Raw genomic sequence first — 57,671 nt, forward strand, 5'->3', positions numbered from 1 at the left:
ATTACACACATCCGGTTCCGGTATCCTGCCGGATCCGTTTGAATCATTATCGACATTAAATGTCAGGCAAATTATCTCTGCATCCTGTAAAGATATATATCGAAAGAGAATTAACGATTCTTGCCCCAACTCTCCTGAGCACGAGATTCACTAATTAATCTTTACGAATATGACAATTCGTCACAGGGATAAATTAAACATTTCAATTAATGAAAAATACCTGCAAATCCTTGTAATGACCCTGGGCAATTCTTATTGGTGCCTAAGAAATGTCTGGGTAAATATTACTTAAACACCACTATAATGGTACGTAACAGACTGGTTTATGACATATTACCCATGAAAATAGCAGGGTGATGAATTGTTTCTCTAGTGTTAATTTTAATTAGCACGATCACTAACCTCCCCATACTTTTGCTTTCTGTATATCCCCCGATTGCACAACATAACGCGCCTAATCTCACCTAAAAATGCAAACGAAAACTGACAGCACGCCGCGCTTCTGACAAAATAGTGACATCCCCTTCGATTTAACGTAACAGACGGAATCCTCTCTCTGATGGCAGCAAAGATTATTGACGGTAAAACGATTGCGCAGCAGGTACGCTCTGAGGTAGCTCAAAAAGTTCAGGCGCGTTTAGCGGCTGGATTACGCGCCCCAGGCCTGGCTGTTGTGCTGGTAGGTAGCAACCCGGCTTCGCAAATTTACGTAGCAAGTAAACGCAAAGCCTGCGACGAAGTGGGGTTCGTCTCCCGCTCCTATGACCTGCCTGAAACCACCAGCGAGGCGGAACTTCTTGAGCTCATCGATACGCTCAACGCAGATACAGCCATCGACGGTATTCTGGTCCAGTTGCCGTTACCGGCGGGGATCGATAACGTCAAGGTGCTGGAGCGCATTGCACCGGATAAAGACGTCGACGGATTCCACCCGTATAACGTCGGTCGCCTGTGCCAACGTGCGCCGCGCCTACGTCCGTGTACGCCTCGCGGCATCGTGACCTTGCTTGAGCGTTACAACATCGATACCTACGGCCTGAATGCCGTGGTGATTGGCGCCTCTAACATTGTCGGTCGCCCGATGAGCATGGAGTTGCTGCTGGCGGGCTGTACCACCACGGTAACCCATCGCTTTACCAAAGATCTGCGTCGCCACGTAGAGCATGCTGACCTGCTGATTGTTGCCGTCGGCAAACCGGGCTTTATTCCCGGTGAATGGATCAAAGAAGGTGCGATTGTGATTGATGTCGGCATCAACCGTCTGGAAAATGGCAAGGTTGTTGGCGATGTGGTCTTTGAAGATGCCGCTGCGCGCGCCGGGTATATTACGCCGGTGCCGGGTGGCGTTGGCCCGATGACGGTCGCCACACTTATCGAAAACACGCTTCAGGCGTGCGTTGAATACCATGATGTAAAGGACGTTTAAGATGGCTACATTTTCACTGGGTAAACACCCACACGTCGAACTCTGCGATCTGCTAAAGCTGGAAGGCTGGTGCGAAAGCGGCGCCCAGGCAAAAATTGCCATTGGCGAAGGGTTAGTGAAGGTTGATGGAGTAGTAGAAACACGTAAACGCTGCAAAATTGTCGCGGGCCAGACAGTGGCCTTTGAACAGTACAGCGTGGCCGTAACCGCATAGCCCTTCTGAAACCCGATAGTGCTTTGCTATCGGGTCCCCCTCTCTTCTCCTGTTATTTATTCCATTAATAAATGGATTAACAAAAAAAATCACAAAATAATATCATTAAACCCAAATTGATCGTTAAAAGCTACTAGTTGATCTCTTTGAGACATCCATCACAAAATTGAAGTGCTCAACGTTTATTATTTGTCGCATAGCAAGAAGCGATTCAATTTCATTAAAGAAATTAATCTTAATACACATTAACTCATACAATTATGGGAAGGAAACATTGTGCCATGAAAATACCCATCATCTAATTCATTTTTTAGTTGAATTAACACAATGCTATTCTTCTCTTGGGGAGGACTCGAATGATATCTTCTGGATGTTATATCTGGTCAGGCTGGAAGGAGTATCTATATCGCACGTAGCCAAATTATTGCATTGGGGTTTACGGGAGTACTTTCAGGATTAATGCCACAAATTACGGAAGCATTACTTCATATAACGCTTGCGAATAGCGGCATATCAGGTGCAATCGACATTATTGTACTTAACTATCACTGAAAAAAAACATCTGGACATAAGGCTGAGGAATAATAATTTAGCAAAAAATCTGAATCAAACATCAAGGGTGTAAAAAGGATGTATCTGATATCATGAGAAAAGCATTAAATTTATAACTTGTCGATTGGTATCTCTGAAAGATTAATAAACCCAAAGCATCAAGTCGAACTCTTTGCACCCAGAAAATTATCAATCCATAAATGCAGGTATTTGACAGGGTAACTCGTTGATGTTTTTTGCGGTTGTGAACGGTATGGTCAACAGTGATTTTAAGTCCTATTACGCTGCTGCATTCCGTGCAACTTAAGCATTATCTATTGATTTTAAATGGGGAAACTATTAGGTGACATAAAAGATGGCGTTCATTTTCAACTGTCAAGCAAGCTATACCATTAATAGTATTCAATAAACAACATAGCTTATAAAGATAATTTCTTATAGATATTGCATTTACAGGAAATACAACCTACCTGCATCCCCGGATGCCTAACCCGGTTGCTCTTTATGCAACCCTAAAACGAGGAATAGATAATGAATATTGTTAAATAATCGAATTTTTCACCTAAAATCAAAGAATCACCAATTTTTACCAGAACTATTACATACTTTCATTCTAAAAAATTTACATGAATTTTATCTATCAATGGAGATTTATCTATGTCAAACGAAACCGCAAACGTAAATGATATTCTGATGCCAGTGACCTTTTACTCTGAAGAACAAGGAACTGGAGAAGCATACACAGCAACACAGGACAACCCAGACTTGTCAACGATAGGGCTTGCAAATACATTCTCGTCGGTCACATTGCCCCCCCAAACAAAAGTAGTTATGTATAGTGGTGCCAATTATACTGGTAAAACCTTAGCCGTGGGAAATGGTTCATTAGAAATTATCACTGTGGATTTTAGCGAGGATATTGGCTGGATCCCTGACGATCCACAATTAAACTTCAGCTGGAGTGGGATTAATATGAATGACCAATGTCGTTCATTTAAACTGTATGGTGAAATCCAGGAAACGAGTCTAAGTTCTTTTTTTGAATTTGATCTCGAATATACGGGTAACGGCGTTGAACCCACCTATATTTATGACTACCTCTATGGTGCACAATACCTCACGTACTTTAATGAAAACGATTCAAGTTTTGGCCCCGAACATAATGATAAAGCCTCTTCCGCGCTGGTCTTCAGCGATAGAACTGCCGACTTTTATGAAGACAAAGCCTGGGGCGGGCGGGTTACTGGGTTTAATGGTTCCGGTGTTACAGGTAAAGCCCGAATTTACAATTTTGATGGTTATATTTCCTGGCTCAACAATATTGCCAGCTCAATTAAAGTTGGCTATTTAGCATAAGTTAAGGAGTAGTGTAAACAAATAGAGTAGAGATGTGGTTTCCGGATAGGGCCATCAGGCATGGAATTATCACCTTTGTAAACAGGCGAAACTTTCACTGGCCTGACGAAAAATTCCGTTATCACATCTCACTCATTCACTTCACAAGGTACACTTCATACCTTCTCTTTTTTTTACGCTCAAGCGACACATCTTAAAAGTCCGTGAAAAATCAGACTATTAACGACGCTTTTGCGCAGGAACACTGCTATATTCCCATGATTTATTATGGAAAATTATCATGCCAACCATCGTTACCCATGCAGCCGTACCTCTTTGTTTAGGATTGGGTCTGGGGCTCAAAGCCATTCCCCCACGCTTATTGTTTGCCGGGGTTGTACTGGCAATGCTGCCTGACGCCGACGTCCTGTCGTTTAAGTTCGGTATTGCCTACGGCAACGTGTTAGGTCACCGCGGATTTACCCACTCGCTGTTATTCGCCTTCGCGGTGCCGCTGCTGTGCATCATGATAGGTCGACGATGGTTTAAAGCCGGGCTGATTCGCTGCTGGTTATTTTTGACGGTATCGTTGCTGTCGCACAGCTTGCTGGATTCAGTGACCACCGGAGGAAAAGGCGTTGGCTGGCTGTGGCCATGGTCAGATGAACGCTTCTTTGCGCCGTGGCAGGTGATTAAGGTCGCGCCGTTCGCGCTGTCACGCTATGCCACGCCGTATGGGCATCAGGTGATTATCTCGGAATTAATGTGGGTGTGGCTGCCGGGAGCCGTCATGATGGGTGTGCTGTGGTGGTACAGACGTCACTAATAGTGCCTGATGGCGCTACGCTTATCAGGCCTACCGATCATTCCATCGTAGGCCGGATAAGGCGTTAGCCGCCATCCGGCAATTGAGAGAATTACTTACGACGCCAGGTGGTGCCTTGCGGACCATCTTCCAGCACGATGCCCATCTCGTTCAGACGATCACGCGCGGCGTCGGCTGCCGCCCAGTCTTTCGCTTTACGGGCATCTAAACGCTGTTGGATAAGCGCTTCAATCTCAGCGACCTCACCGTCATCCGCCTGCGCACCGCTTTGCAGGAACGCTTCCGGATCCTGCTCCAGCAGGCCCAGCACGCCGGACAGCTTGCGCAGATGCGCGGCCATGGCGTTAGCCGCCGCCATATCTTCACCCTTCAGACGGTTGACCTCACGCGCCATATCAAACAGCACCGAGTAGGCTTCCGGCGTATTGAAATCATCGTTCATTGCTTCAATGAAACGCGCTTCAAAGGCATCACCACCGGCTGGCGCCACGGATTTGTCAGTACCGCGCAGCGCGGTGTACAGACGCTCCAGTGCAGAACGCGCCTGCTTCAGGTTCTCTTCGCTGTAGTTCAGCTGGCTACGATAGTGGCCGGACATCAGGAAGTAGCGAATGGTTTCGGCGTCGTAATACTTCAGCACGTCGCGCACGGTAAAGAAGTTGCCCAGTGATTTGGACATTTTCTCACGATCAACCATCACCATCCCGGAGTGCATCCAGTAGTTGACGTATTCGCCGTCGTGCGCACAGGTGGACTGGGCAATTTCGTTCTCATGGTGCGGGAACATCAGGTCAGAGCCGCCGCCGTGAATATCAAAATGGTTGCCCAGCTGTTTGCAGTTCATCGCCGAACACTCAATGTGCCAGCCCGGACGACCCGCGCCCCACGGTGACGGCCAGCTCGGCTCGCCCTCTTTGGACATCTTCCACAACACGAAGTCCATCGGGTTACGCTTCACATCCACCACATCCACGCGGGCACCCGCCTGCAGCTGATCCAGATCCTGGCGCGACAGCTGACCGTAGTGCGGATCGGTCGGCACGTCGAACATCACGTCGCCGTTATCAGCCACGTAAGCGTGACCTTTGGCGATCAGCTGTTCGGTGATTTCAATAATTTCCGCAATATGATGCGTCGCACGCGGTTCGAGATCCGGGCGCAGAATATTCAGCGCGTCGAAGTCGTTGTGCATTTCCGCGATCATCCTGTCGACCAACGCCACAAAGCTCTCGCCATTTTCATTAGCGCGCTTAATGATTTTGTCGTCGATATCGGTAATGTTGCGCACGTACTTCAGCTTATAGCCGAGGAAGCGCAGATAGCGTGCAACCACATCGAAAGAGACGAAGGTACGTCCGTGACCAATATGACAGAGATCGTAAACGGTGATACCACACACGTACATGCCGACTTCCCCGGCATGAATAGGTTTGAATTCCTCTTTTTGGCGCGTCAGTGTATTAAAGATTTTTAACATCGAAGATTCCGTGTAGACGTGTGTGGATAACAAAGCCCTATAATACCTATAAATTGGCCCCGAAGCAGCACACTTTGCAAGGTGATCGCAGCTTGCGGTTATGCTATAACAAGCCCCTATCATGTGACCCTGACCAGGGTCGAAGCACCACTCTATCGGAACAGGATGCAAAAATGGTTACTTTCCACACTAATCACGGCGATATCGTAATCAAAACGTTTGATGATAAAGCGCCTGAAACAGTTAAAAACTTCCTGGACTACTGCCGCGAAGGTTTCTATAACAACACCATTTTCCACCGTGTTATCAACGGTTTCATGATTCAGGGCGGCGGTTTTGAGCCTGGCATGAAGCAAAAAGAAACCAAAGAGGCTATCAAAAACGAAGCCAACAACGGTCTGAAAAATACCCGCGGTACGCTGGCAATGGCCCGTACTCAGGCTCCGCACTCCGCAACGGCGCAGTTCTTCATCAACGTTGCCGACAACGACTTCCTGAACTTCTCCGGCGAAAGCATGCAGGGCTGGGGTTACTGTGTATTTGCTGAAGTGGTTGAAGGCATGGACGTGGTTGATAAAATCAAAAACGTTTCTACCGGTCGCAGCGGCATGCACCAGGACGTACCGAAAGAAGACGTTATTATCGAAAACGTGACCGTCAGCGAGTAATCGTGGCGACACTGTTTATTGCAGATCTTCACCTCTGCACGGAAGAACCGGCGATTACCGCCGGTTTTCTGCGTTTTTTAGCCGGTGATGCCCGAACAGCCGATGCGCTGTACATTCTTGGCGATCTGTTCGAAGCATGGATAGGCGACGATGACCCCACTCCGCTGCACCATGAAATCGCCGTCGCAATAAAATCGCTGGCTGATTCCGGCGTCCCCTGCTTCTTCATTCACGGCAACCGTGATTTTCTGCTCGGCAAGCGTTTTGCCCGCGAGAGCGGAATGACCTTGTTACCCGAGGAAAAAGTGCTCGACCTGTATGGCCGCAAGGTGCTGATCATGCATGGCGACACGCTGTGTACCGATGATGCCGGTTATCAGGCTTTTCGCGCTAAAGTGCATCAACCCTGGCTACAAACACTGTTTCTTGCTCTGCCGTTGTTTGTTCGCCAACGCATTGCCGCAAAGATGCGCGCCAACAGCCAAGCCGCCAACAGCAGCAAATCGCTGGAAATTATGGATGTGAATCCGCAGGCCGTGGTTACCGAGATGGAAAAACATCAGGTACAGTGGCTGATTCATGGCCATACCCATCGCCCGGCGGTGCATGAGCTGACGGCCAATAACCACCCCGCTTTCCGCGTGGTGTTAGGCGCGTGGCACAGCAAAGGTTCGATGGTTAAGGTCACGCCCGACGACGTTGAGCTGATCGCGTTTCCATTTTAATTCTGCAGATATTTACACAAAACTATTCGAGATGCATCGAGGCGGCAAATCTGTGAGTCCCCTGGAGCTTATATAAGTAAGTGACTGGGGTGAACAGATGCAACCAACAAAGAGGCAGCTTGAAGAGTGAAGTGTAAAGTGCGCAATCGTTTTCCTTGTTTTTAAAACATGCTATTCTCTGTGGCCTCTAACGCAGTGTGAAGCACACCCACAGGAGTTTTCAGACGCATGTCTTCCCGCAATAATCCGGCGCGTGTCGCCATCGTGATGGGGTCCAAAAGCGACTGGGCTACCATGCAGTTCGCCGCCGAAATCTTTGAAATCCTGAATGTCCCGCACCACGTTGAAGTGGTCTCTGCCCACCGCACCCCCGACAGACTGTTTAGCTTCGCCGAAAGTGCTGAAGAGAACGGCTATCAGGTGATTATTGCAGGCGCAGGCGGTGCAGCACATCTGCCCGGTATGATTGCCGCCAAAACGCTGGTGCCGGTATTAGGTGTTCCGGTACAAAGCGCAGCGCTGAGCGGCATCGACAGCCTGTACTCCATCGTGCAGATGCCGCGCGGTATTCCGGTGGGCACGCTGGCGATTGGTAAAGCGGGCGCGGCGAATGCGGCCCTGCTGGCGGCACAAATTCTGGCGACACACGATAAAGAACTGCATCAGCGTCTGCATGACTGGCGTAAAGCTCAGACCGACGAAGTACTGGAGAATCCGGACCCGCGAGGTGCGGCATGAAGCAGGTTTGCGTACTCGGCAACGGCCAGCTAGGACGCATGTTGCGTCAGGCCGGTGAGCCGCTGGGGATTGCGGTCTGGCCCGTCGGGCTGGATGCCGAACCCGCTGCCGTTCCCTTTCAACAAAGCGTCATCACCGCCGAGATTGAACGCTGGCCGGAAACCGCTCTGACCCGCGAACTGGCGCGCCATCCGGCGTTCGTCAACCGCGATATTTTCCCGATTATTGCCGACCGTCTGACGCAAAAGCAGCTGTTTGACAAACTCAAGCTGGCTACCGCGCCGTGGCAGCTGCTGGCGGACAAAAGCGAATGGTCTGCAGTATTTAAAACGCTGGGTGAACTGGCGATCGTCAAACGCCGCGTCGGCGGCTACGACGGTCGCGGGCAGTGGCGTTTACGCGCCCACGAAACGGAACAACTGCCGGACGACTGCTACGGCGAGTGTATCGTCGAGCAGGGGATTAACTTCTCCGGCGAAGTATCGCTGGTTGGCGCCCGCGCCCACGACGGCAGCACCGTCTTCTATCCGCTGACCCATAACCTGCATCAGGACGGCATTCTGCGCACCAGCGTCGCGTTCCCGCAGGCCAATGCCAAACAGCAGGATCAGGCCGAGGCGATGTTGTCCGCCATCATGCACGAGCTGGGCTATGTTGGCGTAATGGCGATGGAGTGTTTCATCACCCCGGAAGGCTTGCTGATCAACGAACTGGCCCCGCGCGTACACAACAGCGGACACTGGACGCAGAACGGCGCCAGCATCAGCCAGTTTGAACTGCACCTGCGCGCCATTACCGACCTGCCGTTACCCACGCCGGTAGTCAACAGTCCTTCAGTGATGGTGAATTTAATTGGCAGCGACCTGAATTACGACTGGTTGAAACTGCCGCTGGTGCATCTGCACTGGTATGACAAAGAGGTGCGTGCAGGCCGTAAGGTCGGTCACCTGAACCTGACCGACAGTGATACTGCTCGCCTGAGCGCCACGCTGGAAGCGCTGATTCCCCTGCTGCCGCCGGAATATGCCAGCGGCATTATCTGGGCACAGTCCAAACTGAAATAAGCCATTAATGCCGGGGAATGGAATTTATCCTTCCCCGGCCCCTCCTCTGGCGCGTAAAATCCCTTTCATTGCTGTTTTGTATTTTCAGGATTGAACATGAACGATGGAACGGACTATCGCGCGATTCTGCTCGCCGGTACGCCCTTAATCGATGTACGCGCCCCCGTTGAGTTTCAACAAGGCGCGATGCCGGGTGCAATCAACCTCCCCCTGATGAACGATGACGAACGTGCCGCGGTCGGGACCTGTTACAAACGTCAGGGACCGGACGCTGCGCTGGCACTTGGGCATCAGCTGGTGAGCGGTGACATCCGCCAGCAGCGGATGAATGCCTGGCAAGCTGCCTGTCGCCAGCATCCTGAGGGAATTTTATGCTGCGCACGCGGCGGTCAACGGTCACACATTGTGCAGCAATGGCTGCGTGAATCCGGCATTGACTACCCGCTGGTCAGCGGCGGTTATAAAGCCCTGCGTCAGGCCGCGATACAAATAACCGAAGAGTTGGTGCAAAAACCAATAGTCTTAATTGGCGGCTGTACCGGCAGCGGTAAAACGCAGTTAGTGCAATTGCAGCCAAACGGCGTGGATCTCGAAGGTCTGGCGCACCATCGCGGCTCTTCTTTTGGTCGCACGGTTGAGCCCCAACTGAGCCAGGCCAGTTTTGAAAACCTGCTGGCGGTCGAGATGCTGCAAACCGACAGCCGTCAGGACCTGCATCGCTGGGTGCTGGAAGATGAAGGCCGCATGATTGGCGCCAATCATTTGCCCGAGTGCTTGCGTGAGCGCATGAGCCAGGCCTCTATTGCTGTAGTCGACGATCCCTTTGAGCTACGCCTCGAACGACTGCGTGAAGAGTATTTCGTGCGAATGCACCACGATTTTACCCAGGCTTACGGGGATGTTCAGGGCTGGCAGGAATACAGTGAATACCTGCACCACGGCCTGTTCGCCATCCGCCGTCGTTTAGGGTTACAGCGTTTTGCGGAACTGACCGCACTACTGGACGTCGCATTGAACGAGCAACAGGCCAGCGGTAGCACCGACGGTCACATGGGCTGGCTGGTGCCGTTACTCAACGAATATTACGATCCGATGTATCGTTACCAACTGGAGAAGAAAGCCGCGAAAATCGTCTTTCGCGGCACATGGCAGGATGTGAATGACTGGGTTCAGACGCCTTAATGCCGGTCGCGCTTATCCGCGCGTTTCGCCAGCCAGTCGCCCAGCACCTGAACAACCTGTACCAGAATAATCAGCGCCACCACGGTGACGATCATGACCTGGGTTTCGTAGCGGTAATAACCGAAGCGAATCGCCAGGTCTCCAACCCCGCCGCCGCCAACAATCCCGGCCATCGCGGAATAGCCGATCAGGCTGACCAGCGTTATCGTTAACCCACGCAGCAGACCGGCACTGGCTTCCGGTAACAGCACGGTACAAATGATGCGCATCGGGCTGGCGCCAAAGGCCTCCGCCGCCTCAATAATGCCTTTATCGACCTCGCGCAGGGCGCTGTCCACCAGTCGGGCATAGAATGCAATCGCCGCCACCGACAGCGGTACCGACGCCGCAATCGGCCCGATGGTATTGCCGAGCAGAAACTGAGTTAACGGCAGCAACAGCACCAGCAGGATCACAAACGGCACCGAGCGGATAATATTCACCAGCACGGAACTGATCAGATACACAAAACGGTTCTGCCAGAATAAATGACGGTCGGTCACGAAGATTAAAAAGCCCAGCGGCAGGCCGCCAACAATTGCCAGCACCGTTGAGATGCTCAGCATCTGAAAGGTTTCATTGAACGCCAGCGTCAAATCCGGCAATAAATCATCCACGAATCACCTCCACCTGTGCGGTACGTTGACGAATGTGCTCCACGGCAACATCGACCGCCGCAGGATTATGCGGCGCGGTCAGCTGCACCACTAAGATCCCCAACGCCCGTTCGCCGATGTATTCAATTTTTCCGTGCAGAATATTCACCGCCACGCCGAATTTCACCGCCACCTCGGACAGCACCGGCTGTTCTGCCGAATCGCCAATAAACAGAATTTTTAACAGTTGCCCCGGCAAATGTTGTCGCAGGCGATCCGGTAGCGTCAGGTTGAGCGTGTGCGATACCAGCTGTTGGGTAAACGCGTGCTGCGGATGGGCAAAGACGTCAAACACCTCGCCGGACTCCACCACCTTGCCGCCGGACATCACCGCCACGCGATCGCAGATAGATTTGATCACGTTCATCTCGTGGGTGATCAGCACGATCGTGATCCCCAACTGGGCGTTGATCTGCTTGAGCAGTGCCAGAATGGTGGCAGAGGTTTCCAGATCCAGCGCCGAGGTCGGTTCATCGCAGAGCAGTACATCCGGGTGGTTGGCAATCGCGCGGGCAATCCCCACACGCTGCTTTTGTCCACCGCTGAGCTGCACCGGATAACGGTTGGCCTTATCAGACAGGCCCACCAGGGCCAGGATCTCCGTCACACGTGGGGCGATTTTACTACGCTCCCAACCTGCAGCCTTCAGGCTGAAGGCCACGTTTTGCGCCACAGTGCGGGTATGCATCAGGTTAAAGTGCTGGAAGATCATGCCGATACGCTGACGCGCTTTGCGTAAATGACCTCCCTCAAGCGCGGAGATTTCCACGCCGTTCACTTTTACGCTTCCCTCGCTCGGGCGCGTTAAGGCGTTCAGGGTACGCAGCAGGGTACTTTTTCCCGCACCGCTGGTCCCGACAATACCGAATATCTCGCCTGCGCCGATCCGCAGGCTGACGTCATCCACCGCGCGGGTTGACGGCCCACGGCCTGCGGTGAAGTCCACGCAAACCTTCTCTATCTCAATCATAGCCACCTCAGAAATGCGAAAAGGGCAGTCATCGCTGCCCTGTTAAACCGTTGGCGCAGCGATTACTGGGCTGCCGACATCCATTCCGGTTTCTGGAAGGCGCTGTAGATATTTTTCGGGTCGTCAATCACCGCGCGATAAGCCGGCGATTTCACCGCCTCAACAATGTCTTTGGCGAACGGTTTATCCGCATCTTCACTGCGTACCGCGATGATATTTTTCAGGTTTTCATCCAGATGCTCTTGCTTCAATGCACTCGCGAGATCCAGCTTTGCGGCAACGGCAAAGTTACCGTTGACCAGCGCGCCGGTCACGCCGTCGAGCGTGCGCGGCAACTGCGCAGCTTCCAGCGGTTTGAAAATCAGCCCTTTCGGGTTGCTGGCGATATCACGCTCGGAGGCTTTGGTGGGATCGATATTATCTTTAATGGTGATCAAATCGATGGATTGCAGGAAACGCAGCCCGCGAGCCAGGTTAGTGGGATCGTTGGAAAGCGTAATCACGTCCCCTTTCTTCAGCTCATCCAGGCTTTTAATTTTATGTGAGTAGAATCCCATTCCGGCCGTCGGGACCACAATCAGTTTGCTCAGCTTCAGGCCTTTGTCGGCAGTGAATTTGTCAAAGTACAGCGAGTGCTGGAACAGGTTAGCGTCAATGCTACCGTTGGAAAGCGCCATATTGGGCTGGACGTAGTCGCTGAATTCGCGCACCACCACCTTGTAGCCCTTTTCTTTCAGCGTCGGGGCAATCGCCTGTTTTACCATGTCACCATACGGACCCGGCGCGACGCCGAAAACGATAGTCTGTGGATCGCTATTAGCGTGGGCAAGTTGTAAGCCGCAGGCCAGTAACAATGCTCCGGTCGCGATGCGTAAACTGTGGCGCAATCCCATAATCTCTCCATTTTAACGTTGTGATGTGATGTCTCACGCCGTTCATGCGGCGTTGTTGTTGTTGACCTGCTTAACAGGCTGATTGTTAACATGACACAGATCACAACCTGCTGTCCTTGAAATTATTTCATGATGTTGCAAAGTGTGTAACTGAAGGGGAATGGCATGAAAAAAGCCGGATGGCGGCACAAGCACCTTATCCGGCCTACAAATAACTCGATTACGCTGCTCTCGTAGGCCCGATAAGCGCACGCGCATCGGGCATTCCGTTTGGCAGGTGTTCGATTAGAAATCGTAACGCAGACGCACCAGATTCATGTCGCCCAGGTTATCGGTGCTGGAGGTGAATACGTGTTCGTAATCAACACGGAAACCGTAGTCCAGCTGGAAGCTGATCCCCACACCGTTGTCGGTACGCAGGTAGTTACGGCCATTCACGTATTCAATACGATCGCCCATGAAGTAAGGCTGAACGGATTTCAGCGCATACTGGCCAACCGGGAAGGTATAACCGGCAAAGTATTCCAGACCCCACGCGTCACCGGCAAAGTAGTCGTTAACCGATACTTTCTTGGTGGTCATGAAGTTTTGATACCAGCCGCCGCCCAGGGAGAAGGTCCAGTTGTCCGGTTTCCAGCTCAGCGCAGTACCCACGATGTTCTGATCGTACGTTTTGCTGCCGTTGCCACGCATTTCTGCACGGGTGTAGTTCCACGCCGTACCCCAGGTTAAGTCGTCGGTAATATGGTAATCGACACCCAGCGAGCCGCCGCCTTTACGTTTGTAGCGCAGACCGTTGTTTGGGTTGTAATCATCACTGAACAGATAAGAAGCGTAGAGATCCACATCACCCACAGTTTTCTTATACTTCAGTGATTTACGCGTACGATATGAACCATCATAGTCGCCATTAATCCCGTTACCTGGCGCCTGACCGATCATGTCGTAGTCCCAGATATCTGTTTTCGCACCGACCACATCATAGTAAATGCTGTTCTGTTGACCGAAGGTCAGCGTACCCCAGGTCGCGCTCTTCAGCCCGGTGTACAACATACGACGCGTGGTGTCGTTGGCGCCGTCAGCGTGGTGATTATCCCAGTCGAACATCGCCGGGAAGTTAACGCCCAGTTCGTAGTAGCTCACCCAACTGATGTCATCAAACAGATAGTAGTCTGCGGCGAAGCGGAAACGGGTACCGCCGTCAAAACCGTTACGTTTGTAGCCATTCTTGCCATCGTCGCCCGCCATGTTCTGGAACTGGGGACGGATACTGCCACCGACGGTGAAGTTAAGACGGCTCAGCGGGTTACCCGCCTGCGGATCTTGTTTCAGGACAGTGATTTCCGCCTGGGAGGCGAACGTCGTTAATGCCACTGCTGCGCCGATCGATACCGCCAGCGCTGTTTTTTTTATAGTCATGGTTGTTTTACCTTGATAGATAGCCTGCCAATTATTCAGCACACAAATATTAACGTTTATTAATACTCGCGTGTTGGCGGGTTTTTATTGTTCTGTGCGGTTAAATATCAAGGAGTTATCAATTTGTGCGGGATAAACAAAAAATACGCACCGATGTAAAAACCGGTGCGTAATCATCACTAAAATGAATTAATTGTTAAACTGACGAAACAGGGCTTTGCCTTTTAGCAGACGAGCGCCGAGCCATCCACCGCATAACGAGAGTAGCAGCGCCCCGCAAACCGGTAAGATGACCCACAGTCGCCAGTCAGGCTCCCACGGGAAATCAAACACGCGGGTTTGCAGAACCGCCAGCGCGGTTTCCGCGCCAATGGCCGCGACCAGCCCGGAGACCATCCCCAGCATGGCGAACTCGCACCATAGCGTGGTGCGCAGCAATTTCTTGCCCGCCCCCAGCGTCCGCCAGACCACCAGTTCCTGATGCCGTTGGCGCATGCCAACCTGCACCTGTGCCAGTAGCAGCAGCATGCCACAAGCGGTGACCAGCACCACCATCACCTCCAGCGCCCGACTAACCTGTTCAAGCACCTGGCCAACCTGCTTGAGGATCGCACCGATATCCAGCAGGCTGATGGTCGGGAACTCGCGGTTAAGCTGGGTCAGCATACCGTTGCCATTTTCCCAACGGAAGCTGGTCAGCCAACTTTGCGGCTGCCCGTCCAACGCGCCCTGCGGGAAGATAAAGAAGAAGTTAGGCCGCAGGCTTTCCCAGTCCACCTTACGCAGGCTACTGACCGTGGCGCTGAAATCCTGGGTATCGCCCATAAAGGTCACGCGGTCGCCGAGCTTAACGTTCAGCCGCTTCGCCAGCCCTTCTTCCATTGACACTTCGCCCGCTTTTGGCGGCCAACTTCCGGCGGTTAACGGGTTATGATCCGGGCGGGTATCCTGCCAGGTCAGGTTCAGTTCGCGGTTAAGCGACTCATCCTGATTACCTTCGGTTGCCTTGTCATTGATGGCGGTCAGACGCGCCCGCACAATCGGGTAGAACGACTCAGGGATCACCTGATGCTCGGACAGGAACGCCTTCAGCGGTCCCACCTGTTCAGTGGCAATATTGATGAGGAAATAGTTCGGGCTTTCCGGCGGCATTTGCTGCTGCCAGCGGTCGAGCAGATCGCCCCGTAACACCAGCAACAGCGCCAGTAGCATAAAAGAGAGCGAAAAGGCCGACAGCTGACTCAGCGTTGACCACGGCTGGCGCAGTAAGCGACTGACCGCCAGACGCAGCGGCAGCGAGGTAAGCGTCAGGCCGCGCAGCAGGTTGAGCAGCATCCAGCCCAGCACGCCGCACAGCAGCGCCAGCACCACCGCACCGGCCAGCACCGCCCACAGCAGCATGCTTCCGCCCATCAGCCCGGCCAGCAGCGCAACCACCACGATCGTCGCCACGGGCAAATAGATCTTCAGCGGCCAGACGTTGGCCACCACGTCGCGGCGCAGCACCCGCAGCGGCTGCGTGGCCAGCAGCAGACGATAGGGACGCAACCCGACCAGCAGTGAAATGACGGTCATGGTGCCGAACGCCCACAGCCACGGCCACAGGCTGGCAGGCGGCAATTCACCCGGTAAAACGGGCCTGAGCAGCAGCACCAGCACGCGCTCAAATAGCAGACCGCACGCCCCGCCGGTGATGCCGGACAGCGCCAGCACCATCAGCCACTGGCCGACAATCAGCTTGCGTAGCTGCGCCCTGCCCGCGCCGAGTGTTTTTAGTATCGCCACCAGATCGTAACGGCTGCGGCAGTAATGATTCATCGCCACGGCAACAGCGGCAACCGCCAGCAGCAACGTTAACAGTGCCGACAGCAGCAGGAACTGTTGCGAGCGTTCGAGAGATTTCCCCAGCGCGCCTTCATCTTGTTCCAGCCCGTACCAACGCTGCTCCGGTTTTAACTGCGGCAACAGCCATTTTTCATAATCTTCCAGCTGCTGCGGCGTGCCACCAAATTTATAGCGCCAGGTCACACGGCTTCCTGGCTGGACGGCCCCCGTTTTTTCGACATCGGCGAGATTCATCATCAGACGCGGCGCGATCTGGAACGGGTTAAAGCCGGAATCCGGCTCCTGTACCACCTCGCCGGCAATACGCAGCGAGGCGTCCCCGACGTCAATGGCATCACCAATTTTCAAATTGAGCAGCGCCATCAGGCGCGGGGCCAGCAGCACCGAACCGGGCTGCGGTTTCAGTCCCGGCGGGTTGGTTTGCAGCGCGCCATACAGGGGGTATACGTCATCCACCGCTTTGACGTTCGCCAACTGCGGGGTATCGGCGGCAAAGGTCATGGTGGCGAAGGTCAGCTGTTCGCCTACCTTCAGGCCGTGCTGTCGCGCCTCGTCAATCCAGGCTTTCGGCACGTCCCGAGAACTTTGCAGCGCCCGGTCGCCCGCCATAAATTCCCGGCTTTGCTGGCTCAGCCCTTTTTCCATGCGGTCGCTGATATTCCCCAGCGCCAGCACGCAGGCCACCGCCAGGCTAAGCGCCAGCCAGACAATTAATAATGAGGGCGAGCGCCATTCGCGCCAGAACCAGCGTGCAATCATGCCTCCTCCTGCAACAGTCCGTTCACCAGACGCAAGCGCCGGTCGCAGCGCGCCGCCAGCTGCGGGTCATGCGTGACCAGAATCAGGGTGGTGCCGTGTTCACGGTTGAGAGAAAACAGCAGATCGGCAATTTTGTCTCCGGTTTGCCTGTCGAGATTGCCCGTCGGCTCGTCGGCAAACAGCACGTCCGGGCGTCCGTTAAACGCCCGCGCCAGCGCCACACGCTGCTGCTCCCCGCCGGACAGCTGGGCCGGAAGGTGGTCAAGGCGTTTGCCTAACCCCAATTGCTCCAGTAAGCCTTTGGCCCCTGCCTGACTACTACCGCTATTTTCGCCGCGCAGTAACGCCGGCAGTTCGACGTTCTCCAGCGCGTTGAGGGTCGGAATGAGCATGAAGGACTGAAAGACAAAGCCGACATGCTGCGCGCGCAGCTGCGCCCGGGCTTCTTCGTCCATACTGTGCAACGGTTGCCCGACCAGGCTGACTTCGCCGCTTGTGCCATCGTCTAGCCCGGCGAGGATCACCAGCAGCGTAGATTTCCCCGATCCCGACTCGCCAATCAGCGCAATGGTCTCGGCGCGTTTGACAACCAGTTCAACTCCGGTAAGGATGGATAGCTCCTGATCCCCCTGACCGACGGATTTCTTAAGATGATGAACTTCAACAATGTTTTCCGCTGGCATTTGCCCTTCCTGTTCCTGATTCTGTTAACTTTCCGCGCCGCCGCTGCGGACACGTTATTAATTCTGGGTGACAGCCTTAGTGCCGGATACCGAATGTCGGCCAGCGCGGCGTGGCCAGCGCTGCTGCATGATAAATGGCAAAACAAAACATCGGTGGTGAATGCCAGCATTAGCGGCGACACCTCACAGCAGGGCCTGGCGCGTCTGCCCGCATTACTGCAACAACACCAGCCACGTTGGGTGCTGGTCGAACTGGGCGGAAACGACGGCCTGCGCGGGTTTCAACCCCAGCAGACCGAACAAACTCTGCGTAAAATTTTACACGACGTCAAAGCGGCGAAGGCCGAACCGCTGCTGATGCAAATTCGTCTGCCAGCAAACTACGGTCGCCGTTATAATGAAACCTTTAGCGCAATTTATCCAAAGCTCGCCAGCGAGTTTGATATTCCTCTGCTGCCCTTTTTTATGGAAGAGGTCTATCTGAAACCCCAATGGATGCAGGATGACGGTATCCACCCTAATCGTGACGCCCAGCCGTTTATCGCCGACTGGATGGTGAAACAACTCACGCCTTTTCTATCCTAAATAATTCGAGTTGTATGAAGGCGGTAAGGGAGTGACAAATTCGTCAGGTACGAATTTGAACAGCCAAAGGCTGACCTCCGGTGAGGGACATGGATGTCCCTCATTAATCCCCAGGAGCATAGATAACTATGTGACTGGGGTGAGCGAGCGTAGCCAACGCACAGACAACTTGAAGTATGACGGATATAGTAAATCACGACTCGTAATTCAACGGAGATCCTGACAGGTAAAGTTATGCAAAAATCGGTCTTAATAACAGGATGTTCCAGTGGAATCGGCCTGGAAAGCGCACTTGAGCTGAAGCTCCAGGGTTTTCAAATTCTGGCAGGCTGCCGCAAACCCGACGATGTCGCACGCATGAACAGCATGGGATTCACCGGCATCTTGCTGGATCTGGATTCCACAGAAAGTGTGGATCGCGCAGCCGATGAGGTGATCGCCCTGACTGATAATCGTTTGTATGGGATCTTTAACAACGCCGGGTTCGGCGTGTATGGCCCGCTGCCGACCATCAGCCGTGAGCAGATGGAGCAACAGTTTTCCGCCAACTTCTTTGGCGCACATCAGCTGACCATGCGCCTGCTGCCCGCCATGTTGCCCCACGGCGAAGGGCGTATTGTGATGACGTCATCGGTGATGGGCCTGATCTCCACGCCGGGGCGCGGGGCCTATGCCGCCAGCAAATACGCGCTGGAAGCCTGGTCCGATGCGCTGCGTATGGAATTACGCCACAGCGGTATCAAAGTCAGCCTGATTGAACCCGGCCCTATCCGCACCCGATTCACCGAAAACGTTAACCAGACCCAGAGCGATTCCCCGGTTGAAAACCCCGGTATTGCCGCACGTTTTACGTTAGGGCCTGAGGCCGTGGTCGCCAAAGTGCGCCATGCTTTTGAGAGCGATAAACCGAAACTGCGCTACCCCGTTACCCTGGTGACCTGGGCGGTCATGCTGTTAAAGCGCCTGTTGCCAGGTCGCGTAATGGACAAAATTTTACAGGGCTGAGTTGAAGCCAGCGCGTCTGCCCCCATGTAAAAACAAATCGACGAATAGAGAGTGACTCCATGTCCGTACAAAATATTGTCAATATTAACGAATCTAACCTGCAGCAGACCCTTGAACTGTCGATGACCACGCCGGTCCTGTTCTATTTCTGGTCTGAACGCAGCCAGCATTGCCAGCAACTGACACCAGTGCTGGAAAGCCTGGTCGCCCAGTACAACGGTCAGTTTATTCTCGCTAAACTGGACTGCGACGCCGAGCAGATGATCGCCTCGCAGTTTGGCCTGCGCGCCATCCCAACGGTGTATCTGTTCCAGAACGGTCAGCCGGTGGACGGTTTCCAGGGACCGCAGCCGGAAGAGGTGATCCGTGCGCTGCTCGAGAAAGTCCTGCCAAGCGAAGAAGAGCTGAAAGCACGCCAGGCCATCGAATTCATTGAAGCAGGCAATCACGCTGACGCGCTGCCGCTGCTGAAAGAAGCCTGGCAGATCTCCAATCAGAGCAGCGAAATTGGCCTGCTGCTGGCAGAAACGCAAATCGCCCTGAACCGCTCCGACGATGCCGAAGCGGTGCTGAAAACCATTCCGTTGCAGGATCAGGACACCCGCTATCAGGGCCTGGTCGCCCAGATTGAACTGCTGAAGCAGGCGGCGGACACGCCGGAAATCCAGCAGCTGCAGCAACAGGTAGCAGATAACCCGCAGGATGCCGCACTGGCCACCCAACTGGCAATCCAACTGCATCAGGTCGGACGTAACGAAGAAGCGCTGGAGTTGCTGTTCAGCCACCTGAGAACAGATCTTGCCGCCGCCGACGGCCAGGCGCGGAAGACCTTCCAGGAGATCCTCGCCGCATTAGGCACCGGCGATGCGCTGGCGTCGAAGTATCGTCGTCAGCTGTACGCGCTGTTGTACTAATCCGCGTGATGTTGCCCGATGGCGCTTGCGCTTATCAGGCCTACAAATTCTACAAATACCGATCCCGTAGGCCGGATAAGGCGGTAGCCGCCATCCGGCTTCACATTACGTCTTCTTCAGATGCGTTACGACTAATTGGTGGCGCGAATTATAGAACTTCCGATAGGTTAAATAGCAGGCGATAATGGTCGACAGGCTGGCGGTAGAAAGCAGCATAAAGGTCACCATAATCTGATATTTGATCGCTTTTACTGGATCGATACCGGCAAAGATTAACCCTGACATCATCCCCGGCAAGCTCACCAGACCGACGGTTTTCGCGGAATCAATGGTTGGGATCAGCGACGCACGAATACTGTCGCGAATTAACGGTGCGGAGGCAATTTTCGGCGTGGCCCCGAGACTTAACTTTTCCTGAATTTGCTGCTGCTCGCTGTTAAATCGCTGGCCAAGATTGTTATAACACAGCCCCACCGCCACCATCGCATTACCCGCAATCATGCCGGAAATCGGGATCACCTGCATCGGCGTGAACTCAATGGAGCCTGACAGCACCAGTACCGCCAGCGTCAGTCCGGCCCCTGCCGTTATTGCAATAAACGACGAGATAAAGGCGTTACCGATATATTTACTGCGTTTTTGCGCGTTATAGGCGGCATTAAAACAGATAAACAGCACCATCAATAAGGTCAGGATGCTGTGGTTCACACCGAAGATATATTTCAGCACGTAGCCGACGATAATAAGCTGGACAACCGCCCGGCAAACGCTCCAGAGAATATCTTTTTCCAGCGCCAGTTTTTCTTTGTGGCTAATCAGAATAGCCACCACCACCAGCATCATCGCTAATGCCAGCGACTCATTGGTAATATTATGCTCGTTCATTGCGTGTTTCCTGCATTTCTCCGGCAAGCGGCTGGAGGGTTATGACATTATCCGCATGATTAATTTCATCTTTGTCGTGCGTCACCCACAACACTGCCATATTTTTCTCGCGAACGTAGCGATGAATAAGCTCATTTACATTCCGCTTATTGGTTTCATCCAGCGCGCTGGTGATTTCATCGAGCAGCAGAATCTTGGGCAAAAACTGCAAATTACGAATGAGCGAGACGCGTTGCTTTTCACCGCCGGACAGTTCATTGATGCCTTTTTTGAGGATCGTCTCGGGTAGCTCAAAGCGCGCCAGATCGGCGAGAAACGCCTCTTCTTGTGGGTGTTTATGCCGAATTTGCCACGGAAAAATGAGATTGTCGTAAACGGTGTCGCCAAACAACGCGGGGGTTTGCGCGCAATACGAGACCTGCTGTCGGTACGCTTCGGGTTTGAGCGTGGATATCTCCTTTCCCTCAAAGAGGATCTCACCGTCGCTCGGGCTTATTAACGAGGCCACGATCTTCAGCAATGTACTTTTACCGCAGCCGGATGGGCCTGTTATGAGCTTAAATTCCCCGGCGTGGAGATTAAAACAGATATTATTGAGAATCTTCGTGTTACCCGCCTGCCAGCCGACCTCATTGAGCTGAAGCAGAATACTGCTGTCTTCCATCACATATCCCTTTTTTACCGCTTTCGTGCAGACAGTCTATACCCAAAATAATTCGAGTTGCATGAAGGCGGCAAGTGAGTGCCCCCTGGAACATAGATAATTGTGTTCCAGGGGTGAACGAACGTAGCTAACGCACATGCAACTTAAAGTATGACGGGTATATGCTTGTAATTTATTATAGGGGAGCCAACCTTGATTAATCGGGTATAATTTGACTTATCAGGCAGTAAAGGACAGCGTAACAGGAGGTTTTATCGATGCTTATTTTCATCCCCATTCTCATTTTTGTCGCGCTGGTGATTGTTGGCGCAGGCGTCAAAATCGTCCCTCAGGGATACCAGTGGACGGTGGAACGCTTTGGCCGTTACACCAAAACTCTGCAGCCAGGCTTAAGCCTCGTGGTACCGTTCATGGACCGGATTGGTCGTAAGATCAACATGATGGAGCAGGTTCTCGATATTCCGTCGCAGGAAGTCATCTCCAAAGATAACGCTAACGTGTCCATCGACGCGGTATGCTTTATTCAGGTGATCGACGCGCCAAAAGCGGCGTATGAAGTCAGCAATCTGGAACTGGCGATCATCAACCTGACGATGACCAACATCCGTACCGTTCTCGGCTCGATGGAGCTGGACGAAATGCTTTCCCAGCGCGACAACATCAATACGCGTTTGCTGCATATCGTTGATGAAGCCACCAACCCGTGGGGCATCAAAATTACCCGTATTGAGATCCGCGATGTGCGCCCACCGGCCGAGCTTATCGACGCCATGAACGCCCAGATGAAAGCGGAACGAACCAAGCGCGCTTATATTCTTGAGGCCGAAGGGATCCGCCAGGCCGAGATCGTCAAGGCCGAAGGTGAGAAGCAGTCGAAAATCCTGAAAGCAGAAGGTGAACGCCAGTCCGCGTTCTTGCAGGCCGAAGCGCGCGAACGTTCCGCCGAAGCCGAAGCCCGCGCAACGCAAATGGTGTCTGAGGCCATTGCCGCCGGGGATATTCAGGCCGTGAACTACTTCGTGGCGCAGAAATACACCGAAGCGCTGCAACAAATCGGGTCGTCCAATAACAGCAAAGTGGTGATGATGCCACTGGATGCCAGCAGCCTGATGGGTTCCATTGCTGGTATTAGCGAACTGATTAAGGACAGCGCCAGCGAGCGGAACAAATCATGATTGCGATGATTCTGGTTCATCCACACATCTTCTGGCTCAGCCTCGGCGGTCTGTTACTGGCCGCCGAGATGTTGGGCGGCAACGGCTATCTGCTGTGGAGCGGCGTGGCGGCAGTCATCACCGGTCTGGTGGTTTGGCTGTTACCGCTCGACTGGGCGTGGCAGGGCGCGATGTTCGCCGTCTTAACGCTGCTGGCAGCCTGGCTGTGGTGGAAGTGGTTAGCAAAGCGCGTGCAGGAACAAAAACCAGCAGACAGTCATCTCAACCAGCGCGGGCAGCAGTTGGTCGGTCGCCGGTTTGTGCTGGAAACAGCGCTGGTGAACGGGCGTGGACATATGCGCGTGGGCGACAGCTCCTGGCCGGTCAGTGCGCGTGACGATTTGAGCGCAGGAACACAGGTTGAGGTGATTGCCGTTGAAGGCATTACCCTGATTATCAGAGCCTTATAACCCACATAATGACAGGAACAAAGATTATGGTCAGGAAGACATCCCTCGCCTTTGCCGTGTGTACCTTGCTGGCGGGTGCCCCACAGGCATTTGCCTCTTTTGATATGGAAGATTGCAAATGGAGCGATGCGAGCTGTCTGCTGAAAGGCATCCCGGTGCTCAGCCCGGAAAACGACTCCCGTGATAACCTGCTGCGTCTGTTGAGCCAGGAGAAATCATTCACCCTGCCGGTGCAGTCACTGCCTGCGGATGTTACCCGCTCCCGCGATTACTATTTTGCTTATCATCCACAGTGGGATGAAGTATCTCCGCCGCCAGCCGCCGCCCCTGTGCAAAGCAAAGATGATGTGCTTACCCGCCAGATGACCGAGTTGCAGATCGCCCCCGGAGAGATAAACGCCAACGACGCAGAGCAAGAAAACCGCCATGTGTCGAATACGACAGACAGCGTCAGCCAGTTCTTTGCCGCGCTGCTGGCCGATACCGCGTTAACGGCTGAACAACGCCAGGCGTTAGCCCGGGCGCGTATGGGACTGCTTTCCGGCGCAACCGCTGAACAAATTACACCTTCTCTTGCCACCATCCCTGCCGATTCATCCGCGCAACAGTATAAAGCTTATCTGATTGCCGCCGCCCGTTTCTACGAAGGCGACTACGTCACTGCCGAACAGGATTTCACGCAGCTAGCCACCAACAGTAGTCCGTGGCTGGCAGAAACCGCGCAATATATGCTGATGCGCACCGCGCTGAACAAGAGCAGCCAGAACAGCGTCGGCGAATACGGCGACTTTGATAGTGCAAAAATCAACCGTCAGGATGCCAGTCAGGCGCAAACTCAGGCCCAGGCTTATCTGCAACGCTTCCCGCAGGGGCTGTACGCCGACTCCGCACGCGGCATGCTACGCCGGATTAACTGGTATTTGCAGGCATGGCCGCCGCTGGCTGGGCTGTATGAACAAGCCTTCCAGCAGACAACCGACGCACAGCAGCTGCGCGATACGGTCATCGAATACGATAATGTCTTCGGCATGGAGTTCTACGAACAATCTGTGGTGGATGCCTTCCCGGACGCCCCGCAGGTCAGCTATATCGAGTTGCTGCGCGCGCTGCGTCTGAACAACGAGAACAAACCGACGCTGACGCAGGCCCAGCTTGATGCCAGTAAACCGGTGTTTGAAAAGAGCGGGAAACTCGCGCTGTGGCAGGACCTGCAGCTGAATCTGTGGATGGCGACGGGCAACTACGCGGCCATTGTGCAGGCGGTGACCCCGGCGCAAAAACTCCCCGCACACGACATTCTCGCCTTCAGTGAGCAGGTGCTGTACGGCGAAGCGCTGATGGGGCAACAGCAGTGGCCCGCCGCGCGCGCGTTCTGGCAGCAGCTACTAAAAATCAGTCAGGACCCCGAACAGCAGCAGTATATCCAGGCCAAGCTGGCGGCAACGCTGGTTTACAGCGGCGACATTGCATCTATTTTCGCCCCGGACAGCGCGGTGACGAACCTGCGTTTTCGTTCGCAGGTGCTAAAAGCACAAGCAACACCAGAGCTGCTGCGCCAGCAGGCCACTCGCGGCCCCAACAACGAAGAACGCACCATCGCCCTGCATACATTGTTGGTACGCGATCTCACCGAGAATCGTTTTAGCGACTGGTTGAACGACAAAAAGCTGGCTGGCGCGATTACGCCACCGGTGATTGGCGAGTCGTTTGCTGACGTTAATCTGAGTACCTTTGACTGGAACGGCGACGCCGCCCAGGCCGGTTACACCTGCCGTAGCCTCGATGAAACGGTCACAGTGCTAAGCAAAAAAGCGGATGATGCCCACGCGTTGAACTGCCTGGGGGAATTCTTCCGCACCTCGCAAACCCATGTTGATCTGCAGGCAGACAGCGCCGGTAACGACGTGCTGGGCTCGGCCATCTCACGCAAAGAGCCATTCGGACAGTTTGACCGCCAGCGTTATTATCAGCAGGTGATCGCTTCCCCCAACGCAGAAGTCGAAGACAAGAGTTTTGCGCTGTACCGGGCCATCATGTGCTATGCGCCATCGGGTTATAACGAATGCGGCGGTGAAGAGGTGGACAAGTCGCAGCGTAAAGACTGGTACACACAGTTGAAGACGAAGTATCCAGGAAGCCCGTGGGCGCAAAAACTCAAATACTACTGGTAATTGCGCTGCTGAGCGGACAGGCTCAGGCCGCAGAAACGGTAGCTGCCCGTGAACATCAGGCCTTTTGGTTATGGTCCGGGGTAAAAGCCAGCGACGAGCTGCGGGACGCGCAAACGGTGTATCTGCACCAGGGCGAAGTGCTGACCCGCTCGGGTCAGGTGGTCTTTCAGCGTCTTGGTCTGCCGGTCAGTCGCCTGACCTTTCCGTCAATCTGGCTGACCGTGCGTTTTACTACCCTCGACGTGCCGGATACGATCCCGGCGCGTATCGTGCGGCTGTTGCAGCGCTGGCAGGCCGCAGGCAACCACGTGGTCGGCCTGCAGGTTGATTTTGACGCGGCAACCCATCAGCTCGCCGATTATGCCCGATTTCTGCAACAGCTGCGTCAACAACTGCCGCCGGAGTTCGCTCTTGGGGTAACCGGACTGCTGGACTGGGCCAGGACCGGCGATGTCGCCACGCTGAACGCGCTACCGGTTGATGAACTGGTGGTGCAGAGCTATCAGGGACGTCACACGGTAGCCAATTATCAGGCGTATCTGCCCGCACTCACCCGGTTACGCATTCCGTTTAAGCTCGGGCTGGTACAACACGGTAGTCGGGATGTGCAGGCGGAAGCGCAGTTGGAGACATCACCGTGGTATCGCGGCACGGTGGTCTTTATGCTGCAACCGCCTCGCCTTTAGGCCTTCGCTTTGTGGTGGCAGCAGCCGGAGAGATTATCAATGATCGGGCATTCGGCGCTGTCATCGCCGGGGCAGCTGTCCGCCAGCGCCAGCAAATGCGTGCGCATCGCCTGGAGTTCGTTAATGTGCCGCTCGATGTCGGCTACTTTTTCCAGGGTGCGCTTTTTCACATCCGCGCTGTGGCGTGCCGGATCGTTAAACAGGTTTACCAGCTCACCGCACTCTTCAAGGTTAAAGCCAACCTGCCGCGCCTGACGTAGCAGCGTCAGTTCGTTCAGATGCTGTTGAGTGTAAGTGCGGTATCCGTTTTCGCTACGCAGCGGCGGCGTCACCAACCCTTTCTCTTCATAAAAGCGGATAGCTTTACTGGTTAAACCGGTTTTTTTAGCAACATCGGATATATTCACATCTTCCCCCTTGACCTTCCCCTTGATGGAAGGTTTAACCTTTATAACAGTTAGTCAAAACGATTGCCAAGGTCAATAAACCACCGACCAATCATAGAGGATTATTGTTATGTCTCAAACCATCGACCTGACTCTGGACGGATTGTCCTGTGGTCATTGCGTTAAACGCGTCAAAGAAAGTCTCGAACAACGTCCGGATGTTGAGCAAGCGGATGTCACCGTGACCGAAGCACACGTTACCGGTAGCGCCAGCGCCGAAGCGTTAATTGAAACCATCAAGCAAGCCGGTTACGGCGCAGAGTTAAGCCACCCAAAGGCTAAACCGCTGGCGGAGTCATCAATCCCGTCGGAAGCGCTGACAGCGGTCTCTTCTGAGCTTCCGGTAGCGACCGCTGAAGATGACAGCCAACAGTTGTTGTTGAGCGGCATGAGCTGCGCCAGCTGTGTTTCCCGGGTACAAAATGCGTTGCAAAACGTACCGGGTGTCACGCAGGCACGGGTAAATCTGGCGGAGCGTACTGCGCTGGTAATGGGTAGCGCTTCCGCCGAAGAATTAGTTCAGGCCGTAGAGAAAGCAGGTTACGGCGCTGAAGCCATCGAAGACGATGTTAAACGTCGTGAACGCCAGCAGGAAACAGCTGTTGCCACCATGAAACGCTTTCGCTGGCAGGCCGCAGTCGCGCTGTTGCTGGGCGTACCGGTGATGGTGTGGGGCATGATGGGCGATAACATGATGGTCACCGCCGATAACCGCAGCCTGTGGTTGGTTATCGGTCTGGCGACGCTCGCCGTGATGGTCTTCGCAGGCGGTCACTTTTACCGCAGCGCGTGGAAAAGCCTGATGAACGGCACCGCGACCATGGATACCCTGGTGGCGCTCGGAACCGGGGTGGCCTGGCTCTATTCGATGAGCGTTAACCTCTGGCCGCAGTGGTTCCCACTGGAAGCACGCCACCTCTATTATGAAGCCAGTGCGATGATTATCGGTCTGATTAACCTCGGACATATGCTGGAGGCGCGCGCCCGTCAACGCTCGTCTAAAGCACTGGAAAAACTGCTCGACCTCACGCCACCGACCGCGCGCGTGGTGACGGAAGAAGGCGAAAGAAACGTCCCGCTGGCCGATGTTCAGGCGGGCATGTTACTGCGCCTGACCACCGGAGACCGTGTCCCGGTGGACGGTGAAATAACCCAGGGCGAAGCCTGGCTGGATGAAGCCATGCTCACCGGCGAACCGATCCCGCAACAAAAAGGCGAAGGCGACAACGTTCACGCCGGTACGGTGGTTCAGGATGGCAGCGTGCTGTTCCGCGCCAGCGCTGTCGGTAGTCATACTACTCTGTCGCGCATTATTCGTATGGTCCGTCAGGCGCAAAGCAGCAAGCCGGAGATTGGTAAGCTGGCTGACCGCATCTCCTCGGTGTTCGTTCCGGTGGTGGTAGTGATTGCGCTGGTCAGCGCCGCAATCTGGTATTTCTTCGGCCCGGCACCGCAAATTGTCTATACGCTGGTGATTGCCACCACCGTACTGATTATCGCCTGCCCGTGTGCGCTGGGTCTGGCAACACCGATGTCGATTATTTCCGGGGTCGGTCGTGCCGCAGAGTTTGGTGTTCTGGTCCGCGACGCCGATGCGCTGCAGCGTGCCAGCACGCTTGATACCGTGGTGTTTGATAAAACCGGGACGCTGACCGAAGGGAAACCGCAGGTTGTCGCCATCAAAACCTTCGGTGACACCGATGAAGCACAGGCCATCCGCCTGGCTGCGGCCCTTGAACAGGGTTCCAGCCACCCGCTGGCCCGCGCGATCCTGGATAAAGCTGGCGATGCGGCCCTGCCGCAGGTCAATGGGTTCCGTACGCTGCGTGGTTTAGGCGTCAGCGGCGAAGCAGAAGGTCATACGCTGCTGCTGGGCAACCAGGCGCTACTCCATGAACAGCAGGTGGTCACCACAGAGATGGAAGCCGAAATCACCACGCAGGCCACTCAGGGTTCAACCCCAGTTCTGCTGGCGATTGACGGTAAAGCGGCCGCACTGCTTGCGGTACGTGATCCACTGCGCAGCGACAGCGTGGCGGCACTGCAGCGTTTGCACCGCGCCGGGTATCGTCTGGTGATGCTTACCGGGGACAACCCGACTACCGCCAACGCCATTGCCAAAGAGGCGGGTATTGATGAAGTGATCGCGGGTGTCCTGCCGGACGGGAAAGCCGAGGCGATTAAACGTCTGCAAAGCCAGGGACGTCAGGTGGCGATGGTCGGTGATGGGATTAACGATGCGCCAGCACTCGCCCAGGCTGATGTGGGGATTGCCATGGGCGGCGGCAGCGATGTCGCCATTGAAACCGCAGCGATTACGCTGATGCGCCATAGCCTGATGGGCGTGGCGGATGCGCTGTCTATCTCGCGGGCCACCTTGCGTAATATGAAGCAGAACCTGCTCGGCGCATTTATCTACAACAGCATCGGTATTCCCGTTGCCGCCGGGATCCTGTGGCCGTTTACCGGCACCCTGCTTAACCCGGTGGTCGCAGGAGCCGCGATGGCGCTCTCTTCCATCACCGTGGTAAGCAACGCGAACCGACTGCTGCGCTTTAAACCCAAAGAGTAACCCTGTGCCGGATGACGCTAACGCTCATCCGGCCTACAAAGTGCAGGTGATATTGTAGGTTGGATCAGACCTACATTGTTCAAAATCATTGACTATAATTTTATCGCAAATCAATCATAACACTATGATTTTATGGTTGATTTAATAGTTGTGAAATTTCAAATACATGCATACGATTTTACAGTAACAGCCCCCACAACATCACACGCTGTTATGCAGATTGTATGCAATCATTATGCAAAGGAAATCAACATGCGGTTAAATGATAGTATTATTAAAATCCTTAAGAGTTAGCAGGAATGACTCACAAAGTAAGAACTGAAATGCAGTATTCACGTATGGATTAGTTGCTGACAGCGATCCATTAGAAACGTCTGTCGCAAATGGAATCGAATTTAACATTCCTCATAATTAAGCAACGAATATTCAAAAAATGAATGCGCGTAAACCTGGTGAACGTTATCTATCATTCTCTGAAATAAGATAAATAGACTTAATCTTTGAAAAATATCTATTTTAATTAGAACAATATTTAAAATATTTATTAATGCAGGGCATCAGATTTACATCCTGAATATTTAATGTGAAAGCTCATTATTTTTTTAAATTTGCGAGTAACATCACAACAAAACCAATAAAAATAGTCTGATATCAACCTTTGATAGTTTATGGAAGAATTTAATTATGAGATCTTTTAATAAGCGTTATGAAGGTTTTTTATTATCACCTGGAGATCAAACGAGTTGTGGCGGATTTATATTAAAGAGTAAGGAACGCCATACTGTTGATGGAGCGGAAATAGTATATGAAATGGACGAGTATGTATGCGGAGTTAATGGTAAAAAATATAAAATTAAAGGCGGAGTACCTAAAGATTCATGGATTGAAAGAGGGAAGGATTTATTTCGCCGAACAAGCTTAATTTCCTGGGATAGTGATATTGATTCGGAGGGTCGAAAAGTAGAGCCACCATCAACATCGATAAAACGGCTTAATGAAGAAACTATTTCATATAGAAGGAACCACGATTATCTTCGGGGTTCTGAAAACGGATTTGAACATTGTAGATTTCTAGGAAGTGTGGGGGGAACGATAAACCTGAGAAAAAAAATAATCGTTAATGATGAAAATGAAGATATTTTTTCACATAGAACATCCAATTTTAAATTCCGAACCAGAATAAGTAATGAATTATATAATCATAACTTAAAAATGGGACGTGATATGTCTCAATACGAAACGGAAATTATCTGTTCACTGGCTGGTTCAGCACATAGTAGAGGTACATGTCCTTGCCACTGTCGATTTATCCCCCATTTGAATATTACATACAGATATGATGATTATATTTTAGCAAGCTATAAATCAGCAAATATGCCTCAAAATTCCACACATCCAGCTCACGCAACAAGACAAATTTCAGAGTCCAGACCATCAGTTGAACCGGGATTTTGTGTAATACCAGAATTGACGACACCTAAATCATATGAATATGAGTTAATGGTCAATCCACCATCAGGAGTAAAAGAGTTATATCATCAGTTGAATCCAGAAAAAAAGAAAAAGCCAGGTTCAATCTTAGTTGTTGCTGATCCACTATCCAGGTCATCTGAAAAAATTGCGCAAATACAAACAGCAAGGGACAAAATTGATAAAGCACTGGAACCTCTGACGAATGAGGAAGCCAAATTATTGTATGAAAACAGAACCCCAATAGATATATTTTCATCTAATATATATAGCGATGCTTTAGGACAAAGCGGGGATATTTTAGGTTATATAAAGGATGCTGGGGGAAGTTATTATGAAGAAATAAATAAAACACTAAACGAAATACAGGAACTTTATAAAAAAACATATAGCCACAATTCTGGTCGCATTTCTGGTGAGGGATTTTTTGGTCAACGAGAAAGATTATTTAAGAAGCTAGATGGTATTTTGAATCAATTCTCAAAAGAACAATTGAATTTAAAACAATACGAACAGATAAAACAAGCATTGGGTTTATCCACAAAATCCATTATGCATAAGTGGGATCAAACAGGTGTGAAAGATATTGAAGGTTATGCAAGCTACATAGAAAAATCTGCCAAACTCCTAAAAGTAATGAGAACGACAGGTTATGTTGGTATTGGTCTTGATTTTGCGAGTTATACAACTAACGTTTATGAGGCCTGCGCAAAGGGACGAGAGAGCGAATGCAGAAAAGCTGCAATGACAGAGTATAGTAAATTTGGCACTAAACAGGTAGTGGGTATTACTGCGGGAGGTGTCGCAGGACCAGCAGCAAGGGGAATCTGTATGTGGGCATTGGGACTTGCCACATCAGAAGTGGGAGCGATCGGTGCGGGACTGTGCCTGGTAACAGGAATCGGTACGGGAATTATAGCTGGAAAAGCAGCAGAGAAAAAAGGTGAAAGATGGGGGGAGCGTTTGGGAGAAGCTCTTAATAACGCGATAGATAACAATCCAGATAAATTAACCCATTCACCCGATACGTTTAATGAAGAATCAGGTATATTAATATATGAAAAACTTTTTGATAGAAAACTTCGATAATATACAGTTTTTATTTATTACAGCTATTTTATTTAGTTTTGTTGTATTAGTATTTGTTTCATATGTAATTAATAAAGATAGCTATGAAAAAATCGTGAAACTATATGAAGGAAAATTTGACAGTTTACCTCAGACAGCGCGTATGGCAAGGGGGGCAAGTTTGATAGGTTCCCCGGCTGCATACCATGCAAAAATTGGTTTTATAATGGGCAGCCTAATATTTCCATATAATCGTGTTACAAATCATGATATGAGCATGGAAGGATATAGATTTATTCGCAGTTTACCTGGTTATCTGATTACAGGTTTTAGGGTGGAAGCTGCCATTTGGTTCATATTGACTATACTAATATCTGGTTTGATTTTTATTGAAAATGTAGTGTAAATTAAAGAAGGGACTTTATCAGAGTCCCTTCTTTAATTCTATTTTAATGCACCATATATCTAATCAACAACCCAGCCATACGTAGCAGAAGGTAATAACCCACTTACAAAAACGTTTGGATTCACTTTAGGATCTGTAACTGCCGAGTATGGCCTGTTACCTAAAATCACAATAGCCATATGATTAACCGGGTCGATAAAAGTCAGCGTTCCGGTCCAGCCTGTATGACCATACGTTTCTGAACTGGCTAATACACCAAACGTTGGCGTCATCAATGCGTTGCCGTTTACACACCATCCCTGGCGATTTCGCGTCGCCATCCGGCGATTCACGCATTGCACCTTCCTGGACCACGCGCTAGCATGGGATTTTTCAACGGGAGGTCGTATGGATCTGTTATACCGGGTAAAAGCATTATGGTCTGCACTGCGTGGCAACCATTATACCTGGCCTGCTATCGACATCTCGTTGCCCGGCAATCGCCATTTTCATCTGATTGGCAGTATTCATATGGGTAGCCGTGAAATGGCCCCTCTGCCCGCCAAACTCCTGAAAAAGCTCTACCGCGCCGACGCGCTGATCGTCGAAGCCGATGTTTCCGGTGACGATGCGCCGTTTGCTAACCTGCCCACGTTTGCCGCTCTGGAAGACCGCATCAGCGACGAGCAGCTCCGCCACGTGCAAAAAGTCAGCGCTGAGTTGGGCATTTCCCCTTCCCTGTTTTCCACCCAACCCTTGTGGCAAATCGCCATGATATTGCAGGCAACCCAGGCGCAGCAGCTGGGGCTACGTGCGGAATACGGGATTGATTACCAACTGCTGAAACAGGCGAAGCAGGCGCAAAAGCCGGTCATCGAGCTGGAAGGTGCAGCCAGCCAAATCGATCTTTTATGTCAGCTACCGGATAACGGCCTGGCGTTGCTGGACGACACCCTGACACACTGGCATACCAATGCCCGTCTGCTGCAACAGATGATGGGTTGGTGGTTAAAAACACCGCCGCAGAATAACGATCTCACGTTACCCAATACGTTCAGTCAGTCGTTATATGACGTCCTGATGCACCAGCGAAATGAGGCATGGCGGGAAAAGCTCAATGCGCTGCCCGCAGGCCATTATGTGGTAGCAGTGGGCGCACTGCATCTTTATGGGGAAGGGAATTTGCCGGAGATGTTGCGATAAAAAAATGGCCAATATTTCTATTGGCCCGTCAAAGAGGAATTTCATCGTTATTATTATGCCGACGCTTAAAGCATCGGTGTAGGTCGATTGTCGCTCAAAGTCAGCATCCTGCCAACACTATTGCGCAAGATGGTACTATTTTTTCGACCGCCATCAGGCGTATGCTTTAGTCGTATTTTGTCTGGGCCAGGAAAATTGCTATGACACCCGCCGTTAAATTACTCGAAAAAAACAAGATTTCGTTCCAGATCCATACCTATGACCACGATCCATCAGAGACCAACTTTGGTGATGAGGTAGTGCGTAAACTGGGTCTGAATGCGGACCAGGTCTATAAAACACTGCTGGTTGCCGTAAATGGTGATATGAAACATCTGGCCGTCGCCGTCACGCCGGTAGCCGAACAGCTGGATCTGAAAAAGGTCGCCAGGGCGCTCGGCGCAAAAAAGGTCGACATGGCCGACCCGATGGTGGCACAGCGCGCCACCGGCTATCTGGTAGGCGGCATTAGCCCATTAGGACAGAAAAAAAGATTTCCGACGCTTATCGACGCCCCCGCCCGGACGTTTGACACCATTTATGTTTCCGGCGGCAAACGCGGGCTGGACATTGAACTGGCGGCGGACGATCTGGCCAAAATTCTGGATGCGAAATTCGCCGATATCGCACGCCGCGATTAACCTGTTTTGGAATGATTGCCTGATGGAGCTACGCTAATCAGGCCTACAAACCGCATTGACTCGTAGGCCGGATAAGGTGCTTGCACCGCCATCCGGCACTGCGCTCAGTTACTGCCAGCTAACTTCCCCCTTCGGCTCATACGCACTGGCATCCAGCGGTGAATTCTTCTGCACGTACTCTTTCAACACTTCCGCATCGATAAAACCGGTATTCACATAGCCCGGCTTGTTATCAATTCGCGGATAGCCATCACCGCCGGTAGCATTGAAACTCAGCGTCGCCATGCGATAAGTTTTTGCCGGGTCAACGGGCTCACCCTTGATTTTCACATCGTTAAGCTTGCCGTCTTTTGCCACAAAGCTAACGTTGGCAAATTGCGGATAGGCACCCGAGTCTGGCTTCATTTGCGCAACGGCGGTCAGATAGTCAACCACCTCTTTACCACTCATATCGGCATAGACCACAATGTTGCCAAACGGCTGAACCTTGAGCACGCTTTTATAGGTAATGTCGCCGCCTTCAATGGAGTCACGGACGCCACCACCGCTCATCACGCCAAAATCTGCCCCGGTGCGCGCCATTTGCGCTGCCAGTAGCAGACGCCCCATATTAGTCTGCACAAAACGGACTTTGCTGCGGTCTCCTTCCAGACGCCCATTGACGCTGCCAATTTTGACCTCCAGCTGCGCTTTGCCTTTATTCTGGAACGGCGTTAGCAGGGAGAGCATTTGCTGATTTTCAGGGATTTCCGGGGTGAAAAGGACGCGTTCACTTTTGCCGTTATCCCAGGTCACTTTCTTCTTCAGGTTTACCGGAATGAGTTGATAGTTAACCATTTTCATTTCGCCATTGCGGAATTCAAAGTCCGCACGGCCTACATATTTTCCCCACTCGTGGGCTTGTACAATCCAGATACCATTTTGTTTATCCGGCGCACACGGGGTTCCTGGTACGTAATCTACCTGCTTTTTGTTTTCGGATGCCATGCACACTGGATCCTGTGAGTGGCCGCCCACAATCATTGCCAGCGCACCAGCGGGCAGGCTACGCGCCATTTCCACATCGCCCGGGGCGTTAGAACCGTGGTTGCCGTTGTCGTAATGTCCCATGTGCGTGGTAGCAATAATGACGTCGGGCTTTTCACCCATATTGAGTTCCTGAATCACCAGCTTGGCTTCATCCGCAGGTTTACGGAACTCGATGTCGGTGAAGAATTCCGGGTTGCCAATTTTCGCCGTGTCGTCGGTGGTTAAACCGATAACAGCAATTTTTAAATCCTGGCGCTTAAAGATGGCCCAGGGTTTGAATAAACGCTCACCGGTGTTTTTCTGGTAGATATTGGCGGAGAGGAGCGGGAATTTGGCCCATTTTTCCTGCTGTCGCAACACGGTCAGTGGATTATCAAATTCGTGATTTCCCACCGCCATCGCGTCATAGCCAATCAGGTTCATGCCGCGAAAATCCGGTTCAGCATCCTGAAGATCGGACTCCGGTACACCGGTATTAATGTCGCCGCCGGAAAGCAGCAGTACGCTTCCGCCCTCGGCTGCAACCTCATGACGAATACCGTCCACCAGCGTTTTTTGCGCCGCCAGCCCGTATTCGCCGTATTCGCTACGCCAGAAGTGGCCGTGATGATCGTTGGTATGCAGAATGGTTATTTTATAGGTTTTATCTTTTTCGTAAGCCTGAGCAGGCTGACCTGCCAGCGCAAAAGCGGCAAATAATGCCAGCGCCACGCCCCGTTTCAAAAATTTCATGCTTCTCTCCCTGACCCAATATCAACCGCTGAAATTACAACGATATGAAATAATAGTCGAAAATGTTTTCAGAAATGAGACTTCCTTCAAACACCTTCCACAGGTATGTTAGTCGGATAATAATTACACCTGCTCCTTTCTCATCATTATTGAAGTGGACCTATGGCTACCAATCAAACCGCTCAACCGCTCCCCGGCTCTGCTGCGCCGTCGCAAAAAGCACGCACCTCGTTTGGCATTTTAGGGGCGATCAGCCTTTCTCACCTGCTTAACGATATGATCCAGTCGCTGATCCTGGCGATTTATCCGTTGTTGCAGTCAGAGTTCTCGCTGAGCTTTATGCAGATCGGGATGATTACCCTGACTTTCCAGCTCACCTCCTCCCTGCTTCAACCGGTGGTCGGTTACTGGACGGACAAATATCCGATGCCGTGGTCACTGCCTATTGGTATGTGCTTTACACTGAGTGGGCTGGTATTGCTGGCGATGGCCGGCAATTTCCACATGGTGCTGCTCGCCGCCGCGCTGGTCGGCACGGGTTCATCGGTATTTCACCCGGAATCGTCCCGCGTGGCGCGGATGGCCTCAGGCGGTCGTCATGGGCTGGCCCAGTCTATTTTCCAGGTGGGCGGTAACTTCGGCAGCTCCCTGGGGCCGTTACTGGCGGCTGTCATCATCGCGCCATACGGTAAGGGTAATGTGGCCTGGTTCGTACTGGCGGCATTGTTAGCGATTGTGGTACTGGCGCAAATCAGCCGTTGGTATTCGGCCCAACATCGGATGAGTAAAGGTAAGCCGAAAGTTGCCATCGTTAACCCGCTACCGCGCAACAAAGTTGTGCTGGCGATTAGCATCCTGCTGGTGCTGATTTTCTCCAAATACTTCTATATGGCGAGCATCAGCAGCTATTACACCTTTTATCTGATGCAAAAATTCGGATTATCGGTACAAAATGCGCAGTTTCACCTGTTTGCATTCCTGTTTGCCGTTGCGGCAGGGACGGTTATTGGCGGACCGTTAGGCGATAAAATCGGTAGAAAATATGTAATTTGGGGCTCTATCCTCGGCGTAGCGCCGTTTACTCTCGTTTTACCCTATGCAACGCTTGAATGGACCGGAATTTTAACCGTGATCATTGGTTTTATCCTGGCATCGGCCTTTTCTGCCATTCTGGTCTATGCGCAGGAGCTGCTTCCAGGACGTATCGGCATGGTTTCTGGGCTATTTTTCGGTTTTGCCTTTGGCATGGGTGGCTTAGGAGCCGCGGTGTTAGGGCTGGTTGCCGACCATACCAGTATTGATTTGGTCTATAAAATATGTGCTTTCCTGCCGCTTCTGGGGATACTGACCATATTCTTACCTGATAACCGACATAAAGCCTGATTTTATGACGGCCAAAAGTAAACTTTGGCCGTCATCACTTGCAGTGACCATCAGCGTTTGCCCTATGCTCTCCCCCGTAGTTATCCGATCCGTGCTTTTTTACGCCTAAATTCCTGTTTTCATCAAATTTCAATAATTATTCATAAACATAAACATCAAAATTGTCATAAACTATTACTCAGAATTAGGGTTTTCAGGATCACCACAGCAACCAAAGGAGACGGAATGCATCACGCCACCCCGCTTATCACCACCATTGTTGGCGGCCTTGTGCTCGCTTTTATATTTGGCATGCTTGCCAATAAACTGCGTATTTCTCCTCTGGTGGGATATCTGTTAGCGGGCGTTCTGGCCGGTCCATTTACACCTGGTTTTGTTGCCGATACCAAGCTTGCACCGGAACTGGCAGAGCTTGGCGTGATCCTGCTGATGTTCGGCGTGGGGCTACATTTTTCGTTGAAGGATTTGATGGCGGTAAAGTCCATCGCCATTCCCGGCGCGATCGCCCAGATAGCCGTGGCGACGCTGCTGGGTATGGCGCTTTCAGCTGTGCTGGGCTGGTCGCTGATGGTCGGTATCGTCTTTGGATTATGTCTGTCAACCGCCAGTACCGTGGTGCTACTGCGCGCGCTTGAAGAACGGCAGTTAATTGATAGCCAGCGCGGGCAAATTGCCATTGGCTGGCTGATCGTTGAAGACCTGATGATGGTGCTGACGCTGGTTCTCCTGCCAGCTATCGCCGGCATGCTGGAAAAAGATAACGTAGGCTTTGCGTCACTGGCTGTTGATATGGGCATCACCATCGGTAAAGTGGTGGCGTTTATCGCCATTATGATGCTGGTCGGTCGTCGCCTGGTGCCGTGGATCATGGCCCGCAGCGCCGCCACGGGCTCGCGTGAACTGTTTACCCTGTCGGTACTGGCTCTCGCATTAGGTATCGCTTTTGGCGCCGTAGAAGTATTCGATGTCTCCTTCGCACTGGGCGCGTTCTTCGCCGGTATGGTGCTGAACGAATCTGAACTGAGCCACCGTGCGGCGCATGACACCCTGCCGCTACGTGATGCATTTGCGGTGCTGTTCTTTGTTTCCGTCGGCATGCTGTTCGACCCATTGGTCCTGATCCAGCAACCGCTGGCTGTGCTGGGCACGCTGGCGATTATCATCTTTGGTAAATCCCTGGCCGCCTATTTCCTGGTGCGTCTGTTCGGCCACTCGCAGCGCACAGCGCTCACCATTGCCACCAGCCTGGCGCAGATTGGTGAATTTGCCTTTATCCTCGCCGGCCTTGGCATGGCGCTTAACCTGTTACCGCAGGCGGGACAAAACCTGGTGCTGGCCGGGGCCATCCTGTCCATCATGCTGAATCCAGTGCTGTTTGCCGTGCTGGAAAAATACCTCGCGAAAACCGAAACGCTGGAAGAGCAGACGCTGGAGGAAGCTATCGAAGAAGAGAAGCAGATCCCGGTCGATATCTGTAATCATGCCCTGTTGATCGGTTTTGGCCGCGTTGGTAGCTTGTTAGGTGAAAAGCTGATGGCTGCGGGTATCCCGCTGGTGGTTATCGAAACGTCACGTACTCGCGTGGACGAGCTACGTGAACGTGGGATCCGCGCGGTATTGGGCAATGCAGCCAACGAAGAGATCATGAACCTGGCGCATCTGGACTGTGCGCGCTGGCTGCTGCTGACCATTCCGAATGGTTATGAAGCCGGTGAGATTGTGGCTTCCGCGCGAGAGAAGTGCCCGACGATTGAGATTATCGCTCGCGCGCATTATGACGATGAAGTGGAATACATTACCGAGCGCGGTGCTAATCAGGTGGTGATGGGTGAACGTGAAATCGCGCGCACCATGCTGGAACTGATTGAAACGCCGCCAGCGGGTGACGTCGCTACCGCCAGTTAATGTTGTGTGCCGGATGGCGCTGGCACTTATCCGGCCTACGGGTACACCGCATTATTCAAGCCCGGTAAGCAATAATGCCACCGGGCAATGTCGCGCAATACCGCTTAACGCTCCCAGTAAGCCTCTTCGAGGCTGTCTTCCTTCTCCGGCAATCCGCGCGTCAGGCGCGGTGAATGCTGGTTCAGTACCTGATAACTCACGCGATTGGCATATTTACACACCTGCGCTAACGAGGAATAGGTCAGCCAGGTGTATTTGTGCTTGCTGGAGTTCGGCACATTGCCGCGATGGTAGCTGTTCGCCGTAATATCATGCAGCAGGGCCGCCAGTGCACCGTCACCCGCGCCGTTGGTGTTCATGATTTTCTCCGGGCCGCCCATGTACGGGGCAATGTGCGAATAAATGCGCAGCGGGTTGCTACAGTCTTTATGGCGCATCGCGCGGCTGAACTCGTACTGGTTGAATTCGGCAATGGCCCCCGGCAGCAGCGGATGCTGAGTTTTGCGTTTGACCTCATCTTCCGTAAAACCAGCCATATACAGGCCTACCGGACCGGCGGTACACAGCACCAAATCCACCCAATCCAGCGCTTTGTCAGATGCCAACAGCGGGTCATTCAGGCCGGTCAGCGCTTCGGCTTCTTCTTCGTTCATCGCCAGAATGGAGACATTCTCTTTCAGAAATTCCTGCCACCACTTCGGGTTATCCGCAATAACGAATTTGGTTCCTAAGGTCAGCACCACCGGGACATTGTGCTTTTTGGCGAACTCTATAGCCTTCATGGTTGCTTCTGGCATCGGCTCGCCCGGCTCACAACGCACCAGATACGAGGTCAGCACCAGCGCAGAGGCACCGGCAATCACCGACTCGGGAATGCTGTCTGCCCGCAGTTTGTTCATGTGGCCGGGGCTGATGGCGAAGGTACGCTCTCCGGATTCGCCAATCAACGTGAAGCAGCGACCAATCGGCCCGTCAACGCCCTGCAGGTAGTTCAGATCGGTACGGCTGGAGGTATTGCATAAATAGCGATACGCGTAGCTGCCAATCTCAATATTGCTGCACATAACACCCAGCAATACCGAGCGGTCATCCGCCAGTACTGAATAGTTGTGCATGGTGTTACCGATGGTTCCGCCCGCAAACTGATGGGTGATTAAATTTTCACGCACCAGTTCCTGATAGAGCGCCTCAGCAACATCATCGGCAATCACCAGAGAATGCCCGGCGCTTAATCCATAACGCTTCACAAAGTCGTCATCAACTTTGGCTTCTATATCCACCAGTGTCTGGTCGATACCGACGACCCAGGCGGCGCTGGTCTCGTTTTCAGGCTGAATTTGTTGCAGCAACGGATCGCGCGCGCTGACGGGAAAATAGTGTTTGGATTTGCGTTTGCCGGGAAATTTCATGGTCGATTTTACAGGTGGTTAACTGAGCGATGCATGGTAGCACATTCCCTCCTGCACGCGCGATGCGGCACTAATTTTCAATATCGGACGGTGAGATCGCAGTTTATCCGCCGTTAATTTCTACAATACATCACCTTTTACAAGGAGCGTTTTATGCAGCCGAAAAATAAGATCCCCGTCCTTGACCTCATTTCTGACGAAATGAAAAGCGTGGTGAACTTTCATCGCGATGACCTGCCGCCGTGGCCCACCGCGGATGATTTCGTTGCCCAACGCCAGCACTACGTGCACGAGCGTCAGTTCTGGAATGCCGATGCTCCGCAGATGAGTACCCGGGAGTGCGTCATTTCTACCGCGTGCGGCCCGGTGGCGACGCGGATTTACTCCCCCCAGCTCCATAGCCAGGCCACGCTGTACTATTTGCACGGCGGCGGTTTTATTCTCGGTAATCTGGATACGCACGATCGCATTATGCGCTTGCTGGCGAGCTACACACGCTGCACGGTGATTGGCATCGACTATTCACTTTCGCCGGAGGCACGCTTTCCTCAGGCCATCGAAGAGATTATCGCCGTTTGTCAGTATTTTCATCAGCACGCTGGCGACTATTCCCTTAATGTGAATCATATCGGCTTTGCGGGCGATTCCGCCGGAGCCATGCTGGCGCTTGCCAGCACGCTGTGGCTACGCGACAAGCAAATTGCCTGTGGTAAGGTCGCGGGCGTGCTGTTGTGGTACGGGCTGTACGGTTTACGGGATTCGCTCAGTCGACGGCTGATGGGCGGAGAATGGGATGGCTTAACGCGAGACGATCTGCAGATGTACGAAGACGCCTATCTGCACAGCGCCAACGACCGCGAGTCACCGTACTATTGTTTATTTAACAACGATCTCACCCGCGATGTGCCGCCGTGTTTTATCGCTGGTGCGGAGTTCGACCCGCTGATTGACGACAGCCGCTTACTGTTCCAGACGCTCCAGGCTCATCGGCAGCCCTGTCAGTACAACATGTACCCCGGCATGCTGCACGCCTTCCTGCATTATTCGCGGATGATGAAAACCGCCGACGATGCTTTGCGGGATGGCGCGCGTTTCTTCAGAGCGCAGCTTTAGCGATAGGCTGCGGTCAGTTTCAGCATCATTTCGATGTGTTCCGGTGCGTCATTCAGCGCCGGAATATACTCATATTTCTGCCCGCCCGCTTCGAGGAAAATCTCCCGGTTTTGCTCGGCGATCTCCTCCAGCGTTTCGAGGCAATCGGCAGCAAATCCCGGACACATGACCTGGATATGCCGGGTTCCTTTTTCCGCCAGCATTTTGAGCGTTTCGTCGGTATACGGCGTCAGCCACGGTTCCCGACCGAAGCGAGACTGGAAGGTCATCATTACTTTTTCCGGCGGCAGACCAAGCGCTGAAACCAGCTCACGCGTGGTATCGCGACAGCGTTGCGGGTAGTCATCACCTTCATCGGCGTAGCGCTGTGGAATGCCGTGGTAAGAAAGCAGCAGTAAATCGGGTTCACCGTGCCGGGCAAACGCATCTCGGGCGCTTTTGGCCAGCGCATCAATATACGCGCTGTCGTCTGCGTAATCGCGAATAAAAGAGACACCAGGGATCGCACGCTTTCGCGCTAAAATGCGCGCCAGTTCATCCCACACCGCGGCCACCGTTGAACAGGAGTATTGCGGATACAGCGTTAACACCACAATGTGCTCAACGCCGTTCGCTAGCAGTTCATCAACCGCGCTTTCCAGCGAGGGTGAACCGTAGCTCATCCCCAGCGCAACCGGCGTATCCGGCAGACGTTCCGCCAGCGCTCGCTGTTGACGACGGCTGTAGACCATCAGCGGCGAACCTTCATCCATCCAGACTGACTTGTACAACTTCGCCACGCGCGGCGCACGCAGCGGCAGGATCACCCCGCGCAGCAGCGGCCACCACAGCAGACGGGGAGTATCGACCACGCGTGTGTCGCTTAAAAACTGGCGCAGATAACGTTTAACTGCTTCGGGTGTGGGGGCATCGGGGGTGCCGAGATTTGCCAGCAGGATACCGGTTTTCGTCTGACGCATTACCGCCTCGTATTGATTCAAATTGTTGATAATTGTAGCGGAAAAGCGAGGAAGAAGAACTAATTGCTGCGAGAGGTAAGAATATGCCTGATGGCGCTAACGATACCAGTAGGCCGGATAAGGCGTTTACGCCGCCATCCGGCACCGATTGCCTGATGGCGCTGCGCTTATCAGGCCTACGAGATAATGGCAGGCCTGATAAAAGGTTCACAACGCTAAAACTTAACCGAGAATTTTTTCCAGGTCAGCGCGAACAGCGGCAACGGCCTGCGTACCGTCAACTTTCGCGTATTTGGTTTGACCCGCTTCCGCTTCTTTCTGGTAGTAACCAATCAGCGGGGCAGTCATCTGATGGTATTCAACCAGACGCTTACGCACGGTCTCTTCCTGGTCATCTTTACGGGTGGTCAGTTCATCGCCGGTCACATCGTCTTTGCCTTCAACCTTAGGTGGATTGAATTTGATGTGATAAACACGGCCAGATGCCGCATGAACGCGACGACCAACAATACGGTCAACGATCAGTTCGTCCGGTACCGCGAATTCCAGAACGTAATCCACCACAATACCCGCTTCTTTCATGGCGTCAGCCTGCGGAATAGTACGTGGGAAGCCGTCCAGCAGGAAACCATTACGGCAGTCTTCTTGTGCAATACGCTCTTTGACCAGCGCGATCACCAGCTCATCGGTCACCAGTTTACCGGCGTCCATGATGTCTTTCGCTTGTTTGCCCAGCTCGGAGCCAGATTTCACGGCAGCACGCAGCATATCACCGGTGGAGATTTGCGGAATACCATACTTCTCCATGATGAACTGAGCCTGAGTTCCTTTACCCGCGCCCGGAGCGCCAAGCAGAATGATACGCATTACGAAAATCCCCTTAAAGGTTGTCGATATTTTTAAAAAGCGCTAAACGATACCACCATCACGCAATTGGCTCAAGAAAGGTGCTTGACGCTGAAACGTTTAACGGTGGGAAAATTGAAAATAAGAAGAGAAAATGCCGGATAGCGGTGTAAACACCTTATCCGGCCTACGGTACACGAGATTTTGTAGGCCGGATAAGCGTTAGCGCCATCCGGCATCACATTACGCAACCGTTATCAGGATACCAGCAACTGGTTCATACGACGGATGAACTGGTTAGGATCTTCCAGCGTGCCGCGTTCTGCGAACAGCGCCTGATCCAGCAGCAGCTCGACCCACTCTTTAAACTGCGCGTCGTCCTGGGTGTCAGCAGTACGTTTTACCAACACGTGGTCCGGGTTGAGTTCGAAGATGTATTTCACTTCCGGTACGGCCTGACCCGCAGCAGCAAACAGCTTCGCCATCTGCGTGCTCATTTCGTCCGCATCGGTGGTGACGATGGCCGGCGTGTCGGTCAGACGATGCGTCAGGCGCACTTCTTTCACGCGATCGCCCAGCAGGGTTTTCACGCGCTCTACGAACGGGGTCAGAGCTTTTTCAGCTTCTTTTGCCGATTCGTCGACTTCATCCGCCAGTTTGTCGATAGACTCGTCAGCTTTAGCAACGGACTGGAACGGCTTGCCGTCGAACTCGGTCAGGTAGTTCATCATCCACTCGTCGATGCGATCGGACAGCAACAGAACTTCGATGCCTTTCTTACGCAGCAGTTCCAGGTGCGGGCTGCTCTTCGCCGCCGCATAGCTGTCAGCGGTGATGTAGTAAATCTTCTCCTGTCCTTCTTTCATCCGCGACACGTAGTCTTCCAGCGATACGGTTTGCGCGGAGGAGTCGGTGTGCGTAGACGCGAAGCGCATCAGCTTGGCGATGGTTTCCTGGTTGGCGTGATCTTCCGCCGGACCTTCTTTCAGCACCAGGCCAAACTGTTTCCAGAAGGTCTGGTATTTTTCTGCATCGTCTTTCGCCAGTTTTTCCAGCATCTGCAGTACGCGCTTGGTCAGCGCGCTGCGCAGGTTACGGGTGACGGCGCTGTCCTGCAGGATCTCACGGGACACGTTCAGCGGCAGATCGTTGGAATCTATCAGACCACGCACAAAGCGCAGGTAGTTCGGCATGAACTGCTCGGCGTCGTCCATGATGAACACGCGCTGGACGTACAGCTTCAGACCGTGCTTGTGATCGCGGTTCCACATATCCCACGGGGCCTGCGACGGGATGTACAGCAGGCTGGTGTACTCCTGCTTACCTTCCACACGGTTGTGGCTCCAGGTCAGCGGATCGGTGAAGTCATGGGCGATGTGCTTGTAGAATTCGTTGTACTCGTCGTCTTTGATTTCCGACTTGTTACGCGTCCACAGCGCCTGCGCCTTGTTGATTTTCTCCCAGGAAACTACGGTTTCACCGTCTTTCTCTTCGGATTTTTCAATCTCTACCGGCAGTGCGATATGGTCAGAATATTTGCTGATGATGGAGCGCACGCGCCAGTCATCGAGGAACTCATCTTCCCCTTCACGCAGGTGCAGGGTGATTTCGGTGCCGCGATCGTCTTTGGTGATGTCGGCTACGGTGTACTCACCTTCGCCCGCCGACTCCCAGAACACGCCGTTCTCCGGCTTGTCGCCCGCAGCACGGGTGCGCACGGTGACTTTGTCAGCCACGATAAACGCAGAATAAAAACCGACCCCGAACTGGCCAATCAACTGGCTGTCTTTCGCCTGATCGGAACCCATAGATTCGAGGAAAGATTTGGTCCCGGATTTAGCAATGGTCCCCAAATGGTCGATAACGTCATCGCGGTTCATCCCCACGCCGTTGTCGGCAATGGTCAGCGTACGCTTATCTTTATCGAAGGAGACACGCACGCGCAGTTCACCGTCACCTTCATACAGGTCCGGGTTAGACAGCGCGCGAAAACGCAGCTTGTCTGCCGCATCAGAGGCGTTAGAGATAAGCTCACGCAGGAAGATTTCTTTATTGGAATACAGAGAATGGATCATCAGGTGCAGAAGCTGTTTTACTTCTGACTGAAAACCACGAGTTTCTTGTCCTTTCATGTAGATCTACCTCAACAATGCCATTTTTAATGGTAAAAACACGTTGAGGGTGAAATGGGGACAGGGAATGATAATTTCAAGCGGAAACCGCTGTCGCGGCTTCCGTTTGTTCAAAATTTAATCTTATGACGCCCGGCAAGAGAGTGCGACAGCGTGGTGCCATCAACCATTTCCAGCTCGCCGCCAACCGGTACGCCGTGGGCGATACGGCTGGCTTCAACGTCATACTGCATGCACAGCTCGGCAATGTAGTTGGCAGTAGCCTCGCCTTCGACCGTCGGGTTGGTCGCCAGGATCACTTCATTGATGTGCTCAGACGCCAGCCGCTGCTCAAGACGATCAAGCCCGATATCATCAGGCCCGATGCCATCCAGCGGCGACAGGTGTCCCATCAGCACGAAATAACGGCCGGAAAACTGCCCCGTTTGCTCAATGGCGTAGATGTCCGCAGGACTCTCTACCACGCAAATTTGGCCGTTTTCCCGGCGACGCGGGTTCGCACAGATGTTGCATACGTCTTGTTCTGTGAAGGTACGGCAATCAGCACAGTGGCCGATTTCCGACATCGCCTTCGTTAACGACTGCGCCAGACGCATCCCGCCGCTGCGATCGCGCTGAAGTAGCGCAAACGCCATGCGCTGCGCTGACTTCGGGCCAACGCCCGGTAGACAACGCAGTGCTTCCATAAGCTGAGTTAACAGCGGGCTGGTTTGCATCAGAACGGCATCTTAAAGCCAGGCGGCAGTTGCATACCGGAGGAAACAGAAGCCATTTTCTCTTTCTGGGTTTCTTCAATGCGACGAGCCGCATCGTTGAACGCCGCAGCAACCAGATCTTCCAGCATGTCTTTATCGTCTTCCAACAGGCTTGGGTCGATTTCCACACGACGGCAGTTATGCGCGCCGTTGATGGTCACTTTCACCAGACCCGCGCCGGATTCGCCGGTCACTTCCAGCTTGGCGACTTCTTCCTGCATCTGCTGCATTTTTTCTTGCATCTGCTGGGCCTGTTTCATCAGGTTACCCAGACCGCCTTTACCAAACATAGGCTTCTCTCTCAATCACGTTAAGGGATGACAACCATAAAACCATGGAAAATGGCTTACGATCAAATGGGGCGAATACTCTCTTCGTCCAGTTCCGCATCGAAGAAACGACGCAGCGTCTGAATGTTATTATCCGCAATAATTGACTCACGCGCCTGCGCGAGTTTTTCTTCATAAATGGCCTGACGCCACTCCAGCGGCGTGCGCACCGCAGGATTATCATCTTCAACGATGGTCAATTCAACCGCTGAGCCCGTTAAGGTGCTCAACGCTTCGGCAAGTCGTTGCTGCGCGCCGCTGGAATTAAGGTGCCGCTGCGCGGAACGCAGGTGCAGGCAAACCACGTTGCCATTCTCTTCTTTCCAGGCATTGAGCGCCACCTGCTCCACCAGTTTGGGCAATGAAAGCTGACTGACCTGAGCGGCCCAGGGGTCGCGTTCAATGGCTTCCGCCGCCAGCTTTTCCGCCAGTTCCGGCGTTTTTTCATGCTCCAGCGCCTTTTTCAACGCTTTTGGCGTGGCAACGACTTCTTTGACTTCTGCAACAGGATTGGTCGTCTTCCAGCGATAGGCTTCTTTTTTCGCCGGTGTCTTCTCCAGCGCAGAGGCCACCGGGCGCGCCTGAACGCGTTCCGTCACCGACGCCAGTCTTTCCAGCGCAGCATTATTCACCGGCCGCGCGCGGGATGCGGCTGCCGGTTCACTCTTTTTTGCTTTGGTCGCTCCCTGAGCACGCTGCAGCTGGCTACGCGCAGCCAGCACCTGGCTGGTTGCCTCAGACAGCGGCACGTCTTGATGCGCAGGCGCAGGTTGTTGCTCCGGGGCCTGCGTTGGCGCCATTACCGCGCCAGGGGTCACGGGTGCAAACGACTGGCGGGGGACTTCAGGTTCCGGTAGCGGTACGCGCGGATGAAAAGCCAGCGCCCGCAGTAACGTCATTTCAACACCCATACGCCTGTCCGGTGCATACGGCAGCTCTTTACGTCCGATTAACAGAGTCTGGTAATACAGCTGAATATCGGTCGGCGGCACGGTCCGCGCCAGTTCGCGCATACGTTGTTCAATGGCAGCCATATCGCTACCGAGCGCGGAAGGCGTGAGCTGAACCATTGCAATCCGGTGCAGCAACGCCAGCATCTCAACCAGCAGCGCTTCCCATTCAATACCACGTGCGGCAGCGTCATTAACCAGCGTCATGGCGCGTTCGCCATTCCCGGCAACAACAGCCTCAACCAGAGACAGTGCCTGATCGTCGTCAAGCGTGCCAAGCATGGTGCTCACCGCCTGGGTTGAAACCTGTCCGTCACCGCTGGCAATCGCCTGATCGGTCAGGCTCAGCGCATCGCGCAGGCTGCCGTCCGCCGCACGAGACAGCAGCTGCAGCGCGCGTGGTTCGTGAGCGATATGTTCCTCATTGAGGACATGCTCAAGCTGATGACGAATCTGTTCAACATCCAGCGCTTTGAGATGAAATTGTAAACAACGCGACAGGATAGTGACCGGTAGCTTTTGCGGATCGGTGGTCGCAAGCAGGAATTTAACGTGCGACGGCGGCTCTTCGAGCGTTTTCAGCAAGGCGTTAAAACTGTGGCGTGACAGCATGTGCACTTCGTCAATCAGATAGACCTTGAAGCGTCCACGTGCGGGCGCGTACTGGACGTTATCCAGCAGGTCGCGGGTGTCTTCGACCTTGGTGCGCGACGCAGCGTCGATTTCAATCAGATCAACAAAACGTCCCTGCTCGATTTCGCGGCAGTTGTCGCACACCCCGCAAGGCGTGGCGGTAATGCCGGTTTCACAGTTGAGTCCCTTCGCCAGCAGACGGGCGATAGAGGTTTTTCCGACGCCACGGGTGCCGGAAAAAAGATAAGCATGATGAATACGCCCTAACGACAAGCCGTTAGCCAGTGCCGTCAGCACATGTTCCTGGCCAACGACGTCAGCAAAGGTTTGTGGGCGCCATTTTCGGGCTAAGACCTGATAACTCATTGGCTGGCTCTGAAAGGCTGGAGGGTGGATTCACAGGGGGGTAATGCTAACACAACCTCGCAGCGACGGCGAGGTTGACACGTTATATTCGGGCGTTATCGTTGCAGTCAGTTTGGTTTCGGGCAGCGCACAGAAACCGGAGCGTACACGTAGTACGTGAGGATTTTGAGCACTGACCGGGGCCAAAATGGCAAAAAAGATAGTCCGACTTAGTGACCCGGGAAAGGGACCAGGCTGTAACAGGTCAGCCCCTGTTTTTCCAGGCGCTGTTCGCCACCCAGATCGAACAAATTGATGATGAACGCCGCATCGGTCACTTCACCACCCAGACGGCGGATCAGCTTCACGGTCGCTTCAATTGTTCCGCCGGTCGCCAGCAGATCGTCCACTACCAGAACTTTGTCGCCCGGCTTGATAGCATCAACATGGATTTCCAGCTGATCGGTGCCGTATTCCAGCTCATAGCTTTCAGCAATCACTTCGCGTGGCAGTTTACGTGGTTTACGCACCGGAACAAACCCGACGCCCAATCCCAATGCGACCGGCGCGCCAAACAGAAAGCCGCGCGCTTCAGTGCCGACAACTTTGGTAATGCCCGCATTTTTGTAACGCTCAACCAGCAGTTCAATGCTGAGTGCGTAAGCTTTCGGGTCTTCCAGCAAGCTGGTGACATCGCGAAAAAGAATGCCCGGTTTTGGGTAGTCGTTGATGCTTTTGATGCTATCTTTGAGAAACTCAAGCTGCTGTGCAGTTGCGGTCATAAGTTTGTGCCTGATTGATACGGTATTACTTCACGGCGCACTATACACTTCATCCTCGACGCGTCTTGAATGATTTTGTGTATATATTAAGAACAAAGGTTACATCTGTTTAACCTTTGACCACCTGCGCCTGTGCTCGAAAACGGTCAAATCTACTGGCTGCGTGAGACAATTGCAACAGCGATTATTATGCTTCAGTGCTTTTGTTGCTCTTCATCAATCACCGGGATCCGCCACATAAAAATCAACAAGCAAGCGAGAATCACTAACAGCAGCCCGCGTACCCACATCATCTCAACCAACCACAGCGAAACGCCAAACGTCAGTAAAATAAACACAATTGCGCGCGGCTTTGCCCCTGGCGGCATCGCGCGGTGTTTCTGCCAGTGACGCAGATAACCGCCAAACCACGAACGGTACAGCAGCCAGTCATGAAAACGCGGCGATGAGCGGGCAAAACACCAGGCGGCCAGCAGAATAAACGGTGTCGTGGGCAATAGGGGCAAAACCACACCCAGCGTGCCTAACACTACCGCTATCCAGCCAATGATGATTAGAATAATGCGTCGCATAATATCAATACTTAACACAGAGAATTGCTACTTTAGCATAACAGTTCTCATTTTCATCGGAGTGTTATCGTGAAAACCGCCCTGCTGCTTCAGAAGCTCGAAAGCCAGCTCAACAGCCTGCGGCAGCTTTGCGCCCCGTTGGCGCACCACGCAACGCTCAGCGCCCGTTTCGATCGCCACCTTTTTCGCACCCGTAGCACACGGTTACAGGCCTGTCTGGATGAAGCAGATGCCAACCTGAGCGCGTTACGTCATGCAGTTGAACACCAGCAACTCCCACAAGTTGCCTGGTTGGCTGAACATCTGGCCTCGCAACTGGAAGCGATTTCCCGTGAAACCGCCACCTGGTCACTCAGAGAGTGGGACAGCGCGTCGCCGGGGCTTGCCCGTTGGCAGCGCAAACGCGTTCAGCATCAGGAATATGAGCGTCGGCTGGTTGAGATGACGCGCGCGCGTAAGGCTCAACTGGCTCAGGCAACCGGTTTTGAGGAGCAGCAACGCCTGCACCGGGAAGTGGAAGCCTTCGAAGCGCGTCTGGCACGTTGTCGCCATGCGCTGGAAAGAATAGAAAACGTGCTCGCGCGTATCACCCGTTAATTCGTCGGAGAATGTATGTCGCTTGAAAATGCCCCGGACGAGGTCAAACTGGCCGTCGATTTAATTGTCTTGCTTGAAGAGAATCAGGTTGCGCCTGAAACCGTGCTGAAAGCACTAGAGATTGTTAAGCGGGATTATGAAACGAAACAGCTCTACTCATCCAAAAAAGAACGGTAGCAGGATTGCCTGATGGCGCCACGCCACCAGGCAATCACATTTCCTATTAACCTACTGAAGGCGTCGGATCATCACCTTTGATGATGTCACGCTTAACCTCCGTCACGGTATCCCCTTTAGCATTGTGCAGGTGCACTTCGAGTTGGTTAAAGGCGATATCAATGTTGTTTTCACGGCACAGGCGGTCAACCGCACGGTTAAGTTCATCTACCGTGTGGCTGCGATCGCGCAGTTCACGAACATACAGACGCAGCTCGTGATCCAGCGTGCTGGCACCAAAAGCGGTGAAGAACACAGCCGGTTCAGGATCGTGCATCACTTTCGGGTGTTCCATTGCCGCCTGCAGCAGCACTTTCTTCACTTTATCAAGATCTGAACCGTAGGCGACGCCGATGCGGATCACCAGACGCGTGGTGGTATCCGAGAGCGACCAGTTAATCAGTCGCTCGGTCACAAACGCTTTATTCGGGATGATCACTTCTTTGCGATCAAAGTCGGTAATGGTGGTCGCACGAATACGAATCTTACTGACTGTCCCGGAATAAGTACCAATCGTGACGGTATCGCCGATACGCACCGGGCGTTCGAACAGAATGATCAGACCCGAAACAAAGTTACCGAAGATTTCCTGTAAGCCGAAACCGAGACCGACCGACAAGGCCGCTGCCAGCCACTGCAATTTATCCCACGACACGCCGAGCGACCCGAAGACCGTCATGGCACCGATGGCAATGATCGCGTAGTTGAGAATTGTGGTGATCGCATATGATGCGCCCTGGCGCATTTTCAGGCGCGAGAGCACCAACACTTCCAGCAGGCCCGGTAAGTTGCGGATCAGCGCCCAGGCCACCATTGACGCAATAATCGCAAACAGCAGGCTGCCCATGGTGACATCTTTCACCACCGCAGCACCGGCTTCTGTGCCGTTGTAATGCCAGAGCGTGATGCTATCGAGATAGCTGAACACGGTGATCAAATCGGACCATATTGCCCAGAACAGAACGCCAAACAGGGCTACCATCAGCAGCATCGTAATACGCAGCGTTTGCTGGTTTACCTGCTCCAGCGCAATGGTGGGTTCTTCCTGTGGTTCTGCGCCTTCGGCCCCCTCTTTCACCAGATTCTCACGACGGGCAAGCGCGCGACGCCAGGCAATACGCCGCGCCGCAACACTTAAACCTCGCAGCACCGTCTGGTACAGCAGGTTCCAGATGATCACCAGATATACAGTTTCAATCCAGCGACCGGATAAACGTAGTGTGGTGTAGAAATACCCAGTCGCCGTCAGCACCATTAACGCAATCGGAATAATCGACAGTACGGTAATCGTCACCAGACGCAGACCATGCGATTCCTTATCACGCCAGCTTTCACGGCACATTGGCCACACAAGGAAGGCAATGAGTAGCAAGTTAAAGAAAATAACGATCTGCCCGAGCACATCGTCCATCAGGTTAAGCGGCGAGAGTTCAGCAACTACCGACCAGAAATTCAGCGGCAGCAGCGCCAGGCTAATGCGCACAATCTGGCGACGCCAGTGGCTGGTTTGCTTCGCAGGCATACCGAAGTGGCGGATCGCCACGCCGTCTTTTTCCAGCACCTTCCAGCACAGGCCAAACACCAACCAGAAGACAGCCATTTTCTTGCTAAATGCCCACAGCAGATCGCTGACGTTCAGTTGCATAGTCAGCAGAATCAAGCCCACGGCAAGGATAATCAGGCATGCGGGCAAGGCGCGAATCAGATCAATCAGTATCGCTTTTGGCGTGTTCAGTTGGCTGTCATTGCGCAAGTTACCCACCGCGGCGGCGAGTTTCGCCTGATACGCTTTCAGCCATTTCAGCCGCCAGCGGATAAGCCCAGCCACCAGCAACAGCGGCAAGCCAGCCAGGAATGCGATAAATACCGCCGGCCAGGCTTTTTCCCAGTTCACAGTGATTTTCATCGACTTAAACTGGTCTTTTAGCGTTTGTGGGAAGGATTTCACCCAGTCCCAGTCCATTGGGCGGTTACTGTTAACCCAGAAAATTTGCTGCGTGAGGATACTCTTGAGGTTTTTCGACACGCTCATTAACTGCTGCTGGTTGATCTGCAGGTTAATGGCCATCATCAGCTGATTCCCCAGCTGCTTATTCAGCTGATCCAGCAATTCACGGCGCATATCCACAACCTGCAGCAGCGCATCATGAACTTCGCCGTTCACTTCATTGCTGTGCCCTTCTTCCAGTTTGGCAACGAAGGCATCATTCTGGAACAGCGCATCACGCTGTTGGTTGATTTCAAATTGCTCCAGACGCAGATCGGCAATGCGGTTGGTCATATCAGCAAGCTCATCTGCCGACGGCAGCGTTTGCTGTTGCTGATACAGAATGCGCGACAACAGCAGGCTGCCCTTCAGCACGGCGATTTGCTCTTTAATGTTGCGTTCCGATTGCAGCGCACGATCAAGCCAGTTTTTGACTTTAATATTCTGCTGCATCAGCGAGTTGCCGTTTTCCGTGGCAGAAATCAGGCGCTGGCTGAGTTGATGGTTAATATCCAGTTCCTGCTTCACCAACGGGTTGGTCTGGATACGCTCAGCTTCATCAGGCGTTACCGCTTCCTGCGCGGTTTTTTCGGTTAACGTCAGGCGTTTACTGTTCACCGCTTCCTGCAGCAACTGGAGCTGATGTTCGAGCCTGTTACTGTTAGCCGTTACATAATCCCGTTGTTTTTGCAGGGTATCCTGCAAAACCGTATTACCTTCCAGGCTTTTACGCTGCTGGTCGATCTGTGCATTCAGCAATGCCTGCTGTGCCTGAAGCAGCACCTGCTGACTGGGGCGTAACGCCGCCTCGCCAACGCTGGTCCCATCCAGTCGATTGCGGATTTGCTGCATTTGCTGTGAGGCGGTGTACATCGCGTTTTGCACGCGCTCAGGCTGCGTCTGCAGCGAGACCAACTGACTGTTATAAGCCGCCAGATCGTTTTGCGAGCTTTGCAGGTCATCCAGTACCTGGGCGACGCGCGACTCAAGCTGTCGCAGGGAGAGTGTGCTCAGCGTTTTACGTGTTTCATCGTCATTATCAACATCGCTGAGCGAATTTAACGCCGCCGTCGCCTCGCGCATGTTTTCCGGCGCCTGAGCCACCTTCTGGCGTAGCTGAACGGTCTCGTCTTTCACGCGCTCAATTTTATCCAGCGTGGCGAGGGTATCGATGAGATCCTGCTGAACCAGTTTATCCTGCGCGGAAAGGTCTTTTTGTTTATTCAGTGTGTCCAGTTGGCTCTGAATATCCGCTTTCGTCGGCAGTTCGCCATTCTGTTGCGCTCGCGCAAATGCTGATGACTGACAAGACAGCAATAGAATGAAGAAAATAATGGTAATAGCAATGAGATGCTGTGAACGTTTATAAAGCTGCAACATAGTCATGAGAATGAACGTTTCTAACCAGAGAAGTGACCGAAAATAGTCAAGCGGTAAGAATATCACGGCTGTGACAGCCAGAATAGCGGGAGGGAAAGCGTCCAGGATAAATCCTGGTATCAAACCTGCGGATTAGCAAGTCTCCGGCACGCGCAGTGTAGGGCAAAGAAGACACATCTCCAGCAGTACGGCGACATATTCACGCGCGTCTTTTTTCAGATCAAATGACTCTGGTGCAAATAACCAGTTTTCTAAAATGCCGGAAAGGTAGCTACGCAGTAACACCGCCACTCGACGTGTGTTCAGGTTCTCCGGCAACATTTTTGCACTCATACAGTTGCGAAGGGTTTGCTCAATGCGATCATAGTTTTCAAGACACAGGCTGCGTTGCGCCAACTGAACAGAGGCTATTTCCCCGACAAATTCGCATTTGTGGAATATAATCTCCATCAATAAACGTCGGCGTTCTTCTGTCACGGTAGCTTCAAGAACGTAAACTAAAATTTCTCTTAATACTGATAGTGGATCGTCAGGGAATTTTGCCTGATACTCAGACTCTAGTTCATCAATATTGGGTTTTGCCAGCTCCCAGATTTCACTGAATAAATCCGACTTGTTTTTGAAATGCCAATAGATTGCACCGCGTGTGACACCAGCGGCTTTTGCAATCTCCGCAAGCGAGGTGGAAGAGACCCCTTGTTGCGAGAACAAACGCAGAGCAACATCGAGAATGTGCTGACGCGTTTCTTGCGCTTGTTGTTTGGTTTTTCGTGCCATATGTCAGTGAATTTACAGGCGTTAGATTTACATACATTTGTGAATGTATGTACCATAGCACGACGATAATATAAACGCAGCAATGGGTTTATGGGCTTTAAGCCATTGATCAATTTGAAATCGGACACTCGAGGTTTACATATGAACAAAAACAGAGGGTTAACGCCTCTGGCAGTCGTTCTGATGCTCTCAGGCAGCTTAGCGCTAACAGGATGTGACGACAAACAGGCCCAACAAGGGGGCCAGCAGATGCCAGAGGTTGGAGTTGTGACGCTCAAAACTGAACCTCTACAGATCACAACTGAACTCCCGGGTCGCACCAGTGCTTTCCGCATTGCAGAAGTTCGCCCTCAGGTTAGCGGCATCATCCTGAAGCGTAATTTCACAGAAGGCGGTGACATTGAAGCGGGTGTGTCTCTCTATCAGATTGATCCTGCTACTTACCAGGCCGCGTATGAAAGCGCAAAAGGCGATCTGGCTAAAGCACAGGCGGCGGCTAATATCGCTCAGTTGACGGTAAAACGTTATCAGAAACTGTTGGGTACTAAGTACATCAGTCAACAGGACTACGATACTGCCCAGGCTGATGCACAGCAGGCAAATGCTGCCGTTATTGCCGCGAAAGCCGCAGTAGAAACGGCGCGCATCAACCTGGCGTATACCAAAGTCACATCGCCAATTAGCGGCCGTATTGGTAAGTCTGCCGTCACGGAAGGCGCTCTGGTACAGAACGGTCAGGCAACCGCGCTGGCGACCGTTCAGCAGCTGGATCCCATCTATGTCGACGTTACGCAGTCCAGTAACGATTTCCTGCGTCTGAAACAAGAGCTGGCAAACGGCAAGCTGAAGCAAGAGAACGGTAAAGCGAAAGTGGAACTGGTGACCAGCGACGGCATTAAATTCCCGCAGTCCGGTACGCTGGAATTTTCTGACGTGACGGTTGATCAGACCACCGGTTCTATCACACTGCGCGCCATCTTCCCTAACCCGGATCACACCTTACTGCCGGGTATGTTTGTCCGTGCTCGTCTGGAAGAAGGGATCAACCCAACGGCAATCCTGGTTCCGCAGCAAGGCGTGACCCGTACACCGCGCGGTGAAGCCAGTGCGTTGGTTATCGGCGCAGATGACAAAGTGGAAACCCGCCAGATTGTGGCAACACAAGCGATTGGCGATAAATGGTTGGTCACAGAAGGACTTAAGCCGGGCGACCGCGTGATCGTCAGTGGGCTACAAAAAGTACGTCCAGGCGCGCAGGTAAAAGCGCAGGAAGTCACCGCGGATAACAACCAGCAAGCCGCAAGCGGTAACCAGCCCGAACAGTCCAAGTCTTAACTTAAACAGGAGCCGTTAAGACATGCCTAATTTCTTTATCGATCGCCCCATATTTGCGTGGGTGATCGCCATTATCATCATGTTGGCAGGGGGGCTCGCGATCCTCAAATTGCCGGTGGCGCAATATCCAACTATTGCACCGCCTGCAGTGACGATCTCCGCGACCTATCCTGGCGCTGATGCGAAGACAGTACAGGATACTGTTACGCAGGTTATCGAACAGAATATGAACGGTATCGATAACCTGATGTACATGTCCTCCAACAGTGACTCCACGGGTACCGTGCAGATCACCCTTACCTTCCAGTCAGGTACGGATGCGGATATCGCACAGGTGCAGGTACAGAACAAACTGCAACTGGCGATGCCGTTACTGCCTCAGGAAGTCCAACAGCAAGGGGTGAGCGTAGAGAAGTCTTCCAGTAGCTTCCTGATGGTTGTCGGTGTTATCAACACCAACGGTACCATGACCCAGGAAGATATTTCTGACTACGTGGGCGCTAACATGAAGGACGCCATCAGCCGTACTTCAGGTGTGGGTGACGTTCAGCTGTTCGGTTCCCAGTACGCGATGCGTATCTGGATGGATCCGAACAAACTGAACAACTTCCAGTTGACGCCGGTTGATGTGATCAGCGCCATTAAAGCGCAGAACGCCCAGGTTGCAGCCGGTCAGCTTGGTGGTACGCCACCGGTGAAAGGTCAGCAGCTTAATGCGTCAATCATCGCGCAAACCCGTCTGACCTCTGCCGATGAGTTCAGCAAAATTCTGCTGAAAGTGAATCAGGACGGTTCACAGGTTCGTCTGCGTGACGTGGCGAAAGTGGAGTTGGGTGGCGAAAACTACGACATCATTGCGAAGTTTAACGGCAAACCCGCTTCCGGTTTAGGTATCAAACTGGCAACCGGCGCTAACGCCCTGGATACCGCTAACGCCATCCGTGCTGAACTGGCGAAGATGGAGCCGTTCTTCCCATCAGGCCTGAAAATTGTTTACCCGTATGACACCACACCGTTCGTGAAAATCTCGATTCACGAAGTGGTGAAAACGCTGGCGGAAGCAATCATCCTCGTGTTCCTGGTTATGTATCTGTTCCTGCAGAACTTCCGCGCGACGTTGATTCCAACTATTGCCGTACCGGTGGTGTTGTTGGGTACCTTTGCGGTACTGGCCATTTTCGGCTTCTCGATAAACACCCTGACAATGTTCGGGATGGTGCTCGCCATCGGCCTGTTGGTGGATGACGCCATCGTGGTGGTCGAGAACGTTGAGCGTGTCATGTCTGAGGAGGGACTACCGCCGAAAGAAGCGACGCGTAAATCAATGGGCCAGATTCAGGGCGCACTGGTGGGCATCGCGATGGTGCTGTCAGCGGTATTTATCCCGATGGCCTTCTTCGGCGGTTCCACCGGGGCAATTTATCGTCAGTTCTCCATCACCATTGTTTCGGCGATGGCGTTGTCGGTACTGGTGGCGTTGATTCTGACGCCGGCACTGTGTGCCACCATGCTCAAACCGATTGCTAAAGGCGATCACGGAGAAGGCAAAAAAGGCTTCTTCGGCTGGTTCAACCGCATGTTCGATAAGAGCACCAACCACTATACCGACAGCGTTGGCGGCATTCTGCGCAGTACGGGTCGTTATCTGGCGCTGTATCTGATCATTGTTGTCGGCA

General features: G+C 52.8%; 51 protein-coding genes and 1 other annotated feature (1 of these 52 running past the window's edge). Of the genes, 28 read left to right on the forward strand and 23 right to left on the reverse strand.

All coding sequences use genetic code 11. The features are described from left to right. Positions 1–559 precede the first annotated feature (559 nt). The 4 genes from folD to IMQ48_RS06295 all read left to right on the forward strand — a co-directional run bounded on the left by folD (position 560) and on the right by IMQ48_RS06295 (position 4,353). Positions 560–1,426 carry a bifunctional methylenetetrahydrofolate dehydrogenase/methenyltetrahydrofolate cyclohydrolase FolD gene (gene folD / locus IMQ48_RS06280; RefSeq protein WP_196208331.1) on the forward strand — a complete coding sequence of 289 codons (867 nt, stop codon included), beginning with the start codon at positions 560–562 and terminating at the stop codon, positions 1,424–1,426. A gap of 1 nt (position 1,427) precedes the next feature. Further along, positions 1,428–1,640 (forward strand): ribosome-associated protein YbcJ, encoded by a 213-nt coding sequence (gene ybcJ, locus IMQ48_RS06285; RefSeq protein WP_196208332.1) that lies wholly within the window; start codon positions 1,428–1,430, stop codon positions 1,638–1,640. A 1,209-nt stretch (positions 1,641–2,849) separates the two neighbouring features. Continuing rightward, positions 2,850–3,548, forward strand: a complete 699-nt coding sequence (locus tag IMQ48_RS06290) for a hypothetical protein (RefSeq protein ID WP_196208333.1) — start codon at positions 2,850–2,852, stop codon at positions 3,546–3,548. 280 nt (positions 3,549–3,828) lie between these two features. Then, positions 3,829–4,353 carry a metal-dependent hydrolase gene (locus tag IMQ48_RS06295; protein WP_196208334.1) on the forward strand — a complete coding sequence of 175 codons (525 nt, stop codon included), beginning with the start codon at positions 3,829–3,831 and terminating at the stop codon, positions 4,351–4,353. Between the two features lie 91 nt (positions 4,354–4,444). Here IMQ48_RS06295 and cysS read toward each other — a convergent pair whose 3' ends face one another. Next, entirely contained in the window at positions 4,445–5,830 is a 1,386-nt protein-coding gene (cysS, locus tag IMQ48_RS06300) for a cysteine--tRNA ligase (RefSeq protein ID WP_115259170.1), read from the reverse strand. Between the two features lie 173 nt (positions 5,831–6,003). Here cysS and ppiB point away from each other — a divergent pair, with 173 nt between their 5' ends. From ppiB to mnmH, 5 genes are all read left to right on the forward strand, one after another. After that, positions 6,004–6,498 carry a peptidylprolyl isomerase B gene (gene ppiB, locus IMQ48_RS06305; RefSeq protein ID WP_115259171.1) on the forward strand — a complete coding sequence of 165 codons (495 nt, stop codon included), beginning with the start codon at positions 6,004–6,006 and terminating at the stop codon, positions 6,496–6,498. A 2-nt stretch (positions 6,499–6,500) separates the two neighbouring features. After that, on the forward strand, positions 6,501–7,223 hold the full coding sequence (gene lpxH / locus IMQ48_RS06310) for a UDP-2,3-diacylglucosamine diphosphatase (protein ID WP_196208335.1): 723 nt from the start codon (positions 6,501–6,503) through the stop codon (positions 7,221–7,223). A 228-nt stretch (positions 7,224–7,451) separates the two neighbouring features. Further along, a complete protein-coding gene (gene purE / locus IMQ48_RS06315; RefSeq protein WP_196208336.1) occupies positions 7,452–7,961 on the forward strand; it encodes a 5-(carboxyamino)imidazole ribonucleotide mutase in 510 nt (169 codons plus the stop codon). After that, the gene (gene purK, locus IMQ48_RS06320) at positions 7,958–9,025 is read left to right on the forward strand and encodes a 5-(carboxyamino)imidazole ribonucleotide synthase (protein ID WP_196208337.1); all 1,068 of its coding nucleotides are present in this window, start codon (positions 7,958–7,960) and stop codon (positions 9,023–9,025) included. The genes purE and purK overlap by 4 nt, the downstream gene beginning before the upstream one ends. A gap of 96 nt (positions 9,026–9,121) precedes the next feature. Further along, positions 9,122–10,207 (forward strand): tRNA 2-selenouridine(34) synthase MnmH, encoded by a 1,086-nt coding sequence (gene mnmH / locus IMQ48_RS06325; protein WP_196208338.1) that lies wholly within the window; start codon positions 9,122–9,124, stop codon positions 10,205–10,207. On the opposite strand, the gene IMQ48_RS06330 is transcribed toward mnmH, so the two are convergent. The 6 genes from IMQ48_RS06330 to ybbA all read right to left on the reverse strand — a co-directional run bounded on the left by IMQ48_RS06330 (position 10,204) and on the right by ybbA (position 17,471). Next, complete coding sequence (locus IMQ48_RS06330) at positions 10,204–10,863, reverse strand: methionine ABC transporter permease (protein WP_196208339.1); 660 nt, start codon at positions 10,861–10,863, stop codon at positions 10,204–10,206. The genes mnmH and IMQ48_RS06330 overlap by 4 nt on opposite strands. Then, the gene (sfbB, locus tag IMQ48_RS06335; protein ID WP_196208340.1) at positions 10,856–11,872 is read right to left on the reverse strand and encodes a virulence-associated ABC transporter ATP-binding protein SfbB; all 1,017 of its coding nucleotides are present in this window, start codon (positions 11,870–11,872) and stop codon (positions 10,856–10,858) included. The genes IMQ48_RS06330 and sfbB overlap by 8 nt, the downstream gene beginning before the upstream one ends. A gap of 62 nt (positions 11,873–11,934) precedes the next feature. Continuing rightward, positions 11,935–12,765, reverse strand: a complete 831-nt coding sequence (locus tag IMQ48_RS06340; protein WP_196208341.1) for a MetQ/NlpA family ABC transporter substrate-binding protein — start codon at positions 12,763–12,765, stop codon at positions 11,935–11,937. Positions 12,766–13,050: 285 nt separating this feature from the next. After that, positions 13,051–14,184 (reverse strand): porin, encoded by a 1,134-nt coding sequence (locus IMQ48_RS06345; RefSeq protein WP_196208342.1) that lies wholly within the window; start codon positions 14,182–14,184, stop codon positions 13,051–13,053. A 189-nt stretch (positions 14,185–14,373) separates the two neighbouring features. Further along, a complete protein-coding gene (gene ybbP, locus IMQ48_RS06350) occupies positions 14,374–16,788 on the reverse strand; it encodes a putative ABC transporter permease subunit YbbP (protein ID WP_196208343.1) in 2,415 nt (804 codons plus the stop codon). Beyond that, positions 16,785–17,471 (reverse strand): putative ABC transporter ATP-binding protein YbbA, encoded by a 687-nt coding sequence (gene ybbA / locus IMQ48_RS06355; RefSeq protein WP_196208344.1) that lies wholly within the window; start codon positions 17,469–17,471, stop codon positions 16,785–16,787. The genes ybbP and ybbA overlap by 4 nt, the downstream gene beginning before the upstream one ends. On the opposite strand from ybbA, the gene tesA reads away from it, so the two are divergent. The 3 genes from tesA to IMQ48_RS06370 all read left to right on the forward strand — a co-directional run bounded on the left by tesA (position 17,442) and on the right by IMQ48_RS06370 (position 19,975). Next, a complete protein-coding gene (gene tesA / locus IMQ48_RS06360) occupies positions 17,442–18,056 on the forward strand; it encodes a multifunctional acyl-CoA thioesterase I/protease I/lysophospholipase L1 (protein WP_196208440.1) in 615 nt (204 codons plus the stop codon). The two genes, ybbA and tesA, sit on opposite strands and share 30 nt — an antisense overlap. 234 nt (positions 18,057–18,290) lie before the next feature. Beyond that, the gene (locus tag IMQ48_RS06365) at positions 18,291–19,061 is read left to right on the forward strand and encodes an SDR family oxidoreductase (protein ID WP_196208345.1); all 771 of its coding nucleotides are present in this window, start codon (positions 18,291–18,293) and stop codon (positions 19,059–19,061) included. 59 nt (positions 19,062–19,120) lie between these two features. Next, positions 19,121–19,975, forward strand: a complete 855-nt coding sequence (locus IMQ48_RS06370; RefSeq protein WP_196208346.1) for a co-chaperone YbbN — start codon at positions 19,121–19,123, stop codon at positions 19,973–19,975. A gap of 105 nt (positions 19,976–20,080) precedes the next feature. Here the strand turns inward: IMQ48_RS06370 and fetB are convergent, their stop codons facing one another. Beyond that, positions 20,081–20,860 (reverse strand): iron export ABC transporter permease subunit FetB, encoded by a 780-nt coding sequence (gene fetB, locus IMQ48_RS06375; RefSeq protein WP_196208347.1) that lies wholly within the window; start codon positions 20,858–20,860, stop codon positions 20,081–20,083. Next, on the reverse strand, positions 20,847–21,524 hold the full coding sequence (gene fetA, locus IMQ48_RS06380; protein WP_196208348.1) for an iron ABC transporter ATP-binding protein FetA: 678 nt from the start codon (positions 21,522–21,524) through the stop codon (positions 20,847–20,849). Before fetA ends, fetB begins: the two co-directional genes overlap by 14 nt. 257 nt (positions 21,525–21,781) lie before the next feature. Between fetA and IMQ48_RS06385 the strand changes: the two genes are divergently transcribed. From IMQ48_RS06385 to IMQ48_RS06400, 4 genes are read left to right on the forward strand one after another with little or no spacing between them, the layout of a single operon-like run. Then, positions 21,782–22,699, forward strand: a complete 918-nt coding sequence (locus IMQ48_RS06385; RefSeq protein ID WP_096758014.1) for an SPFH domain-containing protein — start codon at positions 21,782–21,784, stop codon at positions 22,697–22,699. After that, positions 22,696–23,148 carry an NfeD family protein gene (locus IMQ48_RS06390; RefSeq protein WP_182037774.1) on the forward strand — a complete coding sequence of 151 codons (453 nt, stop codon included), beginning with the start codon at positions 22,696–22,698 and terminating at the stop codon, positions 23,146–23,148. Before IMQ48_RS06385 ends, IMQ48_RS06390 begins: the two co-directional genes overlap by 4 nt. A 26-nt stretch (positions 23,149–23,174) precedes the next feature. Continuing rightward, entirely contained in the window at positions 23,175–25,319 is a 2,145-nt protein-coding gene (locus tag IMQ48_RS06395) for a hypothetical protein (RefSeq protein ID WP_196208349.1), read from the forward strand. Next, a complete protein-coding gene (locus tag IMQ48_RS06400) occupies positions 25,289–26,005 on the forward strand; it encodes a DUF3142 domain-containing protein (protein WP_196208350.1) in 717 nt (238 codons plus the stop codon). The genes IMQ48_RS06395 and IMQ48_RS06400 overlap by 31 nt, the downstream gene beginning before the upstream one ends. Here the strand turns inward: IMQ48_RS06400 and cueR are convergent. Further along, on the reverse strand, positions 26,002–26,412 hold the full coding sequence (cueR, locus tag IMQ48_RS06405; protein ID WP_096758018.1) for a Cu(I)-responsive transcriptional regulator: 411 nt from the start codon (positions 26,410–26,412) through the stop codon (positions 26,002–26,004). The genes IMQ48_RS06400 and cueR overlap by 4 nt on opposite strands. Before the next feature lie 109 nt (positions 26,413–26,521). Here cueR and copA point away from each other — a divergent pair, with 109 nt between their 5' ends. The 3 genes from copA to IMQ48_RS06420 all read left to right on the forward strand — a co-directional run bounded on the left by copA (position 26,522) and on the right by IMQ48_RS06420 (position 31,967). Next, entirely contained in the window at positions 26,522–29,023 is a 2,502-nt protein-coding gene (copA, locus tag IMQ48_RS06410) for a copper-exporting P-type ATPase CopA (protein ID WP_196208351.1), read from the forward strand. Positions 29,024–29,707: 684 nt separating this feature from the next. Then, positions 29,708–31,582 (forward strand): hypothetical protein, encoded by a 1,875-nt coding sequence (locus IMQ48_RS06415; RefSeq protein ID WP_196208352.1) that lies wholly within the window; start codon positions 29,708–29,710, stop codon positions 31,580–31,582. Continuing rightward, positions 31,551–31,967, forward strand: a complete 417-nt coding sequence (locus IMQ48_RS06420; RefSeq protein WP_196208353.1) for a hypothetical protein — start codon at positions 31,551–31,553, stop codon at positions 31,965–31,967. The genes IMQ48_RS06415 and IMQ48_RS06420 overlap by 32 nt, the downstream gene beginning before the upstream one ends. Before the next feature lie 59 nt (positions 31,968–32,026). Here IMQ48_RS06420 and IMQ48_RS23000 read toward each other — a convergent pair whose 3' ends face one another. Beyond that, on the reverse strand, positions 32,027–32,404 hold the full coding sequence (locus IMQ48_RS23000) for a serine hydrolase (RefSeq protein WP_230326300.1): 378 nt from the start codon (positions 32,402–32,404) through the stop codon (positions 32,027–32,029). On the opposite strand from IMQ48_RS23000, the gene IMQ48_RS06430 reads away from it, so the two are divergent. After that, positions 32,355–33,149, forward strand: a complete 795-nt coding sequence (locus tag IMQ48_RS06430) for a TraB/GumN family protein (RefSeq protein ID WP_196208354.1) — start codon at positions 32,355–32,357, stop codon at positions 33,147–33,149. The genes IMQ48_RS23000 and IMQ48_RS06430 overlap by 50 nt on opposite strands. 200 nt (positions 33,150–33,349) lie before the next feature. Next, complete coding sequence (gene ybaK, locus IMQ48_RS06435; RefSeq protein ID WP_196208355.1) at positions 33,350–33,829, forward strand: Cys-tRNA(Pro)/Cys-tRNA(Cys) deacylase YbaK; 480 nt, start codon at positions 33,350–33,352, stop codon at positions 33,827–33,829. A 108-nt stretch (positions 33,830–33,937) separates the two neighbouring features. Here ybaK and ushA read toward each other — a convergent pair whose 3' ends face one another. Further along, a complete protein-coding gene (ushA, locus tag IMQ48_RS06440) occupies positions 33,938–35,590 on the reverse strand; it encodes a bifunctional UDP-sugar hydrolase/5'-nucleotidase UshA (protein WP_196208356.1) in 1,653 nt (550 codons plus the stop codon). 162 nt (positions 35,591–35,752) lie between these two features. Here ushA and IMQ48_RS06445 point away from each other — a divergent pair, with 162 nt between their 5' ends. Further along, positions 35,753–36,973 (forward strand): MFS transporter, encoded by a 1,221-nt coding sequence (locus IMQ48_RS06445; RefSeq protein WP_115259189.1) that lies wholly within the window; start codon positions 35,753–35,755, stop codon positions 36,971–36,973. 225 nt (positions 36,974–37,198) lie between these two features. Next, positions 37,199–38,878, forward strand: a complete 1,680-nt coding sequence (ybaL, locus tag IMQ48_RS06450) for a YbaL family putative K(+) efflux transporter (protein ID WP_196208357.1) — start codon at positions 37,199–37,201, stop codon at positions 38,876–38,878. A 104-nt stretch (positions 38,879–38,982) separates the two neighbouring features. Here the strand turns inward: ybaL and IMQ48_RS06455 are convergent, their stop codons facing one another. After that, positions 38,983–40,287 (reverse strand): inosine/guanosine kinase, encoded by a 1,305-nt coding sequence (locus tag IMQ48_RS06455; RefSeq protein ID WP_196208358.1) that lies wholly within the window; start codon positions 40,285–40,287, stop codon positions 38,983–38,985. A 153-nt stretch (positions 40,288–40,440) separates the two neighbouring features. Here IMQ48_RS06455 and aes point away from each other — a divergent pair, with 153 nt between their 5' ends. Further along, positions 40,441–41,400 (forward strand): acetyl esterase, encoded by a 960-nt coding sequence (gene aes / locus IMQ48_RS06460; protein WP_196208359.1) that lies wholly within the window; start codon positions 40,441–40,443, stop codon positions 41,398–41,400. Here aes and hemH read toward each other — a convergent pair. From hemH to IMQ48_RS06500, 8 genes are all read right to left on the reverse strand, one after another. Beyond that, a complete protein-coding gene (gene hemH, locus IMQ48_RS06465; RefSeq protein ID WP_196208360.1) occupies positions 41,397–42,359 on the reverse strand; it encodes a ferrochelatase in 963 nt (320 codons plus the stop codon). The two genes, aes and hemH, sit on opposite strands and share 4 nt — an antisense overlap. Before the next feature lie 222 nt (positions 42,360–42,581). Further along, positions 42,582–43,226: an adenylate kinase gene (gene adk / locus IMQ48_RS06470; RefSeq protein WP_096758027.1), complete on the reverse strand. Its 645-nt coding sequence runs from the start codon at positions 43,224–43,226 to the stop codon at positions 42,582–42,584. 236 nt (positions 43,227–43,462) lie between these two features. Next, a complete protein-coding gene (htpG, locus tag IMQ48_RS06475) occupies positions 43,463–45,337 on the reverse strand; it encodes a molecular chaperone HtpG (RefSeq protein WP_196208361.1) in 1,875 nt (624 codons plus the stop codon). 110 nt (positions 45,338–45,447) lie between these two features. Further along, on the reverse strand, positions 45,448–46,053 hold the full coding sequence (gene recR, locus IMQ48_RS06480) for a recombination mediator RecR (RefSeq protein WP_196208362.1): 606 nt from the start codon (positions 46,051–46,053) through the stop codon (positions 45,448–45,450). Next, entirely contained in the window at positions 46,053–46,382 is a 330-nt protein-coding gene (locus IMQ48_RS06485; RefSeq protein ID WP_046276079.1) for a YbaB/EbfC family nucleoid-associated protein, read from the reverse strand. The genes recR and IMQ48_RS06485 overlap by 1 nt, the downstream gene beginning before the upstream one ends. A 62-nt stretch (positions 46,383–46,444) precedes the next feature. Then, entirely contained in the window at positions 46,445–48,370 is a 1,926-nt protein-coding gene (dnaX, locus tag IMQ48_RS06490) for a DNA polymerase III subunit gamma/tau (protein ID WP_196208363.1), read from the reverse strand. Further along, positions 47,048–47,112, reverse strand: a sequence feature (DnaX frameshifting element). Its footprint overlaps the gene before it by 65 nt. A gap of 209 nt (positions 48,371–48,579) precedes the next feature. Then, on the reverse strand, positions 48,580–49,131 hold the full coding sequence (gene apt, locus IMQ48_RS06495; RefSeq protein WP_135322827.1) for an adenine phosphoribosyltransferase: 552 nt from the start codon (positions 49,129–49,131) through the stop codon (positions 48,580–48,582). A 194-nt stretch (positions 49,132–49,325) separates the two neighbouring features. Beyond that, positions 49,326–49,703, reverse strand: a complete 378-nt coding sequence (locus tag IMQ48_RS06500) for a DUF454 family protein (RefSeq protein WP_196208364.1) — start codon at positions 49,701–49,703, stop codon at positions 49,326–49,328. 69 nt (positions 49,704–49,772) lie between these two features. On the opposite strand from IMQ48_RS06500, the gene priC reads away from it, so the two are divergent. Both priC and rsmS read left to right on the forward strand, forming a co-directional pair. Next, the gene (priC, locus tag IMQ48_RS06505; RefSeq protein WP_196208365.1) at positions 49,773–50,300 is read left to right on the forward strand and encodes a primosomal replication protein N''; all 528 of its coding nucleotides are present in this window, start codon (positions 49,773–49,775) and stop codon (positions 50,298–50,300) included. 15 nt (positions 50,301–50,315) lie between these two features. Then, the gene (rsmS, locus tag IMQ48_RS06510) at positions 50,316–50,477 is read left to right on the forward strand and encodes a pleiotropic regulatory protein RsmS (protein WP_196208366.1); all 162 of its coding nucleotides are present in this window, start codon (positions 50,316–50,318) and stop codon (positions 50,475–50,477) included. Between the two features lie 46 nt (positions 50,478–50,523). Here rsmS and mscK read toward each other — a convergent pair whose 3' ends face one another. Further along, positions 50,524–53,889 (reverse strand): mechanosensitive channel MscK, encoded by a 3,366-nt coding sequence (mscK, locus tag IMQ48_RS06515; protein ID WP_196208367.1) that lies wholly within the window; start codon positions 53,887–53,889, stop codon positions 50,524–50,526. 126 nt (positions 53,890–54,015) lie between these two features. Continuing rightward, positions 54,016–54,660: a multidrug efflux transporter transcriptional repressor AcrR gene (gene acrR, locus IMQ48_RS06520; protein WP_196208368.1), complete on the reverse strand. Its 645-nt coding sequence runs from the start codon at positions 54,658–54,660 to the stop codon at positions 54,016–54,018. Positions 54,661–54,801: 141 nt separating this feature from the next. Between acrR and acrA the strand changes: the two genes are divergently transcribed. Both acrA and acrB read left to right on the forward strand, forming a co-directional pair. Beyond that, complete coding sequence (gene acrA / locus IMQ48_RS06525; protein ID WP_196208369.1) at positions 54,802–55,995, forward strand: multidrug efflux RND transporter periplasmic adaptor subunit AcrA; 1,194 nt, start codon at positions 54,802–54,804, stop codon at positions 55,993–55,995. Between the two features lie 22 nt (positions 55,996–56,017). Further along, a protein-coding gene (acrB, locus tag IMQ48_RS06530; RefSeq protein WP_196208370.1) for an efflux RND transporter permease AcrB crosses the window boundary here: on the forward strand, positions 56,018–57,671 show its 5' portion. It continues 1,496 nt past the right edge of the window; only the first 1,654 of its 3,150 coding nucleotides appear in the window; the start codon lies at positions 56,018–56,020; the stop codon falls past the right edge of the window.

The organism is Citrobacter sp. Res13-Sevr-PEB04-36 (assembly GCF_015672735.1).
GTDB lineage: Bacteria > Pseudomonadota > Gammaproteobacteria > Enterobacterales > Enterobacteriaceae > Citrobacter.

Bases quoted from the DNA above. Each gene is read 5' to 3' on its own strand.
- folD (WP_196208331.1), top strand. From the start codon at position 560: ATGGCAGCAAAGATTATTGACGGTAAAACGATTGCGCAGCAGGTACGC.
- recR (WP_196208362.1), bottom strand. From the start codon at position 46,053: ATGCAAACCAGCCCGCTGTTAACTCAGCTTATGGAAGCACTGCGTTGT.
- aes (WP_196208359.1), top strand. From the start codon at position 40,441: ATGCAGCCGAAAAATAAGATCCCCGTCCTTGACCTCATTTCTGACGAA.
- mnmH (WP_196208338.1), top strand. From the start codon at position 9,122: ATGAACGATGGAACGGACTATCGCGCGATTCTGCTCGCCGGTACGCCC.
- mscK (WP_196208367.1), bottom strand. From the start codon at position 53,889: ATGACTATGTTGCAGCTTTATAAACGTTCACAGCATCTCATTGCTATT.
- IMQ48_RS06395 (WP_196208349.1), top strand. From the start codon at position 23,175: ATGGTCAGGAAGACATCCCTCGCCTTTGCCGTGTGTACCTTGCTGGCG.
- fetA (WP_196208348.1), bottom strand. From the start codon at position 21,524: ATGGAAGACAGCAGTATTCTGCTTCAGCTCAATGAGGTCGGCTGGCAG.
- IMQ48_RS06340 (WP_196208341.1), bottom strand. From the start codon at position 12,765: ATGGGATTGCGCCACAGTTTACGCATCGCGACCGGAGCATTGTTACTG.
- apt (WP_135322827.1), bottom strand. From the start codon at position 49,131: ATGACCGCAACTGCACAGCAGCTTGAGTTTCTCAAAGATAGCATCAAA.
- IMQ48_RS06345 (WP_196208342.1), bottom strand. From the start codon at position 14,184: ATGACTATAAAAAAAACAGCGCTGGCGGTATCGATCGGCGCAGCAGTG.
- ybbA (WP_196208344.1), bottom strand. From the start codon at position 17,471: ATGCCAGCGGAAAACATTGTTGAAGTTCATCATCTTAAGAAATCCGTC.
- IMQ48_RS06415 (WP_196208352.1), top strand. From the start codon at position 29,708: ATGAGATCTTTTAATAAGCGTTATGAAGGTTTTTTATTATCACCTGGA.
- fetB (WP_196208347.1), bottom strand. From the start codon at position 20,860: ATGAACGAGCATAATATTACCAATGAGTCGCTGGCATTAGCGATGATG.
- IMQ48_RS06455 (WP_196208358.1), bottom strand. From the start codon at position 40,287: ATGAAATTTCCCGGCAAACGCAAATCCAAACACTATTTTCCCGTCAGC.
- purK (WP_196208337.1), top strand. From the start codon at position 7,958: ATGAAGCAGGTTTGCGTACTCGGCAACGGCCAGCTAGGACGCATGTTG.
- hemH (WP_196208360.1), bottom strand. From the start codon at position 42,359: ATGCGTCAGACGAAAACCGGTATCCTGCTGGCAAATCTCGGCACCCCC.
- IMQ48_RS06365 (WP_196208345.1), top strand. From the start codon at position 18,291: ATGCAAAAATCGGTCTTAATAACAGGATGTTCCAGTGGAATCGGCCTG.
- ybcJ (WP_196208332.1), top strand. From the start codon at position 1,428: ATGGCTACATTTTCACTGGGTAAACACCCACACGTCGAACTCTGCGAT.
- rsmS (WP_196208366.1), top strand. From the start codon at position 50,316: ATGTCGCTTGAAAATGCCCCGGACGAGGTCAAACTGGCCGTCGATTTA.
- IMQ48_RS06430 (WP_196208354.1), top strand. From the start codon at position 32,355: ATGGATCTGTTATACCGGGTAAAAGCATTATGGTCTGCACTGCGTGGC.
- copA (WP_196208351.1), top strand. From the start codon at position 26,522: ATGTCTCAAACCATCGACCTGACTCTGGACGGATTGTCCTGTGGTCAT.
- ybbP (WP_196208343.1), bottom strand. From the start codon at position 16,788: ATGATTGCACGCTGGTTCTGGCGCGAATGGCGCTCGCCCTCATTATTA.
- ppiB (WP_115259171.1), top strand. From the start codon at position 6,004: ATGGTTACTTTCCACACTAATCACGGCGATATCGTAATCAAAACGTTT.
- ybaL (WP_196208357.1), top strand. From the start codon at position 37,199: ATGCATCACGCCACCCCGCTTATCACCACCATTGTTGGCGGCCTTGTG.
- ushA (WP_196208356.1), bottom strand. From the start codon at position 35,590: ATGAAATTTTTGAAACGGGGCGTGGCGCTGGCATTATTTGCCGCTTTT.
- cysS (WP_115259170.1), bottom strand. From the start codon at position 5,830: ATGTTAAAAATCTTTAATACACTGACGCGCCAAAAAGAGGAATTCAAA.
- ybaK (WP_196208355.1), top strand. From the start codon at position 33,350: ATGACACCCGCCGTTAAATTACTCGAAAAAAACAAGATTTCGTTCCAG.
- tesA (WP_196208440.1), top strand. From the start codon at position 17,442: ATGAACTTCAACAATGTTTTCCGCTGGCATTTGCCCTTCCTGTTCCTG.
- IMQ48_RS06420 (WP_196208353.1), top strand. From the start codon at position 31,551: ATGAAAAACTTTTTGATAGAAAACTTCGATAATATACAGTTTTTATTT.
- IMQ48_RS06500 (WP_196208364.1), bottom strand. From the start codon at position 49,703: ATGCGACGCATTATTCTAATCATCATTGGCTGGATAGCGGTAGTGTTA.
- IMQ48_RS06290 (WP_196208333.1), top strand. From the start codon at position 2,850: ATGTCAAACGAAACCGCAAACGTAAATGATATTCTGATGCCAGTGACC.
- purE (WP_196208336.1), top strand. From the start codon at position 7,452: ATGTCTTCCCGCAATAATCCGGCGCGTGTCGCCATCGTGATGGGGTCC.
- IMQ48_RS06385 (WP_096758014.1), top strand. From the start codon at position 21,782: ATGCTTATTTTCATCCCCATTCTCATTTTTGTCGCGCTGGTGATTGTT.
- htpG (WP_196208361.1), bottom strand. From the start codon at position 45,337: ATGAAAGGACAAGAAACTCGTGGTTTTCAGTCAGAAGTAAAACAGCTT.
- sfbB (WP_196208340.1), bottom strand. From the start codon at position 11,872: ATGATTGAGATAGAGAAGGTTTGCGTGGACTTCACCGCAGGCCGTGGG.
- IMQ48_RS06390 (WP_182037774.1), top strand. From the start codon at position 22,696: ATGATTGCGATGATTCTGGTTCATCCACACATCTTCTGGCTCAGCCTC.
- acrA (WP_196208369.1), top strand. From the start codon at position 54,802: ATGAACAAAAACAGAGGGTTAACGCCTCTGGCAGTCGTTCTGATGCTC.
- IMQ48_RS06445 (WP_115259189.1), top strand. From the start codon at position 35,753: ATGGCTACCAATCAAACCGCTCAACCGCTCCCCGGCTCTGCTGCGCCG.
- IMQ48_RS06295 (WP_196208334.1), top strand. From the start codon at position 3,829: ATGCCAACCATCGTTACCCATGCAGCCGTACCTCTTTGTTTAGGATTG.
- adk (WP_096758027.1), bottom strand. From the start codon at position 43,226: ATGCGTATCATTCTGCTTGGCGCTCCGGGCGCGGGTAAAGGAACTCAG.
- IMQ48_RS06485 (WP_046276079.1), bottom strand. From the start codon at position 46,382: ATGTTTGGTAAAGGCGGTCTGGGTAACCTGATGAAACAGGCCCAGCAG.
- acrR (WP_196208368.1), bottom strand. From the start codon at position 54,660: ATGGCACGAAAAACCAAACAACAAGCGCAAGAAACGCGTCAGCACATT.
- dnaX (WP_196208363.1), bottom strand. From the start codon at position 48,370: ATGAGTTATCAGGTCTTAGCCCGAAAATGGCGCCCACAAACCTTTGCT.
- IMQ48_RS06370 (WP_196208346.1), top strand. From the start codon at position 19,121: ATGTCCGTACAAAATATTGTCAATATTAACGAATCTAACCTGCAGCAG.